This is a genomic window from Streptomyces sp. NPDC002476, from assembly GCF_042889785.1.
Lineage (GTDB): Bacteria > Actinomycetota > Actinomycetes > Streptomycetales > Streptomycetaceae > Streptomyces.
This window is the reverse complement of sequence record NZ_JBIARH010000041.1, coordinates 1-54,959: the sequence shown is the minus strand read 5'-3', so window position 1 is coordinate 54,959 and position 54,959 is coordinate 1. Positions and strand designations below refer to the sequence as shown.

Below are 54,959 nucleotides of genomic sequence, written 5' to 3'. Positions count from 1 at the left end.
CCGGGTCTGCTGGTACAGCCGCGCGTTGTCCACCTGCAGCGCCAGGCCGCGGACCAGGTCCTCGATCGGCGGGAGATCGTCTTCGGTGAAGGGGCGGTCGGCATCGGTGCGGGCCACGGTCAGTGCGCCGAGGACCTCGCGGCGGGCCCGCAGCGGGGCGATGACAGCGCTGCGCGCACCCAGCTGCTCGAACAGTTCCAGCTGCCGGGCGTGCAGCGGGTTCTCCGCCCGGCCGGGCGGAAGGATGTCGGCGAGCAGCAGGGGCCCCGCCCCTCGCAGTACCCGCGGCAGTGGCCCGCCGTCCCCCTCCGGCACCGGTGGCAGCGGCCCCTCGTAGCCGCCCGGAGCCAGCGCCTCGGGGGTGCGGTGGACGACGACGGCCCGCTCCAGCCGGCCGCCCTCGTCCAGCAGATCAACCGTGCACCAATCCCCCAGCCGCCCGGTCAGCACCCGGCACGCCCGCCGCAGCCCCTCCAGCAGGTCCAGCGTGCTGGCCAGCGCCGCCTGGGCCTCCGCCAGCAACGTCAGACGGTCCAGCAGCGTCTTGTCGCCTCGATCAACGCCCATGCCCTCCACCTTCCTCCCCACTGGCCTGCGACGACAGCACTGCGCGCGCAAGTTCCTGCGCCCGGTGCCGGACGCACACGAGCGGGTGATCGGGGGGCGCTACTGGGGAATGGCGGCCTCGTCGATCGTCGTCGTGGAACGCGAAACACGCCTCGATTTCAGCGGCCGTACGTCACCCGGCACGTGCCCGCTCGCCCGCCGCGAGGAGCCCGTTCCTGATGGGCGCGCGCCCCGTGCCCACTCCGGCCGGGGGCGCGCAAGGGGCGGCTCAGCGGGGGCGGGGCGGAGTCATGAGGACGTGGAGCAGGGTGGCGCGGGTGAGTTCGGCGCCCTGCACGAGTCGCTCACCCCACCGCTCGGGCCGGGACCGGCGCTGGCCTTCTGGAACGCCCATGGGGTACAGCTGTGCCGTGGCTGCGGATCAGTCCTTGTCGGGTTCGCCGAGGGTCCAGCCGCTGACCGCGGAGATCGGGCCGCGCCAGGTCGGCAGGGTGTGGGTGGTTCGTCCGGAGCGGTGGGTCACGTCCCGCGGGTGAAGGAAGCGATGGTCGATCTCGCGGGGGCGTCGGCGTTTCTCGGCGGCCTCGTCCAGGTGCCCGATCGCGTGGCGCGCGACCCTACGCAGGGTGTCGTCGTGGTCGCCGAGCTGACGCAGGTGCAGGCGTTCCCAGGTGTCGGTGGAGACCAGGGTGCCGGTCACCAGCGCGCCGCCCAGGGCCAGGGTCACCACGATGTCGTCGGCCTCGATGTCCTCGTGCTCCGCGCCCAGGCGCAGTATCTCCAGGTGCGGGTCGAGCCGGGTCTCCGGCTGGAGCAGCATCCTCAAGGCTGGCTGGACCGCCACTTTCCACGACAACGTACTGCTCCTCCGGTTTGTTGAACGCCTGGGTCAGGGATGTCCCTGCTCGTGTCCCGGCTATGCGCCGGCCTTCTACCAGCTCTACGTCTCCCGGGCGATCGGCGACACCTGGCCGGCCGCAGGTCAGCCCCACAGCTTTCGAGTGAACTCCGCCGCCCACTCGATCCGCTCGCGGTGCGGGCCGTTGGCCGTGCAGCGGGCCTTTGGCGGGGCCTGGCACTTCGGGCAGCTGACTTCCCACGCGTGCCAGGTCCGGGCCGCCGTACCATCGGTCGGTTGTTCGTTCCGCTTCTCCCGGCGCTGCCGTGGCGGCCGGGAGCGGGCGTCGCTGTGGTGCAGGACTCTGCGCAGGCGTTCGTCGTGCGGGAGTTGCCGTGTCCGGCCGGGGCCGACCCGGTCGTCGTTGCCGCACGGCTTCCCGGCCCCGGCGTAGCACCGCGGGCAGGTTTCGCTGTACCAATCCGCGCGCGCCACCTGTTGGTGCAGCCGGGGCTTGCCCTTCTGCTGCTGTACGTTTCGGTCCCGGTTGGGTTTCGGTGTCCGGTCCGGGGCGGGCTTCTTCTGGGCGGGAGGGGCTTGTTCAGGTGACAGCGTCTTTCGCTCAGGCTGCACGCGGGCCTTCCACGCCTCGATCTGGTTGATCTCGCTGCGCGAGAGTTGATCACCGGCTTTGGCGGCCAGGTCGGTGAGCATGGTGACCCTACGCCGCTTCTCCGTCCCCGGCATGGTGCGGCCGTGACGACGCAGAGTGCGCAGGGTCGTGCGTACCCGCTCCGGTGCTTCCGTCTTCTGCCGGGCCGTTCTCCGACGGGCCTCTTCCTTGGCCTCGGCCGCGGTGTTGAGCCTGCGGGCGGTTTCTTCCTGTTCCCGAAGCACTCCAGCGAGGAAGGTGGCGGCCGCCCCGGCCGTCTGGGTTTCGATGTCGGTGCGGTCGTGGTCCGCGATCGCGTTGACGCGGGCCAGCAGCCTGCGGGCCTCCTGGACGTTGCCGTGGGCCACGGCTTCGCCCAGCCGGGAGAACATCTCCTGCCGGGCCGCGGTCTGCTCCTGCAGCCAGATCTTGGCGTCCTGGAGGACAGTTTCGATCTGGGTCCGGGTCTCCTGGTCCGTCGCTTCCAGGGTTTCCAGGGTGTGGCTCACGCGGGTCACCACCACTACGGCCCCCACAGCGCGGGCCTCTTCGATACGGCGGAAGAGAACCTGAGCCCGGGTCCGGGCATCCGGCGACTTTCTGTCCGTGCGCGTGGCCCGGAGGGTCGGCGGGGGCGTGCTGCGTGACCGGACGATCCGCTCGACTGCCGGGGTGGACAGGCCACGTTCAGTCATCTTGCACTCGTCCAGGGCGAACCATTCGGTGGGCCGGGCGAAGGCCTCGGTCCCGATGCGGACGCGTCGGCGGGTGCCTTCGCTGTCGAGACGGATCCGGTGCACGTACCAGCGTTTGATCAGGGTGTCTTGGTCCACCGGGACCGAGATGCCGAGGACCGGCTCGTTCTCGCTGTCCCACTCCGGTGCCACGCTCTGGTCCAGGTGCACCCGCAGCTTCTTGTGCGCAAGGTGGATATCGACGACGGAGCCCAGTGGGCTGCCGTCCGGCTGCGCGAAGTCGACGTCGGCCTGCGTGCCACGGCTGTGGAGCCAGGCGGCGGCCGCGGACTTCACGTAGAGGTGGTCGGCGCTGGTCACGCCACGTGCACGGCGGCCGCAGAGGTGGGGGTGTCCGTCGGGGCCGGGGAGGTGGGCGCAGTGGCAGACCCGGTCGGTGTAGAGCTTGGTGGTCAGTTGCAGGCCGCAGCCTCCGAGGAGCAGCCCGCACCAGAATGTGTCGTGTTCGTGCCGCTGGCGGAAGGCGTCCAGCTCGATCGCCTCCAGTGGCAGCAACAGCGGCTCCTCCGAGTCCGCGCTGCCGAAGACCGCTGTCTGGATCTGCCGCTTGTCCCCTCGCATGAAACCTCACCTTTCGTATCAACTCATCGTCTCAGTCCAGGGGTTCGCTCCGCAGTCGATCAACGGGATCACGCCGCCGTACGCGGCGGGGAGAGCCGGGCTACGCGGTGCGCCTCGATCGCGCGGCGGTAGCCGTCCGACGGCGCGGGGCGCGGTGCCGGTGCGGCGGATGTGGTCGGCTGCGGGCTCGGGTCGGCGGCCGCCGTGGCGGGGCCGGCTTTCCCCGGGCAGGCGGCAGGACGTTCGCGCCGGTCAGGTGCGCGTTGGCCGCCTCGGCGGCGCGGTGCTTGCCGCCGCGTTCGGTCCCGACGATGTCGCAGACGAGGTTGGTGTAGGCGCGCTGCCAGCGGGCGTCACGTGCCCGGAGCGATGCGCGCTCGGCACGGATATGGGCCGCGGCCGTGGCCGGGTCCTCGGGAAGGCCGAGCTCCCCCGCGAGACCCGGTACGTACGGGAGACCCCGGGGATGTCTCTGTTCTGGGAAGAGCTGACGATCGAGCCGGGTCGCTCTGCCCGGCAGTGTTCCCGGGGGGAGGCGTCCCATTTCAGGATCTGCTACGAGGAGATGCTCACCCCGGAGAACCGATCCACCCTGGAGTGCAGGCTCGAACCCGGCCATGAGGGCGCTCATGCGTCAGAGATCGGGTTCAGCGCAGACGGGATCTGTGACCTGGACATGTGGCTGTGCCGGTGGACCGGCGTTCCGGGGGCCCGCGAGATCCGTCAGCCGGGCGCCTGCGCATTCGAACTCGGCGACCAGCACTCGTGCCCGTTCCAGGGACACACCGGGATGCACCTCGCGCAGGGGCTGGGCTTCGTGACCGCCGAGGGGAAGAACCACTTCAGCGAACACCTGTAACGCCACGACGGCCGCAGCGGTGGTGGGCAAGCCTGGGTCCGGAACAGGGATTGCCCGGGTCAGGGGCAGAAACGCGAGAGCCAATTTGCTCGGGCACGGCCTGGTCGTGGACCTGGCCGTGGTCCTGGTGCTCGGCTCGCTCCTCGGCCCTGGAGGCTTGGGGGTAAGCCGTGCAAGGTCCTGCGCTGGCCCCTGGAAGACGCGCGCCAGGCCGACGCGGGTCGGGCCCTTCGGGCCGTACGGCGGGGCTGGCGAGGATGACGCCGACGCCCTGGCGCAGGAAGACACCGAAACCGGAGAGGAACGTCCTCAGCGATGACGCCCCTATGGCGGACCGTGCTGTCCGCGCTCCAGGACCCTGACGCCCCTGGCCGCGAGGAGGCCATCGCCCGCGGTGCCGCCGCGCTCGCCCTCAAGCGGATCTGCGAGGCGACCGTCGACGACGTGCTGGAGATCGGCCTGTACGAGTTCGGCGTCGTCATCAAACCTCAGACCGCACAGGCCGCGCTAACCGCCCACCAGGGGACCGAGCCCGAACAGGAGCGTTGAACCGGTGACGACCACCAGCCCCCTCCCGGCTGCACCCCCTGCTGCCGGGCCGGACGGCCACGGTTGGGCCCCGCCCGGTCCGGCGGGCGAACCCACCAAGGCTTCCCGGCTGATCGATCGCATCGTGGCGGCCGTCCGCGCCGGCGACGACCCGGCGATCCGCACCCTGCTCCACCAGCTGGCCGATGTCGCCGACACCGAAGCCCTCTTGCTGCTGCACCGCCGGCTCAACGAGGACCTGCACCGCTGACCGGCCAGGAGCAGACTGCGCGTCGGGCACCACCGTGCCAACAGGAAACGGCCCGGGGCTATGCGGCGGGGTTGAGTTCGGCGCGGCCGAACAGCAGCGCGTAGCCGGTGGGGAGCTGGTGCAGGATGCGGGTGATGAGGTCGGTGCCTGCGTAGGCGGCGACGGCCGCGAAGACGGATCCGGTGTCCCAGCGTGTGGTGGCCAGCGAGGCGCTGGAGCGGGCGGCGAGGTCCTTGACGAAGGCCCAGCCGGTCAGCGGCTGGGTGTCGGGGATCTGCGCGGTCAGGACGCGTGCGGCCTCCAGGGGCAGGCAGGCGGCCAGGTCGACGCGTTCGTCGCCGGTCAGCTGACGCCCGAGTCCTCCCAGGACGAGGCGGACGGCTTCGTCGGCGCGCTCGCGGGTGGGGTAGGCGCCTTCGTAGCGGACCTTCTCCAGCATGTGTTCGTACGCCGTCCCGTACGGCTGCTGGTGCCCTTGCGGTGCGCGCACGTCGGTGATCACTGCGGTGCATGCCTTTCATCGGAGCCGGGATGGGGTGGCGCCCGGGGGTGTGGCACCGCCCCAGGTCTTGGGGGTCAGGTGGGCTGGGGGCGGCCGAAGAGGAGGTCGTAGCCGGCGGGGAGCTGGAGCAGGATCTGCCCCAGCAGGTCCTCACCGGCCGCGTCGGCGACCGTGGACAGCACGGCGCTGACGTCCCAGTTAGCGGTCTGCTCGGTGGCGCCCTCGATCCAGGCCGCGGTCGCGCGGACGAACCGCTCTGGCGGGAGTGGCTCGGCGCTCTGCAGCGGGTTGAGCAGGATCAGAGCGAACTCCTCTGGCAGGCGTGCCGCGAGCTGGGCGCGGACCTCACCGACGAGGTGGGCGCCGAGCAGGGCGAGGACCACGCGGGCCGCGCGCTCGGCCTCCTCGGCGGTCTTGTATTCGCCGCGCTCGGTCACATGGTCGAGGAACGCTTCGCGTCGCAGAGTCATCTTGGCCGCACCCCCATTCTTCTTCGGGCTTCTCACGGGGTGCGGAGGGCGGGATAGCAGAGGGAGATCAGGAGTCCCGTCCTCCGCACCGCCTCCGGTCGGCTGGTGTCAGCCGGAGATCTCCTTGCGGCCGGAGCCGACGCCGATGGAGATCTTGCGGGGCTTGGCGCGCTCGGCGATCGGGATGCGCAGGGTGAGCACCCCTGCGTCGTAGTCGGCCTGGATGTGCTCGGTGTCGAGGGTGTCGGCGAGCACGATCTGCCGGGAGAAGACGCCCAGCGGCCGCTCGGACAGCTCCATCTGCACGTCGTCGGACTTCGCCACCGGCCGCCTCTCGGCCTTGACGGTCAGCATGTTCCGCTCGACGTCGATGTCGATCGCGTCCGCGGCCACGCCCGGAAGGTCGAAGGCCACCACGTACTCGTCGCCCTCGCGGTAGGCGTCCATCGGCATCGCCGACGGCTTCGACCAGGTACCCGGGCCCATCAGCTGCTGCGCCAGCCGGTCCAGCTCACGGAAGGGGTCAGTGCGCATCAACATCGTGAAACACCTCCAGCGGTTTGTAGGCAGTTGCTGCCAATGCGCTGCACTGACACCGTTGTAACATGTCATCCAATGGATGACAAACATGATGTCGTCATCACGATGACACTCCGAAGGAGGTGCCCGTGACCGCAGCCCAGAAGCCGTCCACGACCAGCACCGACACCCACAGCCCGGCGTCGTTCCTCGCCGCCGCAGCGGCCCTCAACGCCATAGACGACGCCCTGCACACAGCCCACCACGAGGCTCCCTCTCCCCCGACCGGGACCGGGCCGGGCCCGGAGCAGGCCCTGGCCTCCCTGATGCTGCTGCGGCAGGTCCGCGAGCAGCTCGCCGGATGGGAGACCGGCCTGATCGAAACCGCCCGCGACGCCGGCGCCAGCTGGGCCGACCTCGCCCACCCCCTCGGCGTCACCAGCCGCCAGGCCGCCGAACGCCGCTACCTACGCGGTCGCCCCGGCCCCGCCGGCACCACCGGCGAACAACGCGTCACCGCCACCCGCCAGGCCCGCGCCACCCGGCGCAACACCGCCACCTGGGCCCGCCGCAACGCCGCCGCCCTGCGCAGCCTCGCCGGCCAGATCACCGCCCTCACCGACCTTCCCCCCACCGCCCGCCTCCCGCTCGGCGAGCTCCACGCGGCCCTCGCCCACGACGACCCCGCAGACCTCATCGCCCCTCTGACCGCCACCCGTCCCCACCTGGCCGTCACCCACCCCGGCCTCGCCGCCCAGATCGACACCCTCACGCCCCCTGACACCGCTTGATGCGCCGGAGCAGCCCGTCAGCCTCTGTTCTGGGCGGCACCTGGCAAGGCGAAGGCCCCGACCGCCCGGGGAGATCGGGACCTTCGTCTTCCTCGGGGGAAGCTGACGCGGCCCCGACGACTTCCGGGAACGGGTGCACACGGCTCTGGCGGCATAAGCCGCGAAGAACGAAATGAAGAGGTTCATTGATGGCCTGGGTGGCCGGGAGCTCCCACGCGCGCTCGGTGACCAGTGCACCGATTGCGGCACCGAGGCCCATCGGCGCGCGCCCGTGCCGCTGCACCGCACGGACCGGACGCGGATTCGCCCCCTCCAACGTGATCACCTTCGAGGATCTTCCCACGCCGCCCGCCAACGTGACAGTGCCCGTAAGCGTTGCTGAGGCAGGCGGGGGGACGGGAGGCGGAGAGAGCCGCGCAGCTCAGATCCACGAACTCCTCATGTACGAGCGCAGCGGAGGGTACCGCGTCGACAGGCCCGAGGATCTCACCCGCCGCTCGCACCAGGGCCTGCAACCTGCAGAAATCAAGATGGCACGGTCTCACTCCGTCCGGCGCCCATCGCCGAGCGCGGGTTGTCTGGTTCCAGACATTGCCAGTTTCGGACAGTAATCAGCTATTCACCACAGGGTCACTGGGCTCACACACTGGGCCTGCCTGCTCGTCCTTGCAGGCACCTTCGAAAGGGAGTCCCTGTGAAGAAGACCCTCTCCATGGCGGTCAGCCTGGCGATCGCCGCGACCTGTGCCGTCGGTGTGGCGCTCCCCGCGCAGGCCGCTGACGCGACTGGGACCGCGACCGCCGACAGTCAGTCGCTCCAGTCGGCCATCGACACCTCCACGTTGCCTCCGCGGCTCAAAGCCCTTGCCGACGGGATCCTGGCGAAGCTGCCCGCCGACTGGCAGTCCCGCTCCAAGGCTGCTGCCGCGAAGTACGGCATTGACGATTCGCAGTGGAGCGACCTGCGCGACAGCGTGATCAATCCCGACGACTACCAGTGCCCGTCGACCGGGCTCAAGACCTGGGCCCGCTCCCTCCTCGTGGGCGCCGAGGACCCCTTCGCCATCTTCATGCTCTCGATCTTCGATGGTTTCAACCTCCCGACCTACGACGCGCTGATCTTCGGCACGGAGTCGAAGTCCAACAAGTTCGGTGCCAACGGTGAGTACTCTCAGGAGCTCACCTCCGAGATGAAGAACCTCAAGCGGTTCTGGGACATCGACTCGGCGGACATCCAGCTGGTCCCCCTGCATGGGGCCGATGTCTTTTCCAGCCCCGAGCGGGTTGCTCGCACGCTCTCCGTGTTGTACGGCGGGACGCCGGAGTCCCAGCTCGAACTGGCCGAGATGTTCCTCGAGCTCGTCAACATGGAACCGATCCTGAAGGGCGGCGCCAACCCGATCTTCTCCTTCAACGCCTTCGCCTACAGCGAGAAGCGTGACCCGGAACCGACAGGCGTCTCCGACAGGATCATCATGGGAGACGGCATCCTGCAGGGCATGTCAGCCGTGGGTCTGGGCGATGTCGCGCCGCGGGCGATCGAGGCTCACGAGTTCGGCCACCACGTGCAGTACGCGGGCGACCTGTTCGTGAGCGACCTGCCCGCTCCTGAGGCCACCCGTCGTACTGAGCTCATGGCCGACGCGTTCGGGACGTACTACCTGACCCACGCCCGCGGCGAGGCGCTGAACACCAAGCGTCTTCTGGACTCTGAGCAGTCGTTCTACGAGGTAGGCGACTGCGGCTTCGACAACCCGGGCCATCACGGCACGCCGAACCAGCGGCTCACCGCGTCCAGTTGGGCGGCGAGCGTGGCCAACGACGCGGCGAACCAGGGCCACATCCTGCCGTCGCTTAAGTTCGCCGGGCAGTTCGATGCCAAGCTTTCCGACCTGGTCAAGCCGGACGCCGGCTGACGCCGCAGTCCGACCGCAGGACGCGCTCTCTCGAGCGACCGAAGATCCGCGTGAGGCGGGCCGGATCCCTCTACCGGCCCGCCTCACGTGCCCGTCACGTGTGGGCGATGTCGCCGACACAACGGCACAGGAAGGAGCAGACCACCAGGCGTGCGGGCGAGACCGTGGTCTTTGGCCCGGACGAAGGTTCAAAGGACGGTTCAAAGCCAGCCTTGGCGGCTGGCCTGGACACCGAGCTGGAACCGGGTCTGGGTACCGAGTGCCTCCTGCAGGCGGGCAACGCGTCGGGTGACGGTCCGTTCACTCACCCCAAGCTCACGGGCGATCGATTCATCGGTGAGCCCGGCGCTGAGGTAGCCCAGGAGTTGTCGCGTCTTGTTCGTCGGGCGGGCCCAGCCCTCGGTGGGCTCGCCGGCCCGAGGAAGCGGGACAGCTATCCGCCAGTACGACTTGAAGACACCGATCAGCCCATCCAGCAGGCCCGATGGCTGGACGATGACGCTGTGGTGTCCCGCGCGGTCCGGTGCGACGACGGACAACACGGCCAAACGATCGTCACAGAGCAGCAGATTCATCGCGAGATCAGGAAAGACCCGCGCCTGCTCCCCGCGGTCGACGCACGCGCGCGCCGCCTCCAAGGCCTTGGGCTCCTGCAGGATGTCGATGCTGTACACCACTCGGTAGGCAACCCCACGGGCCAGGGCGTCCAACGCTTCGGTGTCAACCTCCGGCACACGCTCACCCCCGCCCACCGGCCCAATCGACAGCGCGCGCACCTCTGCCACTGCCTCGTTGTGGACCCGTTGCTGTATCGCGTCAGGGCTGTGGGAGGTGTCGACGACCTCGATGTAGCTCGATCCCGAGGTGTGATCGAGCCAGAAACGCGACAGGAGCATCGCACTCTCGTGGGCGATCCGGGACTCTCGTGCACGCCGCTCGGCTATGGCTTCCAACACTGCGCGTGGGGGCTGGGCGATCACCCTGTCACTCTTGCGGGACACCAATCCGATAGCGGCGAGCTCGTCGACTGCATGGTGCAATCCTTCGGCAGGCGATCCGGCCCGCGCCAGCTGACCGGCGAGCCTCGCCGGAGTCAGCGGACCGTGCTCCACGAGCGCAAGGTAGGCAGCCTCAGCTGTCATGGAGAGGCCGAGATCCTGCAGTGGGCGCATTTTGGGTGTCACTCCCAACCAGCGGCGCGCACGGCGCCCGTCACTGACCCCATCCCCACGGGGGACTGTCCATCTGCCGGATGGCCGTCAGCCTAACATCACATGATCATGTGGCGGCCGGGTCGGGATCGGGGATGCGGGGTGCGAGGCCGGTGTCGCGGGTGCCTCCGCTGGCGTGGTGGGCGGCGAGGTAGCCGGGGTGCCCGGGGCGGGGCTGCACGGTCGGGGCCTGTGTTCGCGGCGCGGCCGGGGTGGCGGGCTGCGGTGCGTCGACGGTGCCGGGGGCGAGGATTTCCAGGCTCCGGACGGTGTCGTCGCCGACGGCCGCGTTGATCTGCCGGACGATCTGACGTTGGTGGAGGGTGAGCTGGGTGCAGTAGGCGTGAGAGATGGGGCGCAGGTGCAGGGTCTGGGTCTCGTCGTCGTATCGCTCGGCGGCGACTTTGCCCGTGAGGTTGGGGGCGATGGTGGGCCACCGGTCGAGCACGGTTCCGCCGACGGCGGCGGTGTCCCAGCTGCGCTCGGCCCACATTCTTCTGAGCGCCGTACCGAGCCCAAGCAGGACTCGGGCGGTCATGTACGTGAGGTCAATGAGCACAGGTTCTGAGAGGGGCGATGAGGACCCCCTCGGCCCAGCCAGGCACGCATCGGGCCAGAGCGTTGCGACCCCTCGGAGGGGCGATGAGGTTACGCGGCGGCGGTTTTCAGCATGTCGGCCCGGTTCCGTGACCTGCCCGTGGACGACAGTGCGGAGGCGGCGCGGGCCCGAGTGAACCGCTCGCGGATCATCCACGAACGCGGCCACCGATTCGTCCTCCTCATCGAGGAAGCAGTACTCCACTACCGGATCGGCGACGGCGAGGCGATGGCTGCCCAGCTCGGCTATCTGCTGAGCGCCGGCGCCCTGCCCGCAGTATCACTCGGCATCATCCCGGCCGGCGCACAGCGGGGGCAGTGGCCGAGGGAGACGTTCCACATGTACGACGACGCCCTCGTATCCGTCGAACTGGTCTCTGCTCAGGTACGCATCACACAGCCCGCAGAGATCCCGGCGCCTGGTCGTACGATCCACGTGTCCTGCCGCCCGCCAGGAAGGCCGGGCCCGCCACGGCGGCCGGCCGTCCCGGCGGGGCCGGCAGACGACCGCGCACGGGGTGCAAGCGCCCCGCCCGGGCATGTCACGGCCGTCGGTTACGTCGCCGACGCGGTCCGTCAGACGCTGGCGTGCGAGGACTGCGGGCAGGAGCGATTGGCCGGGCTGTGCGAGGCGTGCGGCTACTGGCGCCGCCCGCCGAACCGGTCAGGCCCCGGCACCCCGAGTACCGGATCGTGTTCTCGGTCATCCTCGCCACGTCCCCGCGCGGCCAGCCCAGCACACCGTCCACGTCGAGTGCGCCATGCGCACCACTCCCCGAAGCCACATTGCATGGATTGGACACAATTGCCCGAATTTTACTGTTGCTTGGATTCCCATTGATCACTATCTTTCAAAGCTCTCCCGGTGTTACCGTGCCTTTTCGCTGGCGGAATGGGCGCGGTGAGATCGAGGGGGCGAAAGGCGCAACCATCTTCGCCCTGCGAACCAGTCGGAGACCTTCACGCACATCTACCGCTGCCAGCTGCTCAAAATGTGTAGTCGCACTGACCTTGCGCGCGCACATTTTGAAAAAATCGCATACATGCGAGACGGGGGAAAGTAAGTGAATCTTTCTTTCGGTGCGGTATATCGCCCTCTGGCGGCAGCTTTTCTTGCTCTCGGTGCTGTGGCCTGGGCAGGCCCGACGGCCTCCGCTGCCGAGCCGGAGCCGCCTAGGATCGAAAGCGTCGACGGGGAAGTCGGCACAATGGCCGTTCCGTGTGAAGGCTACAAGGGGACCTGGTACACCGTCTCCAACGTGGCCAAGCCGAAGAAGATCAACACGCGACACGACACTACAACGGCACCTCGTCCAACATGTCATCAAACTTCACCACCGGACATCAACTGACGCTTACTGCCGGCATCACCTACACATCCGGCGCTTCGGCCGAGGCCAGTGCGGTGATTGGCAAGCTGTCGGTCACCGCGAGCCTGTCGCTCGCCGCCTCCGGCTCCAAGACCTCCACTTCGTCCGTCGCCGTCACCGCCACGGTCAAGCCGAAGAAGTACGTGGTCACCTATGCCGGACGCGTCCAGGTCACAGGCAATTGGCAGAAGCTCTCCTGCTCCAGCGGCAACAGCAGTGTGCTTGTCAAGGCCAAGGGAACCGGCAGATCCCACCATGTACAGGAAGCGGGAGCGGTCCAGTGCGACATCGCCCAGCCGTCCGGAAGCATGGCCGCCCTCGCCAAGAGCAGTTACTGCTGATGAGGCCACGTCCAGCATGGGTGGCCGTCGCCGTCGTTGCCATGTCGGCAACCGGCTGCACGGGCGGCGGCCCCAAGGAATCCGGGAGTGCGGCCGCCACGAGCTCCGCGGAGAGGGCGGGCTGCGGGAGCACCGACTTCACCGCTCCTCCCGTAAAAAATCTACCGCGCAGCCTGACGTTCACAGCGATTCGGAAAGTGGATCCCCCATGGGGCGACGACAAGAACGTCGCCCTGGTCGACAAACCTGTCACCGCCAAGGTCGAATGGGAATCCGGCCGCGTGAATGAATCCACCGTCCTGGCGGTCATCGAGGGCGAGTTGGAGCTCAATGCATCCGGTACCAGTGACGCCCTCTCAGGATTGGACCGTTTCCTGTCCGGCGCCAAAGAAAAGAAAGTGTACGTCGGATATGCCGCCGTAGAAAAGATCACGGTTCCCCTGTCTCTGAAATGCCTTGATGGCACCAAGATTCAAGGGAAACTCTCCACGTGGATTAACGCCGAATTCGGGGTCGTAGTCTGCGCTACCAAGTACGGCAAGGGCGAGGCGCCAGCTGCAGCGTTGAAAGCCCAGGCCGAGTTCTGCGACTGAGGCCGAATGCGAAACCGGCGGCCCGCCCCTAAGATCTGTGGCGGATCAGCGCGCGGTGTCAGATGTGGTGCATCGCAAGACGGAGGGGCGCCCGCATACGGGTCGTCTGTGGGCGTTCCGACAACGCGGCGAGGTGCCGCAGCTGTCGTCGGGGCGCTGTCACGTTGGCTGACGGGGTGGGATGATCTTCGGGTTGATCATGGTGGAGGGGGTTGTCCGTGGGCAGTACGCCGCCGTCGTACAAGGGGCACCGATACCCGGCCGAGATCCTCTCCCACTGCGTGTGGCTGTACTTCCGCTTCCCGTTGTCATTCCGTGAGGTGGAGGAGCTGATGCTGCAGCGCGGCGTCATTGCGTCCTACGAGACGATCCGCCGGTGGTGTCTGAAGTTCGGACAGTCCTACGCCAACGCGCTGCGCCGCCGACGTCCCCGCCCTGGCGACAAGTGGCACCTTGACGACAGCCCCGAACTGGCGAGCGTGCTGGCCACGGTCATCACCCGGCTCCGCAACGCCAACGGCGGCGCGATCCCGAAGGTGAGCCACTACGACGCTCATGAGCGGGAGTTCGGGCCCCAGCTTCCCCATCTGTTCCAGCGTCGGACGCGGGGGCACCGCAGCGAGGTCATGTCCTCCACCACAGTGCAGAACCTGCTGGACAGCACCCTGGCCCGCACCGGCTTGCGGGACGCCGCCGGCGAGCCGTTGAAGTAAGCCCTGTTCTCGTATAGCTACGGCGAGGGGACAAGTAGCTCAGTGTGATTTCAGGGCCTCTGCTTGAGTGCGGGGCTCGGGAACCGCTCCGTTGTTCATGGCGGCGAAGTCGACGTGTGCGGCCTCGACGGCTTCGGGGTACGCCTCGCGCTTGGCGTGTTCGGCGAGCGCCCGGTAGATGCTGGCGACGGAGGGGTTGTGTCCCTTGCGCTTGCCGGTGGGGATGATCAGGTCGGGCTGGATCTGCTCGACGGACTCGCCGCCCGCGCGGCGCCGGAGCACGGTGTGGAGCATGTCGTCGGTGATGACCGGCGGCCGGCCGCCGTGCTTGCCCTTGCGGGCCGCGGTGTCGAGTCCCTCCAGCGTGGACTCGCGGATGTTCTCCCGTTCGGTCTCCGCCATCGCCGCGAAGAACGCGAACAGCAGCTTGCCCGGGCCGGTGGGGTCGTAGATGCCGGGCAGGGGGCCGGCGAGCATCTCCAAGACCAGGCCGTGGACGGTGAGATGGTCCGCCAGCGCGGTCAGCTCGGCGGCGTCCCGGCCCAGGCGCTTCATCTCGTACACGGTGAAGATGACCCGGCAGTGCGGGGCGTGCGCCTTGACCTCCCGCGCCGTCCGCAGCGCCTCCTCAAACCGGGGGCGGACCCGTACCCGGGTGCTGATTTTCTCGCTGAAGATCTTGTCCCTCGGGATGCCGTGCCCTGCGAGCGCGTCGAGCTGGGAGTCGAGTTCCTGCCCGAGGGTCGAGCAGCGGGCGTAGCCAATGCGGATGTCCGCGCTCGGCAAGTCCGGGTCGATCGGCGCTGGCGGCGGGGTGCCCGGTCGCCACGGCCGGCCCGGCCCGCGGTCGGCCGGGGTCGGGACCCGCAGCGCCTTCTTCAGCCGGGGCACCAGGGTGAAGCGGCGGGTGTGGTAGGCGGAGGCGACCGCGCCGCCGCGCGAGCGGCATGGCGATCCGGGCTGGGCGTCACACTTCGGACAGGCGTGCTGTTCGACGTCGTCGGCGTCCGACCGGTCGGTCGGGGAGGGCTGCTGAGGGTCCGTCATAGGCTTGGATTTTCGCACAATGCAAGTCTCAGAAGGGGGTCCGTCCCGTTTTTGAGTGAGAACGGATTCTGCGAACGAATCCGAGATCGGCGGGGGTCCGGTGGCCCGTGATTGATCTTGCTCGCGCAAAGGAACATTTGTGAGAATCGACGTGCGTGACGATCATCACCCACAGCTACATCACGGTAGGTGGCAGTCATGCGAAGGGGCGGGGAGCGGAACCAGTGCCACTGATCTCTCTTCCGATGTTCCTCGGCCAGGCCGTGCTGCTGGCGAGGAACAGGTGGGCTGCTGGTCCGGTGCCGCGGTCGCCCGCAAAGTCCCGGCGAAGTGGGGATGGCTGAGCCCTGTGGGGCCGTTTGGTTGCTGCTTCGGGTGCGGCGCCGAGGTGTGATGGACCGGGCTCTGGCCGAGGATGGACGGCAGAGGTGTGCCCATGAAATCTCTTGCCAGCACAGGGCCGGTGCGCCATTTGGTGGCCGCCGTCTCCGCGTATCTGGAGCCGTTCCTCCTCGCGGTCACGGCGGCGGCTCTGACGGCCGGCGGTGTGGCCTGGGTCGCCGGTGCCGGCGGTCTCTCTGATCGCCGTTCTGGCTCTCGGCGGCACCCTGGCTGTGCGCGAGTACCTGGCCGGCGCGCTGATTGCTCTGATGCTGGCCACAGGACGCACCCTCGAAGCCGCGGCCCAGCGGCGGGCCTCCCACGATGTGCGGGCCCTTGTGGAACGCGTGCCGCGTACGGCGCGGCGCACACCGATGTCGGAGTGCGCGTGGTGCCGCTTGCCGAGGTGGAAGTCGGTGACCTGCTCGTGGTCGGGCCGGGAGAAGTGGTCCCGGTCGACGGTCATGTGGAGAGTGCCCTCGCCGTACTGGACAAATCGGTGCTCACCGGGGAGTCTTTGCAGGTCGAGCGTGCGAAGGACGAAGCCGTGCGCAGCGGGGTGGTCAACGCCGGCGGCGCCTTCGATCTGAGGCCACCGCCACTGAGCAGGACAGCGCTTATGCCGAGATTGTGAGGCTGGCCCGGCAGGCCGGTGCGGAATCGGCTCCCGTGGTCCGCCTGGCCGACCGGTATGCCGCCTGGTTCCTGCCCCTGTCCCTGGTGGTGGCCGGGCTGGCCTGGCTCCTGAGCGGCTCCGCGGTCCGGGCGGTGGCGGTCCTGGTGGTCGCCACGCCGTGCCCGCTGCTGCTGGCCGCGCCGGTCGCGATCGTCTCCGGCCTGTCCCGCGCCTCGCGGCTGGGTGTGGTGGTCCGCGGCGGCGGTGCTCTGGAGAACCTTGGCCGGGCCCGCACCCTGCTGCTGGACAAGACCGGCACTCTCACCGGCGGCCGTCCTAGCGTCCTTGACGTCGCTGCCGCACCAGGGTGGAGGCCGGCGCAGGTGCTGCGCATGGCGGCGGCACTCGACCAGTACTCGCCGCACGTGCTGGCCCACGCCATCGTCGACGCCGCCCGGGAGCGCGGACTGGCGCTGCCCGTGGTGGCGGATGTCACCGAGGAGCCCGGCCGGGGTGCCTCGGGAACCGTGGACGGGCAGCGGGCGTCCATCGGCCGGATCGACACCGCGGACGCCGTGCCGTCGTGGGCTGCAGCGGTGGACAACCGCGCGCTGCTCGACGGCGCGGCCGTCGCCTGGCTGACCGTCGCCGGGCACGTGGTCGGCGCTGTCCTCCTACGCGATCCCATTCGTTCCGACGCCCCCAGGACCCTGTGCCACCTACGGACGGCGGGTATCGAGCGGATCTTGATGCTCACGGGTGACCGTGCCGAGCCCGCGCACGAAGTCGCTGCCGTTCTCGGTCTGGACGGCGTACGGGCCGATCTCAGCCCCGCAGACAAGGTCGCCGCGGTCCGCGCCGAACGCGAGCGCGCCGTCACCGTCATGGTCGGTGACGATGTCAACGACGCCCCCGCGCTCGCCGTGGCGGACATCGGGGTGGCCATGGGCGCCCGTGGCTCCACCGCTTCCTCCGAGGCTGCTGACATCGTCCTGACCACCGATCGCGTGGACCGTCTTGCCGATGCGGTCGCCATCGCCGGACGCGCCCGGCGCATCGCCGTGCAGAGCGCGCTGGGCGGCATGCTGATGTCGCTCGCTGCCATGGCCGCGGCCGCCGGCGGCCTGCTTCCGCCCGCCGCCGGCGCCCTGCTCCAGGAGGGCATTGACGTCGTGGTCATCCTCAACGCCCTGCGGGCCCTGCGCGTCGACCGGGCGATGCGACCGGCTCTCACCCCGGCCGCCGAAGTGCTCATCCGCCGTTTCGCGGCCGAGCACAATGATCTGCGGGATGTCGTCGAGGCGGTACGCGCTGCCGCCGACCGCCTGTCCGACAGCTCCGGTCCTCAGGCCCTGGCGGCCGTCGAGGAGACATACCAGCTGCTGACCGAGCGGCTTTTGCCGCACGAGTACGCCGAGGAGCACCAGCTCTACCCCGCGCTCGCTCCCACGCTCGGCGGCCCCGAGGCCACCGCCACCATGAGCCGCGCCCATACCGAGATCGAGCGTCTTTCCCGGCGCGTCGCCACCCACCTGCGCCTGGCCCACGCCCGCGGCGGCCTGGACGCCGATCAGCTCGACGATCTGCGTTCCTGTCTCTATGAACTGCACACCGTCATGCGCCTGCATTTCTCCCAGGAAGAGGAGAACTACTTCTCCTTGGCCCCGTGAGACGAAGACGCCTGCGGCGCCTGACCTCTCAGCCGGGCTCATTTCCGGTCGGCAGGACTCACGGCCCATCGGGAGCCTGAGGACTCGGCAGGTGCGACGGCGATGTTGCACCTTGGGCACTGCTCCACACACGCGCCCCTCCTGTACGCGGACGGATTTACTGCATAATCTCCGAAAAGGTAGATATCTTGGTGAATGCTCCCTTGTGTGCTCGCCGGAGGAGACCTCTGTGGATGTTGGGCTGATCAACGGCCTTCCCGGCCATCCCCTCTTCGTTCACGGCGCAGTGGTGCTGGTCCCGCTGACGGCGTTGGCGCTCGTGGTCTGTGCGCTGTGGACTTCGGCGGCGCGCAGGCTCGGCTGGGTGCTGCCGGTGATGGGGCTGGTCACTCTTGTCCTGGTGGTGCTGACCACCGAATCCGGCGAGTGGCTGGAGGACCGGGTACGGGAGAGCGCGCTGGTGGAGGAGCACACCGAGATGGGGTCCGGTCTCACTCCGTGGGCGATCGCCCTGTTCGTGCTGACGGTCGCCGTCTGGCTGCTCGGCCGCGTCGGCCTCAGCCGGGAACGAGACCGTAGCGGGGAGGCCGACAGTCCCACCAAGGACGGGGCGTCCGCCGCGGCCCGGCTGGCTTCTTCTGTTGTGGTGCGCGTTGTGGCGCTGGTGATCGCCCTGGTCGTGGCCGTCGGCGCGGCCGTCCAGGTGTACCGGATCGCTGACTCGGGTGCGAAGGCGGCCTGGCAGGGCCGTTTCTCAACGAGCCGGTCCGGCGCCGGGCGGTGACGCGGCGACAGCCGCGCCGGTGGCAGTCCGGCCGGCCTGTGTGAGGCCTCAGCCGGCCGGACTGCCGCGCGGCGCGTGGGCCGGTCTCCGGGTGCGGCCAGGGCGGTCAGCGCAGCTGGTTGAGTGCCTTTTGGAAGGCGGCGGCGTGCCTGGCCTCGTCGGCGGCGGTGTTGCGCCAGTAGCGGGCGGCGGCAGTGTCGCCGACGGCGGTGGCGCGCTTGGCGAACCCCGGGTACACGGTGGTCGCCTCGTTGTGCTCCCCGGTGATGGCCGTGCGCAGGTTCTCCCTCGTCGTGCGGACCAGTCCGGCCAGGACCGCCTCGCCGGCAAGGTGCTCGTGCAGTTCGACCTTGGCCGTGCCCTCCCACAGGCGGGCCAGCGCGGTGTTGCCGGTCTGCTGGGCGTGGGCGGCGAAGAGCATGTACTTGGCTTGGGCGAGCGCCTCGCCGTGCAGGGCGGTGTCCAGGTTGGCCTTGGTGCGGGCGGCCTTCACCTTCGGCAGCCCGGCGGGCACCGGCACCACGTCGGCCTTCGGCGGCGCCGGGATGGTGCCGTGGCCGGTGGTCACGACCGTGAGGGCCGTGCGGAAGGCGTCGCGGTGGCGGCCCTCGTCCGCGGCGATCTCGCTGAAGAGTTTCGCTGCTTCGAGGTCCCCGTCCGCGCGGGCCTGCTCGGCGAAGCGGCGGTACATGGTCTGGTGCTCGTAGGTCTCGCCGCTGATGGCCTGGCGCAGGTTGGCCGCGTTCGATCCGACGGTTCCGGCGAGGGTGGCCGCCTCGCGCAGGTGCTCGCTCAGCTCGGTCTGCGCCGTACCCCGGAAGAGCTTGCCGACAGCCGTCAGGCCTTGCCGGTCGGCCTCGGCGGCGAAGAGGCTGTAGGCGGCGTAGGCGTACGCCTCGCCCTTCATCGTGGTGGTCAGGTCGGCGAGCGTCTGTGCGTGGAGAGCCCGGCCGGGGGCGGTGCACCCCCGGCCGGGGTGGCCAGAGCCTGCGCCGCAGGCGCAGCCGCGACCAGCGCGCACAGACCCACTACGAGCGTTCGTGTCGAATGGTGGAACACGATGTCCTCCTTCCGGGGCACACCCTTACGGGTGCGCACGCCCCCTCTTCATGCCACCCGCGCATCCACACCACCGCCCCTTCACGCCACCCATCCGAGTGAATACGCACAGTAATCGCATACCCGAGGGCGTCGACGAGTCGGCGCTGACCGAGGACGCGCTGCGGGAGGCGGTCACCGGCCAGTCTGGCCAGGGCTGGACCGGGTCGGGTGCGGGTCATCGACCGCAGCGAGCACGCCGAGGCCCACCGCAAGGCTGAGAACGACGCCTACCGCGGCGCCCTGCGCGAGCGCGCCGCGAAATCCAGGACGGAGCCGCCACCGGCAAATGTGCGACATCCCGGCCGCCAAGGCCGAGTGTGATCAGTTAGGTACCACCTGTAACAAGGCGGGGAAAGGGCACCGACGTCGCCGCGCGGCGCACGGGAGAAGACCGGCCAGGCACTGGCCCGCCTGGCGAAGGCGGCGGCCCGCAAGCTCATCACTGCTCTGGCACCGTCGGTCCCCCGCGCCCCCGTCAGCTCAACCACCCGCCGGCGACGCAGCGGGTACGGGTCTTCAGGCCGATCCGGCAGCACCGTCCGCCGCCGGTTCGGGAGTCTTCGTATCGGGTGCCGTACGGGGGCCGGGCACCATGGACGCCGCGGCGGCGAGGTCGAGGTGGGAGTTCATGTCCAGCTCGAACCGGCCGTAGGGGTTCACGTGCGTCCAGAACAGCGGGGAGAGGGCCCGCCGGTCGGCGTCGGTGAGCATGTCGGCCCACTTCTCGTCGGCGAGGACCTGCTGCATCAGCAGCGTGTTGACGTGCACGAGGGCGGACTGGAGCAGGTGTAGGGCGAGCATGCCCGACCACGAACCCGGACGCTGAATGACCCCTGCCTCAAACACCGCTCACCTCACGACATTCGCTGAGGTATTCCGAGAGTTCCAATACCCGAGCACACCATTATGTGTTTCCTCCGATTTCCGCACCCGCACCCTGCGGAGAGCGTTGGACGCGACGATGCAGGCCGCTCTGCGGCCAGCGAGGAGGGCTTGATGAAACGCCAGGTCAGCTACCAGTGGCGACTGCGCGAGGTGATGGCCACCCGCGGCATCTTCGCCGCCTCCGACCTCTCCCCATTGCTCGCCGAACGCGGCATCGAGCTGTCCTCGGTCCAGGTCTGGCGCCTGGTCACCCAGACTCCCGAACGGCTCTCCCTGCCAGTCCTGGCCGCGCTCTGCGACATCCTCGACGTCACCCCCACCGACCTGATCGCCACCCGGGCCGAGAACGTCGCCCCGCGCCGCACCGCCGCCTCCGGCGGCGCCGACGTCGTGGACCTGGCCAACACCATCCGGCCCAAGCGCGCCCGGATCACCCCCGACTCGTGAGCCCGGCCTACGACAGCCGCGAGAAATACGAGCGGTGGCACATACGCACCTGCGCACGCTGCGGCCGCCGCGCTGCCAAGTCCGCGAACTGGTCAGACGGACCTATCTGCCGCACCTGCTACGAACGGGCCACGCGGGACCGAGGCCGCTGCCCCGACTGCGGAACCGAGCGACTGCTTCCCGGCCGGGATGCGGCGGGAACCGCGGTCTGCCGGGACTGCGCAGGCATCAGCCGCGACTTCTTCTGCGACTGCTGCGGCTTCGAGGGCCTGCTCCTCGGCGGACGGCTCTGCGAACGCTGCACCCTCTCCGACCAGCTCACCGCCGGCACCGGCCGCATCTACCCGCAGTTGATCCCGCTGCACCAGCTCCTGGTGAGCCTGGACCGCCCGAAGAGCCGGCTGATCTGGCTCCGCAACCCGCAAGTCCCGGCCCTGCTACGAGACCTCGCCACCGGAACAGTGCCGCTCACACACGACGCCATCCAGGCCCTGCCGAACTGGCGGACCGCCGCCTACCTCCGCGACCTGCTCATGGACAGCGGCGTCCTGCCGCACCTCGACCGCCGACTCCTGCTGTTCGAGCGGTGGCTCGCCCAGCGGATCGCCGCCACGGAGGACATCGAACACGCCCGCATACTCCAGCACTTCGCCACCTGGCACCAGCTCCGCAAGCTCCGCGCCAAGGCGGCCAAGAGCCCGCTGGGCACCAGCACGACGCAGGAATCCCGTCAGCAGATCACCCAAGCCGGCGCCTTCCTGGTCTGGCTCTCCGCCCGGCACGTCACGCTGGACTCCTGCACCCAGACCGATCTCGATGCCTGGCACGCGGAAAAGTACGCCACCGGCGCCCCGCGCAGACATTCCTGCGCTGGTGCATGGACACCCGCCGCATGCCGCGGCTCACCATCCCGAACCGCCCGACCACCAACCCCCACCCGATGGGCCAACACCAGCGCATCGCCGCCCTGCAACGGGTTCTCGCCGACGACAGCACCTCACCGAGAGTCCGACTCGCCGCCTGCCTCGTCCTGCTGTTCGCACAGCCCGTCAGCCGAATCGTCCGCCTGACCACCGACGACGTTGTCCACGACGGCCAGCACGTCACACTCCGGCTCGGCGACCCGCCTACCCCAGTCCCCGAGCCGGTGGCCGACCTCCTGCTCGACTACCTCCAGGCCCTGCCCGCCAGCACCCCTGCCATCAACCAGAACTCGCCCTGGCTCTTCCCCGGCCGCCGCCCGAGCCAGCCGGTGAACCCCGGCACTTTGCGCGACGCGCTGCGGGAACTCGGCGTCCCGGCCGAGAAGGGCCGCACCTCGGCCATCCGCCAGCTCGTCCTCCAGGCCCCGGCGCCCGTCATCGCCCAAGCACTGGGCTACCACGACAAGAGCACCACCCGCATCGCCACCGAAGCCGGAGCCCCCTGGAAGAACTACGCACCCGGCGACCACAGCCGATGAAACGATCCGCGCAAAACCTCACCAGAGGAGACAACAGCCCGATGTCCGCCAAACACTCACTCACGCGCGCGCTCACCGAGCTCACACGGTCCTTTCGAAGCCGCGATGGCCATAAGCCACTTCCGCTTGACCTCTTCCTCCAGGAAGGCACCGCCCCAGAAACAGCGCGGACAGTGGTCGAAGAGGTGATACGGGAGGTGGCACCTGACGCGGCTTCGACGGACATTGACCTCATTTCCGACCTCCCCTGGCCTTCGGATGCCCAGGCCGCCCTCACCGCCATCGCCGACGCGACGGGCGCTCGGGAAGGGGAGACCGCCGTCGCCCTGGACTTGACAGACGAACGGCAGCGCGAATGGTTCATCACCCTCGTCCCGCACACCATCTCCGCAGAGATCTGGGGGCCGACGGGATCAGGAGTCTCATTCTCCGCGAGTGACACCGGATCGGTGATCGGGTGGCAGTTGCCCGCTGAGCGTTGGGAGAGGGTCCGCGCGCGGCTACGGCACCGAGGCATCGATCCCGACACCGCAACACAAAGGGCTACCCGAGGCCGCCCCTGACAGGTACTCACAGTAATCGGAGGCAGCGCGAGTCCTCAATTACAGGTCACCTGATCACAGACCCCTACCAGTACCTTGGGGAACATCGGTACAGCCGTTGGCGCTGAGATTGATCATGGTCGGCTAGCACAGCGATCGGGTGCCGCGCTGGGATTTCCGTGAAGATCGTTGATCACGGGTGAGGGGCGGCTACCGTCCGCCGCGTGCCGGTGGAATTTTTGACTGATGAGCAGGCTGAGGCGTACGGAAAGTTCGCCGAGGAGCCCACGCGTCCGGAGCTGGAGCGGTTCTTCTTCCTGGACGACGTCGACCGCGATCTGATCGCGCTGCGGCGTACGAAGCACCACCAACTTGGGTTCGCCCTCCAGATGTGCACGGTCCGCTATATCGGCCGGTTCCTGCCGGAGGACCCGCTCGCCGTGCCGTGGCCGGTGGTCGAGCACTTGGCCGCGCAGCTGGGGATCGAGGACCCGTCGTGCGTGAAGCGGTACACCGAGCGGGCGAAGACGGCGTACGAGCACGCGTGGGAGATCCGGGACGCCTACGAGTACCACGAGTACGAGGACCCGGAGTGGTCGCGCAGGTTCCGCACGTTCCTGCACGGGCGGGCGTGGACGCACGCCGAGGGGCCGGTGGCCCTGTTCAACCAAGCGGTGGGCTGGCTGCGCCGCAACCGGGTGCTGCTGCCAGGCGTCTCGGTGCTGGCCCGGCAGGTCTCCGAGGTCCGCACGATCGCGGAGAAGCGGCTGCACACCACTGTCGCCAAGGCCGCCGCACGCGCGGACCGGGAGCTGCCCGCGCAGCTGGTGGCCACGCTGGACACGGCGGCAGCCGGCACAGACGGCCGCCGCGTGGCTGCGGCCGAACATGTAGCAGGCAGGACAGAGCCGTCCGCTGAAGTCGCCCCAGGCCAGGCAGCCGTCGCAGGAGTCGGTGGGCTTGTAGTAGCCCTTTGGATACCGGCTCATGCAGGCGGCAGCGACCGGCCGTCGCGACGCTTGGGCACCACCGCCGGAACCGGTGCGGCGGCACCGACAGCGGTCCGGCTGATGTTCTCCTCGCCGGGGCGGGTAACCTTCTGCGGTTCCGGGATCAACAGGTCGCCGATCTCGCAGCCCAGCACGACGCAGATGACGTCCAGGTCGTCCAGCTTGAGGGAGACCGGCTGGCCGGACCACAGCCCGGACATCTTTCCGGCCGAGATCACCAAGCCGTACTCGGCCAGGCTCCGCTGGAGCTCGGACGCCTTCCAGATACCCTTGTTCGCGGCGGTCAGCCGCAGGTTCCACCTCATCGGGCCAGCCCTTCCAGCCGCTTCGCGGCCCGTTCCATCCCGGCGACCCAGGCGTCCTCGACCCGGGTCTGCTGCACGTGGATATACCGCATCGTGGTGGCAATCCAGGAATGTCCCAAAACCTCCTGGATCGCGAGCAAGTCCAGCCCATTCCCATAGAGCTGGGACGCGCAAAAATGCCGCAGGACGTGCGGCGTCAACCTGTCTGTCCAGCCCGGCAGATGAGCCTCGACGGTGTCGAGACCGTTGCGCAGGGCGTCGTCGCCGACCCGGCGTGCGGAACCGTCGGTGTTCTTCCGCTCACTCGGGAACAGCGGGGCACCGGGCCGTGTGTGATCGTCGTCGAACTGACCCCACACGTCCTCGATGAACCACCGCAGCGTCCGGTCGGCACCGTTGATCAGCGGCACCATCCGCTCACGCGGCCCCGAGCCGCGGGCGCCCTTGCCGTGGCGGACGTGGAGCTTGCCGAAGCGGCCCAGGTCCCACTTGATGTCGTCCAGGTCGAGGCCGCATGCCTCGCTCACCCGCAGGCCGACCTGGGACATCAGCTTCGAGGCGGTGTAGTTCCGGGCGGTCGGGGCGAACTTCCTGCAGGTCGCCAGCTCGCCACCCCAGCCCGTGAACAGCGCCCCGACCTCCGGCTCGCTCGGCGGGATCCGCAACTGTGCATCCTTGGCCCCGCGCGGCCGGTTCATCTCGTCGATCGGGCACTCGACCACCCGGCCGGTCATCCGGTGGATCTCGACCTTGTGCCGCAGCTCCAGGAACATGAAGTACGTACTCAGCGCCTGTGACCGGCCCAGCCGGGTGCCGCTGGGCGAGTGCCGCAGTACCTTCCCGAAGTACGCATCCGCGTCGGCGGGCTCCATGTCCCACAACGGTCGGCCGAACCAGGACCTGATCTGATCCAGGTGACCGACGTCCCCGCGAATGGTGCCGTCCGCCAGCCCTGCCGAGGCCCGCGCGAGAACGAACCCTGACAGCACGTCGGTCTCGAACCGCTCCAGTTCCTCCGCCGACGCGGGCGCCCAGTGCTCACGCAGGTCCCGTACGACTGCCAGCGCCGCCAACCCGAGCCTCCTCGCCTTCGGTCCGACTACAGATCGGTCGGACGAGATGAGAACGCTTCAGAAATCCCGAAGTTACGTCACAGGCCACCAGAGCACACGAAGGAGGAAGAACCCCCCGGCCACGGGCCCAGGGAGTCAGCAGAGCTCAGGTGAACTCACGGAATGTCGCACATCCGGGCGATGTCGAAGGGGACTTCCTCCGCCAGCTTGAACAGCGGCTCCAGGACGCCGTGGTACACCGGGTCGGTGTGGGGCGGGCAGTGCTCGGTCAGCAGACAACCGGCGGCTTCATCCTTGGTCCGAGGGTGGGCCGCTTCCTCGTCTGCGGCGATCTCCACTACGAGCTCGATCGCGTTGTCCACGCCGTCGCGCACCCGAGCCCACCGCCGCGCCGTGTCCTCGCGCTCGTTCAGGAGGCTGTGCTCGCGTTCCGGCAGGAGATCGGCCACCGGAACCGACAGCGCCTCGTGCAGCCGACCCACGTCATCGCCGCTCTGGAGCCGATCCCAGACAGCGCTCGCCGACTGCAACTCGTACCGCGCTCATCGAACCGTGCAAACCGCATCGCCACTCCCCACCCCGGGTCCGGATCAGTCCCCGGCACGCTACCCGGCACTGCGGCAACGGGTGACTTCTGCGAGCGGATACGCGTTGCCGCCCAGGTGGCAGTCGGTGGACACGGCCGTGGCTACGATCGGAAACGGCCTGACCCCGGCAGTTGCGATGCCGGGGTCAGGCCGTTGTCACGGGTGGCTATCCGAGCCAGGTGATGGTGAGGATGGACAGGCGGCGCAGCGGGCGGTTCACCCAGTAGGTGAGGGAGAGCTGGCCGACGGAGGCGTGGCGGACGTCCTCGCCCTCGGGGTCCTCCGCGTCCCACTGCCGAAATCCCCACGGATCGGCCGCGGCGGCGTCCAAGACGTCCCACACCATGTCTTCGACGTGCTCGGGCAGGGTGTCGAGGACCTTCGCGGCCGGGGCGGAGAAGCGGACCGCGTACGGCTGCTGTGCGCTCATCGGCGCCGTCGCCTTCCCCGGAGCTCCGCCATGTCGACGAACTCGCTGTCGTCGCAGCCTCCGGCGACGAACGCGTCGACCGCCGGGACGGACGCGAGGCGGCCCTGCCAGTCCTGGACGACCTCGTACAGCCCGGCGAGGGAGAAAGTGCGCCGCGATTCTTCGAGCGCGGCCGCCCACTCCCGCTCGAAGGCCGGCACCCAGGTGTCGGCGCGCCGGTCGGCGCGCAGCTGGGCGAGGAGTTCGGCCGGCGCCCCGGGCGAGGGGGCGTACGGCGTGACGGGTGCGTGGTCGGGCTGCGCGCTCATCTGGTCCTCCCGGCGGGTCGTCACCTCACCGTACGCGCGCCGGGTGGCCGTGGATGCGGACATGCGGCGATCCCCTACCGGGTGCGCAGGGCGCGGGCGACGGCCTGGACGTGCTCACGCAGCGGCAGGTCCTGCTTGTCCCAGGTGGCGGCGACGTCGACGGCCGGGGTGGACAGGTCTTCCGGGGCGAGGGCGTTGCCGCGGTCGACGTCCAGGACCAGGAGGTGGCGCACCTGGTTGCGGGACTGGATGGTGATGGTGTCCTCGCGCGGCGAGTCCGCATCCGCGGCGACGAAGCCGGGGTGGTTGAGGATCGCCGCGGCGATGGCCTCGGTGAGCACCGGCTCGGGCAGCAGGTCGTCGTCGGTGGGCTCCGCGTCCTTGAAGGTCAGCGTGTAGTTCATCCTGGCCTCGGTGGTGAACCACACCGTGTCGCCGCCGGGGTCGGCGTCCGCGGCCGCGAAGTGCGGGCTGCGGCGCAGCGCGTCGGCCACGCGGACCGGGTCGTGGTCTGCGCCGAACAGCGGGCTCTTGTCACGGTCGATGGGCGGATGTGACTGAGCACTCCACTTGGCGGATGGAGCGCTTGGGTTGACGGGGTCCTTGGGACTTGCCGGCGCTGCACGTAGCCTCCGAGGGAGCGTGCGCAGGCGCGGCAGAGCATTCCGGGAGCGGCCATATGGTGATCACCTGGCGTCGGATCGACGAGCAGGACTTCCCGCTGCTGCGGACGTGGCTGCAGCAGCCCCACGTGAAGCGTTGGTGGAATCACGAGACAACGGCGGAGGCGGTGGCGCGCGACTTCGGCCCCGCTGCCCGGGGAGAGGAGCCCTCGGAGGATCTCCTCGCATTCCTCGAAGGCCTTCCGGTCGGTCTGGTACAGCGTTCGCGCCTGCGGGACTACCCCGAGTACCTGGCCGAGCTGACGTCCATCGTCCCTGTACCTGACGGCGCGATGACCATCGACTACCTGGTCGGCGATCCCCGCCAGACCGGCCAGGGCATCGGGACGGTGATGATCCACTCCGTCATCCTGCGAACCTGGGCCGAGCACTCAGCCGCCTCGTGCGTTCTCGTCCCAGTGGTGGCAGCCAACCGTGCTTCATGGCGGGCGCTTGAGCGGGCTGGGCTGCGCCGGGTCGGGGTCGGAAACCTGGAGCCGGACAACCCGGTCGATGACCGGACCCACTACCTCTACCGCATCGACCGCCCGCGGACCGGCGACTGACGGTCCCACCTGCCCGCCAACCAGAACGCTCAGCCCTGCCAGATCAAGTTGAACCGCCCCGGGTCAGGTGGAGGCTCGATTTCATGAAAGGATCGAGTCATGGCACGACCTTCCCGTTACCCGCTTGAGCTGCGCCGACGTGCGGTGCGCATGGTCGCCGAGGTCCGCGGCGACCACCCGACCGAGACCGCGGCCTTGCAGGCGGTGGTCGAGAAGCTGGACATCGGCTCCCGTGAGACGCTGCGGAACTGGGTCAAGCAGCACGAGATCGACGCCGGGCAGCGGCCGGGGACGACGACGGAGGAGTCCGCCCAGCTCAAGGCGTTGAAGAAAGAGAACGCCGAGCTGAAGCGGGCCAACCAGATCCTGAAGGCGGCGGCGTCTTTCTTCGCGGCCGAGCTCGACCGGCCACACGCACGCTCGTAGCGTTCATCGACGAGCACAAGGGCCGCTTCGGCGGCGTCGAGCCGATCTGCAGGACGCTCACCGAGCACGACTGCAAGATCGCCCCTTCCTCCTACTACGCCCACCACAAACGCCGGAGCACACCGTCGGCCAGGACCGTGCGCGATACCGAACTGAAGGAACGGATCAGCGAGGCCTTCCAGGCCAACTACCGTGTCTACGGGGCGAGGAAGATCTGGCGTGAGCTGAACCGGCAGGGCCACCGCGTGGCCCGCTGCACCGTCGAGCGCCTGATGCGTGAACTCGGCATCGCCGGAGCGGTCCGCGGCAAGCGCGTGATCACCACGCTGCCCGGCGGCCAGGCCGAACGGGCGCCGGATCTGCTGGACCGCGACTTCGTCGCCGCTGCCCCGAACCGCTGCTGGGTCGCGGACTTCACCCACGTCAAGACCTGGTCCGGTGTCGTCTACGTCGCCTTCGTCGTGGACACGTTCTCCCGCCGGATCGTGGGCTGGTCCGCAGCCACCGTGAAGGAAACGGTCTTCGTCCTGGACGCCCTGGAGATGGCCGTGTGGCAACGTGACCGAGACCAACATCCGGTGCGGCCAGGCGAGTTGATCCACCACTCGGATGCCGGATCGCAATATACGAGTTTCCGGCTTGCCGAGCATCTGGACGCCGCCGGCATCGCCGCCTCGATCGGATCGGTCGGTGACGCCTACGACAATGCCCTGATGGAGAGCACGATCGGCCTGTACAAAACCGAGCTGATCAAGCCCCGGCGGCCCTGGAAGTCGCTCGCCCAGGTCGAGTTGGCCACCGCCGAGTGGACCGACTGGTACAACCACCGCAGGCTCCACGGTGAGATAGGCCACGTCCCGCCCGTCGAGTACGAAGCCAACTACTACATGGAATCCACGAAACCCCAGGTCACAATCACAATCTGAGATCTCTACCGAACCCGGGGCGGCTCAAATACATGAACATGTCCCGGCGTTCGTCCCCCACCTGTTGCCATCCACGCAGCACCGAGCGCAACCCGCGCGGAGCAACCTCACCGCTGCTTCATCAATGACGACAGAGGGTGTCGGGTTTACGGCCGACGATGGACGTATGCGCGAAACCCCAGAAGAACTCAACAAGCTCCAGTCCCTCCTCGACTCCTCCCTCTCCGGCTCGACCGCACACCTCCGCTCGATCGTCGAGGGCCGCACCATCACGGCGGCGCAGCTCACCGGGGTCCTCACCGGCATGTGCACGCTCGCCCTCTCCACGGTGACCGCAAAGGGCGAACCGCGGATCAGCGGCGCCGACGGGCACTTCCTGCACGGCCGGTGGCACTTCGGCACGGCGCGCAACGCCGCCAAGGCCCGTCATCTCGCGGCTCGTCCGGCCGCCAGCGTCGCGCACATGCGCGGCGAGGACCTCGGCGTGTTCACCCACGGCACGGTGGAGGAGCTGAACCCCGAGGACGCCGAGACCACGGCCGACTGGCAGGAACTCCTCGCCTACTTGAAGGACTTCTACGGCGACGACGACGCCTTCGACTGGAACCGCGAGGTCGTCTACTACCGGCTGAACCCGCACTGGATGACCGTCTACGCCCCCGACCTCGACAAGCTCACCGGCACGTGACGCCGGGCCCGTCGACGAGGGCCTGCACCTGCGCGTACGTGGGTGCGGGGCCGGTCGACGGCGCGCCGTCGCGTACCGCCAGCGCCGTGGCGACGGCCTCGCCCAGCGCCCGCCGGTACAGCAGCGACCCGAGGCTGCCCCGCCCCCAAGCTCTCAACTCCTTCCCCAAGCTCTCAACTCCGCTTCGCTGCGTTCGAGCAGGGGGCCGCTCGGCGTCTTGCCGGTCCAGGGGACCAGGAACGGCAAGGTCGCGAGTTGGCCCCGAACCCACGGAAGCAACTCCGCAGAGCACGACGACGGACCCTTGAGTTCCCACCGAGAACCCTTCAGTTTGCGTGAACTTACGGGACTCGGCGGGTGTGAAACTGGCGACCTCGCGTATTCAACTGTCGCCAGTTCTCGTTGGGCCCAGCCTGCTGATGACTGTGCGTGACTTTGTGGGGCGTATCGGCTCCAGGTTCCTCGTGCCTTGGTGACCAGGAGAGTGGCGACCCTGGAGTGGTAGGTGAGGGCATGCACGACAAGCCGGCCAGTGGGAAGCCGGTCAACCCCGGAGAAGTTCGATCGTGGAAATGAACCGTCGCCAGTCCGGGCCGAAAGCCACGACCGCCGAAACAAGCCCCATACCAGCGATAACAGTCCCAGCTGCGGGGTCCGGTACTTCCCACACCGAGACTCCAACAATCGCTCCCAGGAATAACGCCACCGCGGCCGTCGTCCGCAGCAGCTCATAGCTGCGGACAGGCTTTTCCTGGTCAGCAATGCTCTCGGGAAGCATCGCACCGAGCCGCCCCCCAGCACTGCTGGCGGCAATACGCACCAGCAGTCCCGTCAGCTCCTCAAGTGCCGCGTCTTGGTTGGCATCCAGCCGAACCTCAGCGGCCCGCAGCACGGCGACGACCTTCCCAGCATGCTGGCGCAGCGCGGCTTGCCGGAACCGGCGTCCGCGGGCCGCGGTCCGCTGTACGCGCCGTGCTCGGAAGACGGCACGCTCTACCGAGCGGATGGTGACAGAAGCCGCGCGCAACGCTCGCCGCCTCTCACTTCCCGCTGATGTCCTGACGGTGGCACAGGCCCCGATCGCTGCGGCGCAGGCTCCCACGAGACGGTACTGGCGCATCCTGCCGGGCGCATTCTCGGTGAGGCCGATCCCGAGGAGAGGGAGCAAGACGAACCCGAAGAAGACCCCGCTCATCCCCGGAGGAGCCTGCTCATACTGGCACAAGATCGCAATCACAAGGGCGAGGCCACAGGACAGGGCGAAGCGGCAGAAGCTGTGGAGAGCCGCCCGGTGCATCCACAGGTAGTAGCCGTGGACGGCGGCGCGCAGATGAAAGGGCAGGACGATCCAGGAGTAGCCCAAGGTGCGCAGGTTCTCTTGCAGGGTGTCGGCCTGTTCAACGGCGAATTCGGAACACCAGCGACGCAGTGCGCGCAAGGGGTGGGGGATGGACATGGCTAAGAGGTTCCTTCCGGGTGTAACTGGCGACTTGTTGTAATCGTTTGTCGCGTACCTCGACTTGTGAGAGATCACGGTCACCGTGTGTGGTCGCCGGGGGCATAGTGGCGCCAGGTTCCTCCTGCCTCGGCGGCGAGCTGGGCGGTGGTGTCGTCGTGGTAGCCGAGCATGCGGGAGATCACGGGTGCGGGGGCCTGGAGAACGAGGTGGCGGATGGCCGCGGTGCGTCCTCGCTGGGTGGGGAAGCCCAGGTGGCGAAGCCTGAGTTCGAGCGTGTGCGGGGTCATGGGCTGTCCAGCCCTGCGGCCGGGAAAGAGCCACCGGGCGTTGGGATTGGTGGCGGTCATGGTGTTCGGTCGCTGGTCGAGGTAGGTCAGCAGCATTCCGGCAAGCGGTTCAGGGACGGGCGAGGGAGGATTGCCGAGCCGGACCAGGACCTCGCCGTCCTCGTGAAGAACATCGTCGGTGGTGAGCCGAGCGATCCGGGTGAGCGGTTGCGCGTAAAGGAGGACGAGCGCGGCGACCACACGGTCCTGGAGCGCAATGTCGCCTTGGTCGACGGCCTGCCGCAACAAGGCGAGTCGCTGGTGTTGGGCGAGCGGGGCGGGGTTGCTCGTGGAGCGATGCGGGATGGCGACCTTGACCATGTGTTTGGACCGCATCGCCCATCGCAGAAAGGCGTGGGTCAGGCGCCGGGCGGTGTAGCCACCCGCGTACCAAGTATCGACATCGGCCTGCGTGCACTCAGCAAGGGTCCGCCCTCGCTTGGAGAGGTGATCGAGAAAGGCGACAGCGAGACGAATCTCGTCGCGGGCCTGCTGAACCTGCTTACTGGTGAGCGGCCCGCGGTCGGCCAGGGAATTCAGACGGCGCTGAACGTGCCAGGTCGCGAAGAGCTCCAGAAGCCGCCGGTGCCCGGCGTCGCCGACGGCAGGCAGTTTCTCGGCGAGCCATCGCTGGAATAGCAGCAGCTGCCGGTCAGCCGGGGGCAGGACTCCGCACTGCATTAGCAGGTCGCGCAGGTAAGCGACCGATCGCCAGGGGTGGAGCTGGCTCAGGCCGTCATGCGTGAGCGGAACCTCCTTCAAGGCGAGAGCACGCAGGTTGCGCTGAGTGTGGGGCTTATTAGTCCAGGTCAGGGCGCCCCACGGGCGGCGGATCTGCCGCAGAGCGTCGAACAGCGGGAGCAGTTCAGCATGGATGGAGCCGGTGCCGTCGTCGAGGAGTTCGCGGAGCCGCTCGGTCAGGACGCACCGGCCGCAGACCCCGCGCCGGTATCGTCTGGCCTCCTGGCCGCATTGCTCGCAGAAGAAGTCACCGATCCCGCCGGCGCAGTCGGAGCAGAGCTTCCCGCCGTCCGGCGCGAGGCCGGGAGTGAGCCGCTCGACTCCGCATCCGGCGCAGACCCCGTAGGTCTCCAGAGCTCTGGTCATGCAGCCCTGACAGATGTAGCCCTCGGGCCAGTGGTTCGCCCCCAGTCGCAGTGCACGGTCGCAGCGGGCGCAGAGCAGGTCCTCGGCGCGGACGCGGGTGCGGCTCATCCTTCCGGCCGGATGCGGGCGCGCTTGGGACGGACCGCCGACAGGTCGACGACCGCATCGCCGGTGGCGACCCTGCGGACGGTGGCGTTCTCTGCCCTGGTGGCGATCAGGTCGGCCGGGGTGCAGTCGAAGATGTCGCAGAGGGCGGCCAGGACCGGGAGCGACAGTCGCTCGGGGGTGCCGGTGACGAGCCGGTGGACCTGGGAGAGCGAGAGGTTGATGCCGCGCTCGGCGAGGTGTGGGGCGAGCTCGCTGGTGGTGAACATTCCGACGGTGGCCATCTTCTCGCGCAGTCGCCACTGGTAGCTGACCTGGCGTTTCATGGGGCACTCCTCGCGGGGTTGAGCGCGGCCTCGATGGTGGCGTCCAGCGCCCGCCGCAGGGTGCGGGTGCGGAAGTCTGAGGACACGCAGGTGTAGATGGAGGTGGTGGACGCGTGGTCGTGGCCGGCCTGTTGCTGGACGAACAGGGGGTCCATGCCGTCTTCGATCAGGTGAGTGACGTAGGACCTGCGTAGCGAGTGGAAGTCCAGGACCGGGTCCAAGCCGAGGTCGTCGCGGTAGGCGGCGAAGCGGGAGTCCAGCCGTTGCAGGCCCACTCGCCGACCGCGTTCGGAAGGCCACAGGGCTGGCCCGTCCGCGTGCCGCATGGCGGGCCGGACCTCGCTCGTCCAATGGTCGAGGATCTCGGCTGACCATTCCCATACCGTCAGCACGCTGCGACGTTTGGGCGGCGAGCCCTTCTTCGCCTTGCCATGGCGGACGTAGCAGATGCCGAACTCGCCGAACTCCGCTCCTTCGGGGTTGCGGCCGAAGTCCGCAGTGTCCAGCATCCGGGTTTCGTTGCGGCGCAGTCCGAAGGCGTACGCAGTCTTGAACAGCATCGCGTCGCGGAAGGCGGGCAGCCAGCCCTTGCGACCGCGTCCGCGGACACGCTCGACCTGGTCGTCGGCGTGGTCGAAGAGTGTCTGCAACTCGTCCCGAGTGAAGGCTCGTTTCGGGGCTTCTGCCTCGCACTCCTGCATGTGCACGGCGGTATTCCACTCGTGGCAGACCTGGATCGGATGGGTCCCGAAGCGCCGTTCGCACTCGGCCGCCCACTCGTAGGCGGGGTCGGTGGTGTAGTCGCAGAACAGCCGTACCGCTTCCTGGTAGCCCCTGAGTGTCGAACGTCCGCAGCCGTGAACCGACCGCAGGTCGCCGAACCACTCGTCGGCCAGCGGTGAGGACCAGTTCCACGGGAAGGCGTCAGCGTGAGTGGCGAACGCCCGCACCTTACGCTCGCGGCCGTTGATGGTCGACAGCGCGAGGTTCCGGGCCAGCTGCTGGTTGCGCCAGCCGTCCAGCATCGCTTCGAAGACCTGCTCGTCCGGCCGGAGCAGCGGCACTCCGTCGGCCAGGTGAAGCCGTGCGGCCCCCGGCGCCGCCCTGTTGTTGCTCACCACATTGTCACGCTCCGTAGATCGCATTCACCGCGAGAATCTCGCATCAGATGCGAAGCGTGGGCCGAAACGGCAGGTCAGCCATCCGATCGAGTGAAGCGGAACGACATGGACCCGTCCTGTCGGTTACCGTCCCAGCAGGCCCCGAAGAACCGCCTACCTGCTGATCAGCGGCTTCCCGGCGTCACCTGACCAATGCGGCGCAAGGTGAAGCCAGTTCGCATCAGATGCGATAAGCGCCGGTTCCCAGATGCGCGTCAAAGGGGCAACGAGTTGATCTTGAGGTCCTGACCGGTGTCCGGGCTCACTCGGTGCCGTCGGCCTCCTCGGCGAGGATGCGGTAGACGGTGGCGACCGAGGGGTGTTCGCCCTTGTTCTTGCCTGAGGTGATAACGAGCTTGCGGGCGATCTCGGGAACGGGGACGCCGTTTACCCGCAAGGATCGGGCGTAGGTGGCCATGTCGTCGTCGACGACCTTGGGGCGCCCGCCGTGCCGGCCCCGCTCGCGGGCGGATGCCTGGCCCTCCAGGGACTACTCCCGGATGTACTCGCGCTCGGACTCGGCCATGCCGGCGAAAAACGCGAACAGTGCGGCGCCATGCCCGGACGGGTCGTACACCCCCTGGAGCGGGCCGGTGAGGAGTTCGAGCTGGATGTCGTAGTGGCGCAGGTCCTCGGCGATGGTCAGCAGCTCGGCGGCGCCGCGGCCCAGACGCTTCATCTCGTGCACCGTGAAGATCACCCGCTGGTGCGGGACGGTCTTCTTGATGGTGCGAGCGAACTCCATCGCCTTGACGAACTCCGGCCGCACCTTGACCCGGGTGCTGATCTTCTCCGAGAAGACGGGATTACAGCCCGCTTCCTCCAGGGCGTCGAGCTGGCTCTGGAGCCCCTGCTGGGCGGTACTGCACCGGGCGTACCCCACTCTCGTGGGCTTCGTGACGGCCTCGGGCACCGAGGTGTCGATGGCCAGGCCTCTCTCCCACGCGCGGCCGGGGCCGCGGTCGGCGGGGGTCTTCACCTCCAGCTCGGCGCGGAGATGGGGGACGAGCATGAAGCGTGGGGTGTGGTACTTCGGGGCGACCTTGCCGCCGCGGGTGCGGCAGGTGCTTCCGACGGGCACCTCGCAGGTGGGGCAGTCGAACTGTTCGACGGCGGTGGCGGGTTCGGTGAGCTGGGGCGTGTCGCAGAACCTATCGCGAGGGGCATTGTGCGAAAGGTGTTTTGCGAGAGGTTGTGAGAACGAAGATCAGAGGCAAACCGGACACGGCCCGGCAGGGGGCTCCGGTCTCTCAGAACTACTCATTTATGAGAACGGCTTACATCTGAATGGGCTCCGGGCGTCGGGGCCCGCGGGTTCCTGGGCGAGGGCGCACGGAGCGGCGCCCGACGCGCGGGGCGAGCGGACGGCGTGCGGTGCGCCGGGGCGGCCAGGGCGTAGTCATCTTCGGCCTCGCATTCGTGGTGCGAATTCGGGAGCGAGCCGCCGCCAGAGCGCTGTACGACGACCCGTCGGATTTGAGCCGAAGCACGATAGTTGTCACCATCGGCCTCCACTGACCTGCGGCTTCGATCGAGCAAAGCACGGTGGTTGTCACCAGGTCAGCGCGTTACCTGTCACCAGCAGTGCGCGAAGCATGGTGGGTGTCACCGGCTCCTGCGCTCCACCGGCCGCCTGAGCTGTACAGCGGCCCCGGTTGTCCTGTCGTGTTGGGCTTGTCTGTGGATCTTGTGCTGAGCTGCGGGGTTGCCAGGTTCGATGAGAACGCTCGGCTTGGGACTCTCAGCGCATCTGGTTTCTGCGGAATCCACGGCGAGTTCGTGATCACCAGGGGACGACGCCGTCGTCCTCGAAGAACGAACCGGTCGGGCCGCCGTTGGGCAACGTGGCGAGCCGGATCGCCGTGGTCGCGCCCTGTTCAGGAGTGCGGGGCCCTTGGAAGCCTGTGAAGTCGGTCGCGACCAGGCCCGGGCAGGCGGCGTTGATCAGGATGTTCGTACCGGCGAACTGCCGGGCGTACTGCACGGTGAGGGCGTTGAGGAACGACTTCGACGGCGCGTAGGCCGCCATGATCGGGCCGATCTCGATGTCCGGGTCCGATTGCCGGGCCAGGGAACCGACGCTGCTGGAAACGTTGACGATGCGTGGCGAGGCCGAGCGCCGCAACAGCGGCAGCATCGCGTTGGTGACCCGGACGACACCCATGACGTTGGTGTCCACGACCGTGCGGAGCACCTCCAGGTCGAGCGCGGTCGGGTCCTGCACCCACCCCGGGCCCATCTCGCCCGAGATGCCGGCATTGTTGACCAGAGCGTCCAGACGCCCGGCCAGCCGTTCGATCAGTTCCGCGGCATCAGTGACGCTCTGGTCGTCGGTCACATCCAGCGGTACCCCGAACGCGTCCACGCCGACGGCGCGCAGCTCCCCGACGGCGGTTTCGCGCCGGGCCGCGTCGCGGGCTCCCACGCCCACGCGGTACCCGAGGCTGCCCAGCCCGGCCGCGATCTCGTACCCGATGCCCTTGTTCGCGCCGGTCACCAGCGCAATCATCGTTTCACTCATGCTGATGATGTTGGCTCGCGGACGAGTGGCGCGGCCAACACCGATACGGTGTCCTGTCATACCTGCCGGGTATCACCGCGTATGCTGCGGCCGTGGACACCCTGGAGAGCCGCGAGTTGAGGTACTTCGTGGCTGTCGCCGAGGAACTGCACTTCGGACGCGCCGCCGAGCGCCTCGGCATGGCCCAGCCGCCGCTGTCGCGGGCGATCCAGCAGCTCGAACGGCGCCTCGGGGTCCGCCTGCTGCAGCGCAACCGCCGTGGTGTCCGCCTGACCGGTGCCGGAGAAGTGCTGCTGCACGAGGGCCGGGCGGCCCTCGACGCGACCGCTGCCGCTGCTCGCCGCACCCGGCGCGCCGGCGGTGCCGACAGCCCTGGCGGCCCCCACGGTCGGCTGGTCCTTGCGGTGAAGGCCGCCGCGTCGCACGAACTGCTGCGGAAGCTTCTCGACGCCTACGCGGCCGAGCCCGGCAGTGCCGAGATCGAGGTGCTGCTGTGCGGTCTGTGCGAGCAGGAAGAGCTACTGCGCGACGGACGTGCCGATGTCGCACTCATGCACGCGCCGTGGAACTCCCTCGCGGGGTTCGACAGCGAGGCGCTGACGACCGAAGGACAGGTCGCCATCCTGCCTGCCGGGCACCCGCTCGCCGCCCGCGAGACCTTGTCCCTGGCCGATGTCAGGGATATCCCGGATCTGCCGCTCGCCCGCTGGCCCACTCACGGCACCTACGCACCCGGCTCGGGCCCCGAGATCCACAACCAGACGCAACTGGCTCAGTTGATCGCTCTCGGACGCACCGTGGCGGTCGTCCCCGACTCCGCTCGCTCCTGGCTGTGGGCCGAGCACACGGCCGTCCCCTTGACCGACGCACCTCCCGTCGTGACCCACATCGCCTGGCCCGCGCACAGCCGCTCCCTCGCCCTGGCCGGCCTGGTCCGCACGGCTGCACGGTTATGACCAGGCCCTGCCGCGAACGCTCGGAATTCGAAACGGTGAGAATCCGACAACACGGATGAGATCCGGTGAGAATTCGTCAGCTTCGGTGCGACAGAAAACCGGTGGTCAGCCCAGCGCGCCCCGTCCGGTGTTCCTGGTGACAACACGCTGCCTTGGCGACAACTATCGCGCTTCGGCTCAGGATTGTTTTATAGCAGGCCCCAAAATCGACCGCGTCAGAACAGGAAATCTATGGCCTGAACGTGCGTAAAATCTGCGCGCAGGCCAGCGGCGCGGGTGCCCCATTCCGTGAAATACGACTCGGTGATGGCTTCCGAGACGATCGGATGCAGCTCCTCCTCCGTCGCTCCGGCCTCCTGGAGATCTAGGATCTGCTTCGCGTAGGTGGGTGAGATCGGGGTGGTGATGGTGCGCTCGCGGCCGTCGTCCGAGCTGCCCGTGCAGGTGACTCCGAAGTGCGCTGTCACCTCCACCATCGTGCCGGTGGAGGTGGACGCCTGTTCGCGTGCCTATGCTCTGACCTGCGATTGCCACTCGGATTCGGTCTCCTCTACCAGGGCGGCCCGGAGGCGCTTCTGCGGGGTCGTCAGCGTTCCGGCGCGGTAGCGCTCCACTGTCCGGCGCGAGGCACCCAGGCGCTCCGCCACGGCCTTGGTCGACCCCTTCGCCCGCGTGAGAGGGAATTTGACCTGAGCCTTTGCGAATTTCGGCGCGGGCCGGGTGAACACCTTCTGCTCCGCCCGCGCGAGGGCCTCCGGGACCTTGCCGCGGCGCGGGGCCGGCTGCTGCTTCTCGTGATCGCTCGTGCCTCCAGGGATCCACGTCTCGCCTGTGGACAGAGGCGGGGCGTCCGCGCAGGTGGCGGGTGCTTGTCGGCGCCCTCCGCCCCCGAACCCGTGCCCGTGCCCATCCGGGTCCTGCTGCCAGGGGACCAGGAGGTCGTCGCGCACCTGTGGTCCCGGCGTCAGGTACGCGACGGCTGGAGGTACGAGGTCGGCCTGCCGGCGTACAGCAACGGCTCCGACGACATGGTGGAGCCTGCCGAGTACCGGGTCTGGGTGCGCGCCCCTGGCCACGTGCGGCCCGTGGACGGCGTCTCGTACGATGCCGTGCCCACCGAGTACCTGAAGCCGTCGTTCGTCGAGGAGGTGCTGGGGCCCCGGCGCCCGTCCGGCTGGGTCCTGGCGAAGACCGGCGGCCGCGGGCCCGCCCGGGGCACCGTCCACGCCGTCGACTGCGCAGAAGCGCCAGCCGGGGCCCGGTGCTCACCCTGGAGCACGCCCTGGACGCGGCGCAGCACCCGGGGACGAGGCTGTGCTCCCTGTGCGGAGCTGCGGCCGAACTCGACCCGGTCCTCAAGGGCTTCGACCGCGGATTCGACGGCGAGGACTGACGCCCGAGCGGGCCGCGTACATCGGCGTGGGGCGACAGACGTGCCCTGTCTAGTCTTCGATCAGTGCCTTGAACTGCGGGCATCCGACGGCGTGCCACTCCCTGACGAGGATCTCGCCGTCGACGATCACGACCTCGGCGTGCCAGGGCAGGCAGTCGTGGCACGCATGGATCTCGTAGGCGTTGCCCTCGTCGTCGAATGCCCGAAGGTCCACGCAGCCGATAGGCGCCCGGTAGGTGACGTCCTGGTCCGAGCTTGACCCGTCAGCCATCTGCGCGGCTCCTTGCCCTGATCAGCTCGTTGGTGAGCTCCACGGTCCCCAGGTACCACCAGAAGATCCAGTCGAGGAACGCCTCGTCGTACTCACCGCGCTGGTCGGCCCGGCGGTGGCGAAGGTCGAAGCGATTGGCGATCTCGAAGAGGGCGCCCTCGCCCTTGCCGAGCTGGTCCTTGATCAGGGCGCGGCGCTCTTCGAGGACACGGCCCAGGTTGAAGATGGCCGACCGCTTGCTCTCGGGGGAGGCGCCCCGGCTCCGGTAGAGCACGATGGCGTGCCGGACGTCGGCGGTGACGTCGGGTGGGCTGTCGTTGATGGCGCGGTGCACGAGCTGGCTGCGGGCGTCGTCGGTGACGGCGACCAGACGCCCGAGGTCTTCCCCCTCCATGGCGAGCTCGTAGTGGATGCCGGCTGCACGGAGGAGCTCGTTGACCTTCACCCGGTACAGGGTGCGGGCCGGCCCGTTGTGGAACTCCGAGTGATGCCAGCCGCAGTTGCAGAAGTCGTGGTAGCGCCGCATCCGGGGACGGCTGACGAGGTCATGGAGGACCTCGATCAGGCCGTAGAAGGTGTCTTCATCCCACGTCTCCGGAGCCAGGGGCCACAGGCCGGGGATGCCCAGGCGTCGCTCGATCAGCGCGGAGGCGTCGGGAAGTGAGTCGCGGTCGTCGACGCACTCCTGCCCGAAGCGCTCCGCCAGGTAGCCGTTGTCCTCGAGGTCGCCGACGATCCTCGCGAAGTCGCGTCGGGCATCGCGCGCGGTACTGCCGTCGATGGAAAGGCCCCGGCCCTGCCGCTGCGGCCAGTACGGCCTGGGCGCGGCTGCGGGCCGGATCTCCGAGGCACGGCTGATGAGCTCGGAGAACCACTCGTGCTTCGTCATCAGCGCGGGCGCGGACCGGCCCCATCCGGATGCGGAGCCACCCCAAGGATCGACCTCGTTGTGGTTCGGCATCTCGTCGAAGTCCGCCACGGCCGTCGACCCCGACGGGGCCTCGGTCATGAGCCATTCGGCGCGGTCTGTCCAGGACGATCCGGTCGACGCGATGATGCGCTCGCCTTCGGATACGAACAGGGATGCGGGCCAGGTCAGCTCGTAGTTGCTCAGATCCAGACTCACCGCGTCATCATCACCCATTTGCACCCCTCCTGGAGCCTGTCTCGGCGAACTGCAGGCCCTGTGGACGATGGGCAGCCTTCGGTTCCCAAGCTGCCTGCCAGAGCAGAATGTGAACGAGGAGCCAGGGTGGGGAGGTTGTGCGATGACAAAGGGGAGGACGCTGTGGGGAAGCGAAACGGGGCGCGCAAGGGCGCCCGTCGATCGGGGAATCCGGCGCGCAGGGACACCAAACAGATGTACTCGGGGAACGTGATGGGCGAGCGCATGTACGCCGCCCCCACTACGGCCGACCGGTCGGGGATGCAGCCGGGCGACATCATCCCGGTGAGCGCCTCGCAGCTCCCGGACGGCATCGTGATTCGGGACGCGACCCACGCCGACACCGCCGCGCTGGAGCCGGTGATCCGGCTGGCCGACCCGGACAACCCCGACGGCTCCTGGCGGGCTCTTCCGGCCGTGATCGACCAGAGCCTCGCTCCGGAGCCGCTCACGCACGCGCGGGTGGTGGAGGATTCGGTGGCTGGAGCCCTGGTCGGCGGCATGCTCGCGCTGCCGGCGACGTGGGCCTTCACTCACCCCATGCTCCTCGGGTCGCCCAACGTGCACATCATCGCTGGTCTGGTCGCCTGCCTGGACTCCCTCGCGGTAGTCGAGCAGTGGCGTGGCAAGGGCATCGCGCGCCAGCGATGCGGTGGTCTTCGACCGCCTGGTCCAGGTCCTGGTCTTCGGCTGCGGCTACGAACGCGCCGCGGACGAGCACTGCTCGGCCACCACCTTGCGCCGTCGCCGCGACGAGTGGATCGCCACCGGTGTGATGGAGACCCTGCGACTGCTCGCGCTCGCCGCCTATGACCGCATGGTCGGCCTCGAACTCGAGCAGCTGTCCGCCGACGGCTGTATCACCAAGGCATTTTCGGGCGGTGAGTGCGCCGGAAGGAGCCCGGTCGACCGGGCCAAACTCGGCTTGAAGCGCTCGCAGTTGACCGACCGGTCCGGCATACCGCTGGTCACCGAGCCAGCACCGGCCAACACCCGCGACCACACTCTGCTGCCCGCCACCCTCGACCGCTTCACCGCCCTGGAGACAGTCCTCGGGCCACTGCCCGAGCGTCCGCGCCTCACCCTGGACGCCGGCTACGACTACCGGATCGTCCACGACGACCTGGCCGACAGGAAGATCACCGCCCGGATCGCCGAGCGCGGGGCGAAAACCCCGATCCAGACCGGCGGACGCTGGGTGGTAGAGCGCACGAACTCCTGGATGAACAACTTCGGCAAGCTCCGCCGCTGCACCGAACGACGAAAGGACGCAGTCGAGTTCTTCATCGCCATGGCCAGCGCCGTCATCACCATCCGCTGCCTGATCCGACGCGCCTGGACCCTCTACCGCTGGGGCACCCGCCCTCGAAGCCCTCGCATCCGCTGACCTACTGGCGGACGCCCTAAGACGCCGGACGAGCAAGGTGTCTCACTCAAGTCCGGGTAACCGCAGGTCGGAGGGATGTCGTACCCGGAGATATCCGAGACCGGGCACCTGTCGCAGTGAAGGTTGAGCGATTCTCGGCGAAGGTTGAGTGATCGATCTCCGCTGGTGTGCCGAGCCGCGATAGTCGGCACCTGGCCACGCTGGTTGGCATCGCCCTCGCTCATCTATGCCAAGATTCGAGGGTGGATATGACCGACGTCACGCGTGCGATCGCGGCTGCGACTTCGGTCGCCGCATCGCTCGACCTGCCGGCCGACGATGCAAGCGTTCTCCACAACTCGAACAAGCTGGCACTGCGGCTGACGCCATGCGACGTCTTTGCCCGGGTCGCCCCTGTGGGACAAGAGGTCGCACAGTTCGAAGTCGATCTCGCTCAGCGGCTCACCGAGGCCGGATGCCCGGTGTGTCCCTTGGAGCCTCGGGCGGACCCGCGTGTGTACACGCGCGATGGCTTCGCAGTGACGCTGTGGACCTACTACGAGTCCGTGACACCTCACACCTCACCAGTCGACTACGCCAAGGCGCTGGAGCAGCTGCACGCCGGCATGCGCAAGGTCGATGTGCCGAGCCCGAGGTTCACGGACCGGATCACGGAGGCGGAAGAAGTTGTCGCCGACCCGGATCGCTCGCCGGAGCTCACCGACGTGGACCGCGTGTTCCTCAGCGGCAGGCTGGCAAGCCTGCGACGAGCGATCGACGACCGCGGCGCCGTGGAGCAGCTGCTCCACGGCGAGCCGCATCCGGGCAATGTGCTCAGCACGAAGAACGGCCCGTTGTTCATCGACCTTGAGACGTGCTGCCGTGGACCCGTCGAGTTCGATCTCGCCCATGTTCCCGAGGCGGTCTGCGAGCACTACCCAAGCGTTGACCATGGACTGCTGGACGAGTGTCGGCAGCTCGTGATCGCGATGGTCGCCGCGTGGCGTTGGGAGCTTGGCGACCAGTTTCCGAATGGGAGGCGATTCGGAGAGGAATTCCTGCGCTTGCTGCGCGAGGGTCCTCCTTGGCCGACACTCGACACGGTGACCAGGCGACTGGATGGTCTGTAGAAATCGCCGAAGGTCACGTGAAAGCGGCAAGGAACCAAGCGACGAGACTGCGGCTGCGGCTGCCCACGCTCGTCTTCGTCAACAAGGTCGACCGCGCGGGCGCCCGCGCCGAGTCCCTGCTCCCCGACGTGCGGCGGCTGCTCACCCCGCATGTCGTGCCGCTGACCGAGGTGACGGGCCTCGGCACTCCCGACGCCCGGGTGCGGCCGCTGGACGAGACGGCGGTGTGGGCGGACTTGGCCGAGGCGCTCGCCGACGTCGACCCGGCCGTCCTCGCGGCGGTCGTGGACGGCCCCGAACCGGCCCCGGACCAGCTGCGCGCCGCCCTCGCCGCCCGCACCGGTGCCCGGGGCCACCGCACCGCGCGGCACAGTGTTCGCCGTACGGCCGGGAGCGGGCGGCGAGCGGACGGCGTATCTGCGGTTGTACGAAGGTGAGGTGACACGGCGTCAGCGGCTGACGTTCCTGCGCCGGGAGGCGGACGGCCGTACCACCGAGGTCGCGGGGCGGGTGCACCAGCTCCAGGTGATCGGACGCCCGGGACCGCTCACCGCCGGGAACATCGCGGCGGTGTCCGGCGTCGGCGGCATCCGGGCCTGCGACCGTCTCGGCGCCCTCTCCGGCCGCGCCCCGCAGTTCGCCCCGCCCACGCTGGAGACGCTGGTCCGCGCCCGGCACCCCGAGCAGTCGGCGACGCTGCGCTCGGCGCTGCTGTCCCTGGCCGACCAGGACCCCCTGCTGCACGCTCGCCCCGCGGCCGAGGGCGCCACCGCGCTCTTGCTGTACGGCGAGGTCCAGATGGAGGTGCTGGCGGCGACGCTGGTCCAGGACTTCGGTGTCGAGGCCGACTTCGAGCCGGGCCGGGTCCGGCTCCTGGAGCGACCAGCCGGAACCGGTGAGGCCTGGGAAGAGATGCCGTGGCTCGACCGCACCCGCTACTGGGCCACGGTCGGGCTGCGTGTGGAGCCCGCCCCGCGCGGCTCGGGCGGAGGGTTCGCATACGAGACCGAGCTCGGCGCCCTCCCGCGCGCTTTCCACCAGGCCATCGAGGACACCGTCCACGCCACCCTGCTCACTGGTTTGCACGGGGCGGCCGTGACCGACTACCGGGTCACGCTAATCCGGTCCGGCTTCTGTGCGCCGATCAGCACGGCCGCCGACTTCCGCGGCCTCACCCCGATCGTGCTCCGCCGGGCCCTGCAGCGGGCCGGCACCCGCCTGTACGAGCCCAGCCATGCCTTCGAGACCGAAATCCCGCCGACCTCCCTCGCCCCGGTCACCGCGCAACTCACTGCATTCGGCGCCGAGTTCACAAGCACCACGGGCACGAGCACCTCATGGCTAATCACGGGCGAGCTGCCGGCCCGGCGAGTCCGGGACATCGAGCTGCGGCTGCCGGGGCTCACCCACGGAGAGGGGGTGTGGTGGTCACGTCCGTCGGGAGACCGGGAACTCAAGACGCGCTGAGCGGGGCCGACGAAGCCCGGTGCGGTTCGGCAACGCCCTGAAGAGGCGCGGGGCTCTGCACCGGGCCTACAAATTCGGGGAGGCCGGTGCACGTCGCGCACGTACCCAACTTGCCTGAACAATCAGCTGACATCTGTCAAACACGCATTCCTGAGGCGCCTTCCCAAACCTGCCTGACACTCAATCTGCACCCGAGATAATCGAGGGCGAACCAGTCCACGGCCTCGCGCAGGAACGCGCCCGGGTCCGGCCAGGCCGGTGGAACGTGGACCTCGCGCAAAGTGTCGATCAGGTCGGGAAAACGGCCCTCGCGGCGTGCCTGGGCGAGGTGGGAGGACAGGTGCCGGTACATCGACGGGGTGTGCGGCAGCATCCCCTCGGAAACGAGCCGGTACATCACCTGGCGCAGCGTGACGCCGCCTTCGCAGCTCTCCACGATCTGCCGGGCCCGGTCCACGACGGCCGGCCACCGGATCCGTTCACGTGCCATACGGGTACATGCACCCGCCCCGCCCCGAAGACCGCAGGCCCGCGCAGGGGTGCAGCCTTACGGGGGCCCTGGCCGCTCGCTGGGGCATTGGCGCGGCTCCCGGGCAGTGGTGCAGCCGGCCCGGTCCTGTCGGCGGGCACGGCTGCCCTTCATGTCTACGCGCCGGGGGCGAGTCGTGCGAACGGTACTGGTCGGGTCGGTGACCGGGCTCCCTCGTACGGATGCTCCCCGGCCACCGGCGAACCGGCCATCACATACGGTCTGCGGCATGACAGCAGAAGATGTGACGGCCCCCAAACCCCGGGTGCAGCTGGTCATCGGCATCATCCGCCGAGACGACGAGATCCTGCTCGTGCGGGAGAGTCTCGGCACCGACGGTGAGATGCGCTGGTCGCTGCCCGGCGGCGGGGTTGAGGACGGCGAGCTCCTGCACGAAGCCCTCCGGCGCGAGCTGCAGGAGGAGACCGGACTGCTGGCCGGCGACCCGGTGCGGACAGCATTCCTCATGCACATCGACTCCGAGCAGCACCCCTCGGCATTGGCCGCCGCCTTCGAGATCGACGAGTGGGCAGGGGGCCCCACGCCACAGGACGACGACATCCAACAAGCCGCCTTCTTCACCCTGCCCGACGCCCTTAAGCTGCTCGGCGAACTGGACAGCGCAACACAGCGGGAGCCCATCGTCGGCTATCTGACCGGGGCAATCGCACCGGGGACCACCTGGCTGTACCGAAACCGGGGCGGGGAAGAGACGCTCATCGCCCGCTGGTGATGCCAGACAGCGGCCACCACATCGGGAGCGCGGAGCCACAGGATTCCGTCACGGATGTCCATGACGACCGCGCTGGTCCGGCTGTGGGTCACTTCGTCGCCGACGCTCGGCCGTCGGCTGCTCATGTATCCGCCTCCGCTGCCAGCACTGCCCATACGCGTTTGCCCCAGAAGCGTGTCGCCGGACCTAACCGGTCGTAGCCCCATCGGGTGGTGAACGCGTCCACCATCAGCAGTCCTCGGCCCTGTGCGGCCTCGGCGTGCGGTGTCTGCTGCTGTGGCAGATCGTTCGGCGCGCGGTCGACGACGCCGAGGTAGACCTGGTCGTCCGTGGGGCGTTCGACGATGACGCGCACCATGGGGCCGCGGGCGTGCCGGACGGCATTGGCGACGAGTTCGGAAATCACGAGTTCGGCCGGGTCCGTGGCGTGGTCCAGTCCCCAGGCGGACAGGGAGACCCGGACCAGGCACCGGGCCTCGGTCGCTGTCTTCGGTTCGCGTGGCAGGACCACGTTGTAGCCGGGGTGCCCCGTGCGGCGGGGACGCACTACGTTCATGCGTCCCATCGCCGCCCCTCAGCCCGAACCGAGCACGGCACGAGGTGAAGCAGTGAATTTTGGTGGCGTCCGGAGGCAGGGAGAAGCCTTCTCTGGGCGTTGTCACGTTGGTGCGGTGTTGATCGATTGAGGGCGCGTCAGGGTGTGTAGGGGTTGGGTGGGGGCCTGGCTTACGCTGCGGTGGGCTGGTCGGTGGCGCCGGTGATCTCGTCCCAGATGGCGAAGCGGGTGGTCATCTCGGTGCGGTATTGGGTGGCGGTCATCAGGTGGCGGCGTGGTCGGAAGTGCGGTGAGATGCCGCTGAACGCGGACAGGAACCGTTGGGCCCCGCCGGTACTGCGGAAGCCCTTCATCGCGCGTTCGCGCTGCCTCGTCGGCTGATGACTGTTCTCGGCCCGGTTGTTCAGACCCTTGTGGGCGCGGTGTTCCACGGAGGGCATGATCTCGCGGTGGGCCGCGCCGTAGGAGCGGAGCTTGTCGGTGACGATCACCCTCGGCACCGAGCAGGTCTTCTTGAGCAGTTTGTGGAAGAACCGCCTGGCCGCAGCGGTGTCCCGCCGGTCCTGGACCAAAATGCCGAGCATGTCACCATCGGCGTCGACGGCCCGCCACAGGTACTTCAGCTCACCGTTGATCCTGAGGAAGACCTCGTCCAGGTGCCACTTGTCGCCCGGCTGCACACGCCGGCGGCCCAGGCCGTTGGCGTAGACCTGCCCGAACTTCGTACACCAGCGGCGGACCGTCTCGTGGGAGACGAGCACGCCGCGCTCGAGCATCAGCTCCTCGACCTCGCGGAACGACAGCGGGAAACGGAAGTACAGCCACACGCAATGCGCGATGATCTCCACCGGGTACCGGTGCCCCTTGCACGACGGCGGCGCGCTGTCCACGGACGACCCCTCCCAGCACGACCAACCAGAAGATCATCCCAGGCCGGTCAGTCAACGTGACAGTGCCGGGAGATCACCTCGACCCAGTACCGGTGCCCTTGCACGACGGCGGCGTACTGCCCACGGACAACCCCCTCCACCATGATCAACCCGAAGATCATCCCACCCGGTCAGCCAACGTGACAGTGCCCAGCGTGGGTAGGGCCCCAGTGGTCCGGGAGCCTTGATGCCTCACGCCTCGTCAAAGGCCTCGAGCAGGCGCTCGTACGCCAGCTTCGGCCGCAGGGCCGCGTCCCACGGCAGGGAATCGGCCGTGCGCGGAGGATAGATCTTGGTGTCGGCGGTGGAACCGTACCGGTCGGTGAATCCCCACGTGGAGAACGATGTGCAGTTCGGCTCCTCCAGGCAGACCCGCAGCTTGCCCACCATCTCATCGGCCTGGGTCTCCCGCCCGTCCTCCTCGTTCTCGCCTATGGGGACGTCCATCTCCGACACCCGCGCCTGGACCCCGAGCTCCGCCAGATCCCGCACATGGCTGCGGAAGGTCTCCGGGTCGATGCGGTCGCCGGGTGCGTACTCATGGTTCTGGAAACCCACGCCGTCGATCGGTACGCCCCGTTCCTTGAGCCGCTTGACCAGATCGTAAAGGGCGTCCCACCGCTCGCCTTCCTCCTCGACCCCGTACTCGTTGAGGAACAGCCGTGCCTTCGGATCGGCCCGGTGGGCGGCCCTGAACGCCTCGTCGATGTACTCCTCGCCCATGGCCTCGAACCACGGGCTCTGCTCGGAGCGCAGACCAAGATCCCCGTTGGTGTAGCTCTCCTTGTCGTCGGACATGGGCTCGTTGACCACATCCCATTCCGCGACCTTCCCCTTGAAGTGACCGGCGACCGTGGCGATGTGCCGGAGCATGGTCCGGCGCACCTCCTCGGGATCGTCGTTCTCCCGCATCCAGTTGGGCAGAGCCTCGTGCCAGACGAGGGTGTGCGCATGAACCTTCATGTCGTTTGCGCGGGCGAAGCGTACGAGTAGGTCCGCGTCGCGAAAATCGTAGACGCCCCGGCGCGGGTGGAGGAACTGTGGCTTGAACGCGTTCTCCGGAGTGAGCATGGAGAACTGGCTCCCCGCGAGCGCCCGGTAGCGGGAGTCGGTGAGCAGCGGGTTCTCGGCTAGGGCGGTGCCGACGTCGAACGGCCGCCCCACGTCTGCGGCCCGCGCACGCAGCGAGTCGTCGGACTGCTCCTGGCGTAGCTGCGGCGCGTTGACCACGCGGAGCGAGTCACCGCTCTCTGCCCGCGCGATCAGCTGCGTCAGACGCCATCCCTCGCGGCGCTCGTCTTCGCCCGCGTCCGCCTCCAGACCGAACCAGACAGTGCCCTCGGCGAACACCCCCGGGTCCTGCACGGTTCCCAGCCGCCGCCCGTCGGCTTTCACGCGGAAGGTGTCACCGATGCTCGACACGGCGAGCGTCACCGTCCCGAAGCAGCCGCAGTCGAAAACCTTGGAGGTGGCTGGCTCGTCGCCCTCGCCGTCCCATATCTGTACCTTCACTTGTCCGTCGGCGGTCACGCCGACGCGGAGTGAGGGCCGCTCCTGCCGCCACTCGTCGTAGATGACCGGTACCCGTCCGTACAGCCGCAGCCATGAGTCGCCGTCATCGTCGCCCACACCGGACATCCGTGCGGTGACGGTGAAGTCGCCATCGGACCTCAGATGCGGGCCGGCCAGGTTCAGCGGGGGATTGGGCTGGCCGCCGGAGGAGTCCTGCTCCACGATGTGCCGATCCGATGCGCTGACCCGCAGGACGTCGTTCCGCGCGGTGGTGCCCGGCATCTGCGTCCAGTCGTGGTTCCGCAGCAGGTCTTTGTCGTTCCCGCCCTCCGGCCCTTCGCCCTGACCCGTACACCCGGCCGCCACCGCCATGACGAGCGCCACGGCGGTCAGCCGCTGCCACGTCCCCCCGCCAAGGTTCACGGTCCCTCCCACTTTCTTGCCGAGACGAGATCAACGTCTGGAAACCGGGCCATAGTTCATCACACATGAGGTACGGCGGCCCTGTGTGGCACGTCCCAGCTCGTGCGGGCCCATGCAGTCCGCGGCAAGAGTGTCCCGGTACGCCTGGGCCCGGAAGGCGTCACCGCAGTACCGGCGCCGGGCGGCCGCGTTTCTCGGCAGCCGGGCCCCGCAGGACGCGCAGAACCGCACACGGGCCATACCTCCAGGATCACCCGCTGACCCGATTACTGACCCGCCTGCCGGACGCCCTCAGCTTCTCCCATGGCTATCGCGTGGAAGCCGAGGGCGGCGATCTGCTCCCCGCGCCGCGCGGTCCAGTCGATCAGCTCGTGCGGCACCCTGGCGACGTCCATCACCGGGCGGTGCACGGCGCTCGCCGAGGTGGGCGTGGAGTGGGCCTGGCGGGCATGGTGACCGAGGCCGGTCCTCGAATCGGTCATCCGAAGTGCACCCGTCAGCTCTACGACGCCCGCGAGAAGGCCGTCCAGCAGATCGCCAGCCCGTGCGCGGGCACGGCTGTACCGGATGGCGATGGTTGCTGTCAGTCGTATGCCGATTCCGGTCAGTTGGGTGCCGAAGGGCTGGGATATCTGGGACCAGGACGGCAGGCCGTGCTGTCCGTATTCGGCGGAGAGGGGCCGCACATGCCGGGAAGCCGTGGCGAGGATCCTGTAGATGGTCCGGTGGCAGTGTTCCCGCCGACGTCGGGGCGGGCGGCGGCGATGCCCCGGCTGCTGGACCTCGACGGGCATGGAGAGCTGACGGCCGCGCATGTGCGCCTGGTGGCACGGGAATTGGGGAAGTCGGAGCGGACGGTGTGGCGGTGGCTGGCCGCTGCCCGGGAGGATCATCGCCTAGCCCGGATGGAGTCGTCCCATTTCACGGTCACCGCGGAAGTCCGGCGGCTGCTGGCGCTGTGGGGCGGTAACGCCTCCCGGGTCCACGCCGAGCTGGTGCAGCGGGCGGCCGACGATCCGGACGCGCCCGCGGTGCCGTCGCTCTCCACGTTGCACCGGGCGATCCGCCGGGACCTGACCCGCGGGGAACGGGCCGGCCTCAAGAGCGGGGAAGCGGCCCGGCGCGCGCATGACGTGTTCGGGCAGCGGCCGCCGACTCATCGCAACGCGGTGTGGGAGGGCGACCACAAGCACGTTCCCGTCGAGGTGGACGTGGAGGGTGAGCTGGCCACGCCGTGGGTGACCTGGTTCATCGACTGCGCCACGAAGGCGATCACCGGGGTGGCGGTCACCGCACACGCGCCAAGCCGCGACGCGGTGCTGGCGTCCTTGCGCATTGCGATTACCCGCAGCGAGCCGTTCGGGCCGGTGGGCGCGCTGCCCGGTCAGATCCGGGTCGACCGCGGCAAGGAGTTCCTGTGCGCGACGGTCACCACGGCGATGGGCGCGCTCGCCGTCCCCGTCACCGACCTGCCCGCCTACACCCCTCACTTGAAGGGGACGATCGAGGCGTTGAACGACGCGGTGGAGGAGATGTTCCTCGTCTCACTCCCCCGCTATACCGGCCGCCAGAAACTCACCGGCGGCCGACTCGCCGACCCCGACGCCCCGCCCCTGACCTACGAGGCATTCGTGGGCCTGCTGCTGGAATGGGTGGCCTGGTGGAACACCCGCCATCACCCGTCCGTGTTGAACGGGAAAACCCCCGTCGAGGCGTGGCAGGCCGACGCGACACCGCTGGAAAAACAGCCCTGACCAGCAAAAACACAGCCAGTGCCTTTAGACCCAGGGGCATATCCGCGACATCTCATGCCCTGTCTCAACGAAACTGCAACAACCCCAGGCCAGACCCCCCATCCACACCCTCAAAACCACCCCGACACCGTTCTCAATCAATCATCAACACCCCAGCTCACAAACCACCCACCACCGCAACTAACCACCCCCAGCGTTAAGTGAGCATCATTCTGCGGCCACTTGCTCTGTACGTTCATCCGTACCCAACTCTGCACATACGCGAGTACGCCGACAGGACTCCTATTTGATCCGAAATGCTTGGGTTCATGCTCGTTGATGGTGTGTGAGTGATCTGGTGGGGGATGCGCGGACCTGGTCGCCGGATGCGCAGGAGGCTGTGTGGTTGCTGGCGGTGTCCGCGCTGGTGGAGGGGCGGGACCGGGCAGAGGTCGCGGCCCTGTTCAAGGTGTCGGTCAGGGCCGTGGACAACTGGTGGACGAGGTGGCGGACCGGTGGCCGGGACGCGCTGCTGTCCCGTCCGCGCGGCCGCCGGGTGGGCGAGCATCAGGCACTGTCCGAAGCCGAGCAGGCCGCCGCCCGACGGGCCGTCCTCGATCATGCCCCCTCCGGCCTGGGGCTTTCCGGTCAGCTGTGGACACGGGCCCTGACAGGCGAGCTGATCTTCAAGCTGTACCGGATCCGGTTCACCGAACCCGGGGTGGGCAAGCACCTCAAGCGATGGGGGCTGACGTTCCAGCGTCCGGACGAGCGGGCCGTCGAGCAGGACGCGGAAGCGGTCCGCGTCCGGCACGAGGAGACCTGGCCGGCGATCCGGGCCAGAGCGAAGGCGGAGAGGGGTGAGGTCTTCTTCGCCGGTCAGGTCGGGGTCCGCTCGGACCAGGTCACCGGCCGCACCTGGGGTGCCAAAGGCATCACTCCGGTCGTCCGCCGCACCGGGAACCGGTTCTCCGTGACCGCGATGTCCGCGATCAGCACGAAGGGCCGGATGCACTTCATGGTCTTCACCGAGTCGTTCGACGCGAAGACCATGTGCCGCTTCCTGGACCGGCTCGCCGGGCATTTCGACCGCAAGGTCCACCTGATCGTCGACCGGCACTCGGCCCACCGCTCGAAGACCGTCCGGACCTGGCTCGCCGACCACAAGGACGGGATCGAGCTGCACTTCCTGCCGTCGTACTCACCCGAGCCGAACCCCGACGAGCTGGTCAACGCCGACCTCAAACGCAGCCTGCCCCACACCCACCGGGCCAGGAACCAGGCCGAACTCGCCACCGAAACCCGCAGGTTCTTCCACCGCCGACAACGCCAGCCCCCACATCGCGCGCGGATACTTCGGCGGCCCGCACCTCCACTACATCCTCGACGAGTGAACCCAATGAGTTCCTGATCAATATCTCTGACCCACGGTGCAAAGCAGGCCGCCGGGCCCGCTGGTGGTCCCGGCGAAGCGGGCCCGGCGGGACTCCGAGCGGGATAGAGGCCGGAATGTGCTGCGGCAGCCCGCTGGGCGCCGTGGTGGGTGTTACTTGAGGTGTCCGAGGGCCTTGGCGCGGCCCTGTGCCCAGCCGGCGAGGAGGACACCGATGGCGAGGGCAGCGATGTAAACGCACAGGGCGCCCGGGAACGGCAATCCGCTGAGCACCCCACCGTTGTCGTGATCGATGAGCAGCCGGATCGCGCCTTGGCCGCTGAAGACCACTAAAGCCATTCCGGTGATCAGCAGAACGACGAACTTCATGATGCCCCCTCAGTCATTTTAACAATGCACATGCATTGTAATAGACTGCCGATGGCGATGCAATGCGAACGCATTGGCTCGCCAGGGAGGATGCATGCCGAAGATCGTTGACCATGAGGAGCGCCGACACCGCCTTGCCGAAGCCGTCTGGGCACTGACGCTCCGCGACGGACTGGAGGGTGTGACGCTTCGCAAGGTCGCGGTGGAGGCCGGGGTATCCATGGGCCAGGTGCAGCACTACTACGCCACCCGGGAGGACCTGGTCCGTGACGCGATCGACCGCGCCGTGCGGGCACTGAACGCCCGGATTGAGGCATCCATCAAGGCAACCGACCCGGCGAGCGCGGAGACGATGCTCCGTGAATGCCTGCGCGCGATGCTCGCCCGTGACCCGGAAAGCCTGCGCCTACTCCAGCTGTCAGTCGCGGTCGTCGGAAGGGCGATCTCGGATCCGGCAATGGCCGGCGTGCTGGCGCCAGGTAGCGGCGAGCTTCTGGACTTCACCGCGGGACTCATCGCCGCGGCCCGGCAGGAACGGGGCGCGCCAGCACGGGGCAACGGCCTGATCGACGCTGACATCTGTTGGAATCTGGCCACGAGTCTGGGGGTCGACGTCGCCCTGGGGCAGCGTTCTCCCGACGAAGCACTCAGGGTGCTGGACTATCACCTGGACAACCTCCTGGGCTGACCACCGCCTCGCCCAGCGCATCACGCGGCGACACCGCGTTTCGCAGGTGGTCACTCATGAAAAGCGACGCCCGGTACGGCCGCGTTGAGCATTCTCCGTTTCAAGGGACAGCACCCCTCGCCCGCGCGACCCGGGTCAGAGACAGGAGCCCGGGGCCTGCTCGGCGCCCTCCGTTGTCGGCGAAGTACGCCAGGTGAACGATGGCCGGGGCGAGTACCGGCGAGGTCGACCATGCCGGTCAGTTCGGCGACCTCGGCCCCGTCGCGCAGTGTCCCGTTCTGGTCCGGGGCAGGATGCCAGAGAGCCTCGGGCAGTGAGCGGATTGCACGACGGACTGGCTCGGTGACCGCGTATCCGACCGAGAACCGCAGGCTCAACCCGTGCTCGCGCAAGCTCCGGATGTGGGTGAGGAAGGCTTTCGCGGACCCGGCACTGTCGGCGCGGACCAGGATCTGGGTGCCGTACCGGTGAGCGTCGGGGATCTGTGCGAGGGCGTCGTCCAGCACCGCGATGTGATCGGCGGCGGTGTTGGCTGCGGAGTTGCCGGGCCGCAGCCGGCCGGACATGGCCTCGCCGGTGTTCGCGAGGAAACACAGCAGCGGAAGAAAGCCGGAGCCGCCTTTGTAATTGGGCGCGGCCTGTTCCTTTTCCGAGTGGGAGGTGATCAGCGTGGCGTCGAGGTCCAGGACCAGGCCGGGAAGTTCTCGTCCGCCGGCCTGGACGGCGGGTATGCCCTGGCCGGTCTCGGCAGCCTGCATCCAGGCGACTTCACGGGCTGAGGCACGGGCCGCTCGCAGCGAAGCGAGTACTGCCCCGTCGGTGTCGACGAGCAACCGCCAGGCGGTGGGCGTGGAGGCGACCGGTCCGAATACCTCGCCCTGGTCCCGCAGCACGGCCAGATCCGCTATCGCCTCACCGCCGTCGGCGAGCATCACCGCGAGATCGGTGGCGGTCCGACCTGGATCGTGCCCGGCGCCACGCGGTCGCAGCGGCCCGAGCGCAGTGGAGTAGGCGGTGGTCAGACCGGTGGCATCGGCAAGATCCGCCAGCAAACGTGCGCCCGCATGCCCGACCAACCCCGAACCGTCAGTGGAGACGTGGAGCTTGGGACGAGAACCGATACCCTGCACGCAGAAAGTGCCTTCCGCTTGGACCGACAGAACCCCTCGACAAGGTTCATCGTCCCAGCTCAGAAGGCACTTTCGTATTCCCTCCCCGCTTCCGGCCCCATCTCAACCGAAACGGCGAGGCTAACCGCAATACCGGTAACTTAGGGCGTTTATGTTCGCTTGACCCGTTTGGGCTTGCTGGCGTCAACGATGTTGATAGCAGGGACGCTTGGGCGATCTGTAACGCTGTGGGCTGCGCGTTTG

General features: G+C 68.6%; 54 protein-coding genes and 10 pseudogenes (1 of these 64 running past the window's edge). 27 read left to right on the top strand and 37 right to left on the bottom strand.

The annotated features are described in order from the left end of the window. The 4 genes from ACFYXM_RS31245 to ACFYXM_RS31230 form a co-directional block, all read right to left on the bottom strand. Positions 1-567: the 5' portion of a PP2C family protein-serine/threonine phosphatase gene (locus ACFYXM_RS31245; RefSeq protein WP_389294415.1), read on the bottom strand. 726 nt of this gene lie to the left of the window's left edge; 567 of the gene's 1,293 nt are visible here — the first part of the coding sequence; it begins with the start codon at positions 565-567; its stop codon lies beyond the left edge, outside the window. 268 nt (positions 568-835) lie between these two features. Beyond that, complete coding sequence (locus ACFYXM_RS31240) at positions 836-961, bottom strand: hypothetical protein (RefSeq protein WP_389294413.1); 126 nt, start codon at positions 959-961, stop codon at positions 836-838. Positions 962-988: 27 nt separating this feature from the next. Beyond that, complete coding sequence (locus tag ACFYXM_RS31235) at positions 989-1,423, bottom strand: hypothetical protein (protein WP_389294411.1); 435 nt, start codon at positions 1,421-1,423, stop codon at positions 989-991. Between the two features lie 126 nt (positions 1,424-1,549). Further along, the gene (locus tag ACFYXM_RS31230; protein WP_389294410.1) at positions 1,550-3,373 is read right to left on the bottom strand and encodes a hypothetical protein; all 1,824 of its coding nucleotides are present in this window, start codon (positions 3,371-3,373) and stop codon (positions 1,550-1,552) included. Between the two features lie 466 nt (positions 3,374-3,839). Here ACFYXM_RS31230 and ACFYXM_RS31225 point away from each other — a divergent pair, with 466 nt between their 5' ends. From ACFYXM_RS31225 to ACFYXM_RS31215, 3 genes are all read left to right on the top strand, one after another. Continuing rightward, the gene (locus ACFYXM_RS31225) at positions 3,840-4,232 is read left to right on the top strand and encodes a hypothetical protein (RefSeq protein WP_389294408.1); all 393 of its coding nucleotides are present in this window, start codon (positions 3,840-3,842) and stop codon (positions 4,230-4,232) included. 315 nt (positions 4,233-4,547) lie between these two features. Next, positions 4,548-4,781 (top strand): hypothetical protein, encoded by a 234-nt coding sequence (locus ACFYXM_RS31220; protein ID WP_389294406.1) that lies wholly within the window; start codon positions 4,548-4,550, stop codon positions 4,779-4,781. A gap of 4 nt (positions 4,782-4,785) precedes the next feature. Next, positions 4,786-5,031 (top strand): hypothetical protein, encoded by a 246-nt coding sequence (locus ACFYXM_RS31215; protein ID WP_389294405.1) that lies wholly within the window; start codon positions 4,786-4,788, stop codon positions 5,029-5,031. A gap of 58 nt (positions 5,032-5,089) precedes the next feature. On the opposite strand, the gene ACFYXM_RS31210 is transcribed toward ACFYXM_RS31215, so the two are convergent. The 3 genes from ACFYXM_RS31210 to ACFYXM_RS31200 form a co-directional block, all read right to left on the bottom strand. Further along, positions 5,090-5,533, bottom strand: coding sequence for a DUF2267 domain-containing protein (locus ACFYXM_RS31210; RefSeq protein ID WP_389294403.1), 444 nt, complete (start codon positions 5,531-5,533; stop codon positions 5,090-5,092). A 74-nt stretch (positions 5,534-5,607) separates the two neighbouring features. Beyond that, positions 5,608-6,003 (bottom strand): DUF2267 domain-containing protein, encoded by a 396-nt coding sequence (locus ACFYXM_RS31205; protein ID WP_389294401.1) that lies wholly within the window; start codon positions 6,001-6,003, stop codon positions 5,608-5,610. Positions 6,004-6,111: 108 nt separating this feature from the next. Next, on the bottom strand, positions 6,112-6,543 hold the full coding sequence (locus ACFYXM_RS31200; protein WP_389294399.1) for an Hsp20/alpha crystallin family protein: 432 nt from the start codon (positions 6,541-6,543) through the stop codon (positions 6,112-6,114). Positions 6,544-6,671: 128 nt separating this feature from the next. On the opposite strand from ACFYXM_RS31200, the gene ACFYXM_RS31195 reads away from it, so the two are divergent. Further along, positions 6,672-7,313, top strand: a complete 642-nt coding sequence (locus ACFYXM_RS31195; protein ID WP_389294397.1) for a type III effector protein — start codon at positions 6,672-6,674, stop codon at positions 7,311-7,313. 694 nt (positions 7,314-8,007) lie between these two features. Next, positions 8,008-9,228 carry a hypothetical protein gene (locus tag ACFYXM_RS31190; protein ID WP_389294395.1) on the top strand — a complete coding sequence of 407 codons (1,221 nt, stop codon included), beginning with the start codon at positions 8,008-8,010 and terminating at the stop codon, positions 9,226-9,228. A gap of 200 nt (positions 9,229-9,428) precedes the next feature. On the opposite strand, the gene ACFYXM_RS31185 is transcribed toward ACFYXM_RS31190, so the two are convergent. Together ACFYXM_RS31185 and ACFYXM_RS31180 are read right to left on the bottom strand one after the other, a co-directional pair. Further along, positions 9,429-10,400, bottom strand: coding sequence for a LuxR C-terminal-related transcriptional regulator (locus tag ACFYXM_RS31185; protein WP_389294393.1), 972 nt, complete (start codon positions 10,398-10,400; stop codon positions 9,429-9,431). A 106-nt stretch (positions 10,401-10,506) separates the two neighbouring features. Next, positions 10,507-10,977, bottom strand: a complete 471-nt coding sequence (locus ACFYXM_RS31180; RefSeq protein ID WP_389294391.1) for a DciA family protein — start codon at positions 10,975-10,977, stop codon at positions 10,507-10,509. A gap of 108 nt (positions 10,978-11,085) precedes the next feature. Between ACFYXM_RS31180 and ACFYXM_RS31175 the strand changes: the two are divergent. The 4 genes and pseudogenes from ACFYXM_RS31175 to ACFYXM_RS31160 form a co-directional block, all read left to right on the top strand. After that, positions 11,086-11,448, top strand: a pseudogene (locus tag ACFYXM_RS31175) (Scr1 family TA system antitoxin-like transcriptional regulator); the annotation flags it as partial. 906 nt (positions 11,449-12,354) lie between these two features. After that, a complete protein-coding gene (locus ACFYXM_RS31170) occupies positions 12,355-12,747 on the top strand; it encodes a hypothetical protein (protein WP_389294390.1) in 393 nt (130 codons plus the stop codon). A gap of 20 nt (positions 12,748-12,767) precedes the next feature. Continuing rightward, complete coding sequence (locus tag ACFYXM_RS31165) at positions 12,768-13,340, top strand: hypothetical protein (RefSeq protein ID WP_389294388.1); 573 nt, start codon at positions 12,768-12,770, stop codon at positions 13,338-13,340. A 218-nt stretch (positions 13,341-13,558) separates the two neighbouring features. Beyond that, positions 13,559-13,801: pseudogene (locus tag ACFYXM_RS31160) on the top strand (IS6 family transposase); the annotation flags it as partial. A gap of 291 nt (positions 13,802-14,092) precedes the next feature. Here ACFYXM_RS31160 and ACFYXM_RS31155 read toward each other — a convergent pair. Then, positions 14,093-15,100 (bottom strand): recombinase family protein, encoded by a 1,008-nt coding sequence (locus ACFYXM_RS31155; RefSeq protein ID WP_389294386.1) that lies wholly within the window; start codon positions 15,098-15,100, stop codon positions 14,093-14,095. A 436-nt stretch (positions 15,101-15,536) separates the two neighbouring features. On the opposite strand from ACFYXM_RS31155, the pseudogene ACFYXM_RS31150 reads away from it, so the two are divergent. Both ACFYXM_RS31150 and ACFYXM_RS31145 read left to right on the top strand, forming a co-directional pair. Continuing rightward, a pseudogene (locus ACFYXM_RS31150) lies at positions 15,537-17,767 on the top strand (heavy metal translocating P-type ATPase). Positions 17,768-17,996: 229 nt separating this feature from the next. Beyond that, positions 17,997-18,551, top strand: a complete 555-nt coding sequence (locus tag ACFYXM_RS31145) for a DUF2231 domain-containing protein (RefSeq protein WP_389294384.1) — start codon at positions 17,997-17,999, stop codon at positions 18,549-18,551. A gap of 106 nt (positions 18,552-18,657) precedes the next feature. On the opposite strand, the gene ACFYXM_RS31140 is transcribed toward ACFYXM_RS31145, so the two are convergent. After that, entirely contained in the window at positions 18,658-19,572 is a 915-nt protein-coding gene (locus ACFYXM_RS31140; protein ID WP_389294382.1) for a ferritin family protein, read from the bottom strand. A gap of 596 nt (positions 19,573-20,168) precedes the next feature. Next, a complete protein-coding gene (locus ACFYXM_RS31135; protein ID WP_389294380.1) occupies positions 20,169-20,453 on the bottom strand; it encodes a Tn3 family transposase in 285 nt (94 codons plus the stop codon). A 195-nt stretch (positions 20,454-20,648) separates the two neighbouring features. Here ACFYXM_RS31135 and ACFYXM_RS31130 point away from each other — a divergent pair, with 195 nt between their 5' ends. The 4 genes and pseudogenes from ACFYXM_RS31130 to ACFYXM_RS31115 form a co-directional block, all read left to right on the top strand. Then, a complete protein-coding gene (locus ACFYXM_RS31130; protein WP_164251158.1) occupies positions 20,649-20,984 on the top strand; it encodes a helix-turn-helix transcriptional regulator in 336 nt (111 codons plus the stop codon). Continuing rightward, positions 20,981-22,054 (top strand): hypothetical protein, encoded by a 1,074-nt coding sequence (locus ACFYXM_RS31125; protein WP_389294378.1) that lies wholly within the window; start codon positions 20,981-20,983, stop codon positions 22,052-22,054. Before ACFYXM_RS31130 ends, ACFYXM_RS31125 begins: the two co-directional genes overlap by 4 nt. Before the next feature lie 77 nt (positions 22,055-22,131). After that, a complete protein-coding gene (locus ACFYXM_RS31120) occupies positions 22,132-22,446 on the top strand; it encodes a hypothetical protein (protein WP_389294376.1) in 315 nt (104 codons plus the stop codon). Between the two features lie 766 nt (positions 22,447-23,212). After that, positions 23,213-23,833 (top strand): annotated as a pseudogene (locus ACFYXM_RS31115) (DUF4158 domain-containing protein); the annotation flags it as partial. Between the two features lie 140 nt (positions 23,834-23,973). On the opposite strand, the gene ACFYXM_RS31110 reads toward ACFYXM_RS31115, so the two are convergent. The 6 genes from ACFYXM_RS31110 to ACFYXM_RS31085 form a co-directional block, all read right to left on the bottom strand. Next, on the bottom strand, positions 23,974-24,303 hold the full coding sequence (locus ACFYXM_RS31110) for a helix-turn-helix domain-containing protein (protein WP_389294374.1): 330 nt from the start codon (positions 24,301-24,303) through the stop codon (positions 23,974-23,976). Next, positions 24,300-25,376, bottom strand: a complete 1,077-nt coding sequence (locus tag ACFYXM_RS31105) for a tyrosine-type recombinase/integrase (protein WP_389294372.1) — start codon at positions 25,374-25,376, stop codon at positions 24,300-24,302. The genes ACFYXM_RS31110 and ACFYXM_RS31105 overlap by 4 nt, the downstream gene beginning before the upstream one ends. Before the next feature lie 155 nt (positions 25,377-25,531). Continuing rightward, positions 25,532-25,906 carry a hypothetical protein gene (locus ACFYXM_RS31100; RefSeq protein WP_389294370.1) on the bottom strand — a complete coding sequence of 125 codons (375 nt, stop codon included), beginning with the start codon at positions 25,904-25,906 and terminating at the stop codon, positions 25,532-25,534. Between the two features lie 223 nt (positions 25,907-26,129). Continuing rightward, positions 26,130-26,393, bottom strand: coding sequence for a hypothetical protein (locus ACFYXM_RS31095; RefSeq protein ID WP_389294368.1), 264 nt, complete (start codon positions 26,391-26,393; stop codon positions 26,130-26,132). Further along, positions 26,390-26,701 (bottom strand): DUF6247 family protein, encoded by a 312-nt coding sequence (locus tag ACFYXM_RS31090; protein WP_389294428.1) that lies wholly within the window; start codon positions 26,699-26,701, stop codon positions 26,390-26,392. The genes ACFYXM_RS31095 and ACFYXM_RS31090 overlap by 4 nt, the downstream gene beginning before the upstream one ends. 74 nt (positions 26,702-26,775) lie before the next feature. Then, positions 26,776-27,195 (bottom strand): hypothetical protein, encoded by a 420-nt coding sequence (locus ACFYXM_RS31085; protein ID WP_389294366.1) that lies wholly within the window; start codon positions 27,193-27,195, stop codon positions 26,776-26,778. A 185-nt stretch (positions 27,196-27,380) separates the two neighbouring features. Between ACFYXM_RS31085 and ACFYXM_RS31080 the strand changes: the two genes are divergently transcribed. The 3 genes from ACFYXM_RS31080 (at position 27,381) to ACFYXM_RS31070 (ending at position 29,969) form a co-directional block, all read left to right on the top strand. Continuing rightward, positions 27,381-27,929 carry a GNAT family N-acetyltransferase gene (locus ACFYXM_RS31080; protein WP_389294364.1) on the top strand — a complete coding sequence of 183 codons (549 nt, stop codon included), beginning with the start codon at positions 27,381-27,383 and terminating at the stop codon, positions 27,927-27,929. Between the two features lie 99 nt (positions 27,930-28,028). Beyond that, positions 28,029-29,281 (top strand): IS3 family transposase gene (locus ACFYXM_RS31075; RefSeq protein ID WP_389294362.1). Its coding sequence is split into 2 segments (ribosomal slippage): positions 28,029-28,311 and positions 28,311-29,281, totalling 1,254 coding nucleotides; the frame shifts between segments, so codons are not numbered across the junction. Between the two features lie 166 nt (positions 29,282-29,447). Next, entirely contained in the window at positions 29,448-29,969 is a 522-nt protein-coding gene (locus ACFYXM_RS31070; protein WP_081235495.1) for a pyridoxamine 5'-phosphate oxidase family protein, read from the top strand. Here ACFYXM_RS31070 and ACFYXM_RS31065 read toward each other — a convergent pair. The 8 genes from ACFYXM_RS31065 to ACFYXM_RS31030 all read right to left on the bottom strand — a co-directional run bounded on the left by ACFYXM_RS31065 (position 29,956) and on the right by ACFYXM_RS31030 (position 36,973). Next, positions 29,956-30,126 carry a hypothetical protein gene (locus tag ACFYXM_RS31065; RefSeq protein WP_244189907.1) on the bottom strand — a complete coding sequence of 57 codons (171 nt, stop codon included), beginning with the start codon at positions 30,124-30,126 and terminating at the stop codon, positions 29,956-29,958. The genes ACFYXM_RS31070 and ACFYXM_RS31065 overlap by 14 nt on opposite strands. 387 nt (positions 30,127-30,513) lie before the next feature. After that, complete coding sequence (locus ACFYXM_RS31060) at positions 30,514-31,425, bottom strand: hypothetical protein (protein WP_389294361.1); 912 nt, start codon at positions 31,423-31,425, stop codon at positions 30,514-30,516. 80 nt (positions 31,426-31,505) lie between these two features. Then, the gene (locus ACFYXM_RS31055; protein ID WP_389294359.1) at positions 31,506-32,969 is read right to left on the bottom strand and encodes a hypothetical protein; all 1,464 of its coding nucleotides are present in this window, start codon (positions 32,967-32,969) and stop codon (positions 31,506-31,508) included. Further along, complete coding sequence (locus ACFYXM_RS31050) at positions 32,966-33,292, bottom strand: helix-turn-helix domain-containing protein (protein ID WP_389294357.1); 327 nt, start codon at positions 33,290-33,292, stop codon at positions 32,966-32,968. Before ACFYXM_RS31050 ends, ACFYXM_RS31055 begins: the two co-directional genes overlap by 4 nt. Further along, positions 33,289-34,410, bottom strand: coding sequence for a tyrosine-type recombinase/integrase (locus ACFYXM_RS31045; protein ID WP_389294355.1), 1,122 nt, complete (start codon positions 34,408-34,410; stop codon positions 33,289-33,291). Before ACFYXM_RS31045 ends, ACFYXM_RS31050 begins: the two co-directional genes overlap by 4 nt. A gap of 304 nt (positions 34,411-34,714) precedes the next feature. After that, on the bottom strand, positions 34,715-34,870 hold the full coding sequence (locus ACFYXM_RS31040; RefSeq protein WP_389294353.1) for a hypothetical protein: 156 nt from the start codon (positions 34,868-34,870) through the stop codon (positions 34,715-34,717). Between the two features lie 72 nt (positions 34,871-34,942). Continuing rightward, positions 34,943-35,533: a recombinase family protein gene (locus ACFYXM_RS31035; protein WP_389294351.1), complete on the bottom strand. Its 591-nt coding sequence runs from the start codon at positions 35,531-35,533 to the stop codon at positions 34,943-34,945. A 702-nt stretch (positions 35,534-36,235) separates the two neighbouring features. Then, a complete protein-coding gene (locus tag ACFYXM_RS31030; protein ID WP_389294349.1) occupies positions 36,236-36,973 on the bottom strand; it encodes an SDR family oxidoreductase in 738 nt (245 codons plus the stop codon). Between the two features lie 92 nt (positions 36,974-37,065). On the opposite strand from ACFYXM_RS31030, the gene ACFYXM_RS31025 reads away from it, so the two are divergent. Further along, entirely contained in the window at positions 37,066-37,929 is an 864-nt protein-coding gene (locus tag ACFYXM_RS31025; protein WP_389294347.1) for a LysR family transcriptional regulator, read from the top strand. 215 nt (positions 37,930-38,144) lie between these two features. Here ACFYXM_RS31025 and ACFYXM_RS31020 read toward each other — a convergent pair. Both ACFYXM_RS31020 and ACFYXM_RS31015 read right to left on the bottom strand, forming a co-directional pair. Next, positions 38,145-38,426: pseudogene (locus ACFYXM_RS31020) on the bottom strand (terminal protein); the annotation flags it as partial. 12 nt (positions 38,427-38,438) lie between these two features. Further along, positions 38,439-38,879: a hypothetical protein gene (locus ACFYXM_RS31015; RefSeq protein WP_389294430.1), complete on the bottom strand. Its 441-nt coding sequence runs from the start codon at positions 38,877-38,879 to the stop codon at positions 38,439-38,441. Between ACFYXM_RS31015 and ACFYXM_RS31010 the strand changes: the two are divergent. Then, positions 38,832-39,322, top strand: a pseudogene (locus tag ACFYXM_RS31010) (DUF6233 domain-containing protein). The gene ACFYXM_RS31015 and the pseudogene ACFYXM_RS31010 sit on opposite strands and share 48 nt — an antisense overlap. Before the next feature lie 49 nt (positions 39,323-39,371). On the opposite strand, the gene ACFYXM_RS31005 reads toward ACFYXM_RS31010, so the two are convergent. Continuing rightward, the gene (locus ACFYXM_RS31005; RefSeq protein WP_389294346.1) at positions 39,372-39,593 is read right to left on the bottom strand and encodes a hypothetical protein; all 222 of its coding nucleotides are present in this window, start codon (positions 39,591-39,593) and stop codon (positions 39,372-39,374) included. Further along, the gene (locus ACFYXM_RS31000) at positions 39,586-40,737 is read right to left on the bottom strand and encodes a hypothetical protein (RefSeq protein ID WP_389294345.1); all 1,152 of its coding nucleotides are present in this window, start codon (positions 40,735-40,737) and stop codon (positions 39,586-39,588) included. Before ACFYXM_RS31000 ends, ACFYXM_RS31005 begins: the two co-directional genes overlap by 8 nt. A 658-nt stretch (positions 40,738-41,395) precedes the next feature. Between ACFYXM_RS31000 and ACFYXM_RS30995 the strand changes: the two are divergent. The 3 genes and pseudogenes from ACFYXM_RS30995 to ACFYXM_RS30985 form a co-directional block, all read left to right on the top strand. Beyond that, positions 41,396-42,145, top strand: a pseudogene (locus ACFYXM_RS30995) (IS5 family transposase); the annotation flags it as partial. Between the two features lie 248 nt (positions 42,146-42,393). After that, the gene (locus tag ACFYXM_RS30990) at positions 42,394-43,254 is read left to right on the top strand and encodes a phosphotransferase (protein WP_389294426.1); all 861 of its coding nucleotides are present in this window, start codon (positions 42,394-42,396) and stop codon (positions 43,252-43,254) included. 41 nt (positions 43,255-43,295) lie between these two features. Further along, positions 43,296-44,721: pseudogene (locus tag ACFYXM_RS30985) on the top strand (GTP-binding protein); the annotation flags it as partial. Between the two features lie 136 nt (positions 44,722-44,857). Here the strand turns inward: ACFYXM_RS30985 and ACFYXM_RS30980 are convergent. Next, positions 44,858-45,211, bottom strand: coding sequence for a hypothetical protein (locus ACFYXM_RS30980; RefSeq protein ID WP_389294343.1), 354 nt, complete (start codon positions 45,209-45,211; stop codon positions 44,858-44,860). Between the two features lie 268 nt (positions 45,212-45,479). Here ACFYXM_RS30980 and ACFYXM_RS30975 point away from each other — a divergent pair, with 268 nt between their 5' ends. Then, the gene (locus ACFYXM_RS30975) at positions 45,480-45,983 is read left to right on the top strand and encodes an NUDIX hydrolase (protein ID WP_389294341.1); all 504 of its coding nucleotides are present in this window, start codon (positions 45,480-45,482) and stop codon (positions 45,981-45,983) included. Positions 45,984-46,104: 121 nt separating this feature from the next. Here ACFYXM_RS30975 and ACFYXM_RS30970 read toward each other — a convergent pair whose 3' ends face one another. From ACFYXM_RS30970 to ACFYXM_RS30955, 4 genes are all read right to left on the bottom strand, one after another. Next, a complete protein-coding gene (locus ACFYXM_RS30970; protein WP_389294339.1) occupies positions 46,105-46,539 on the bottom strand; it encodes an ATP-binding protein in 435 nt (144 codons plus the stop codon). Between the two features lie 170 nt (positions 46,540-46,709). Next, positions 46,710-47,429: an IS6 family transposase gene (locus ACFYXM_RS30965; protein WP_389294337.1), complete on the bottom strand. Its 720-nt coding sequence runs from the start codon at positions 47,427-47,429 to the stop codon at positions 46,710-46,712. 231 nt (positions 47,430-47,660) lie between these two features. Then, entirely contained in the window at positions 47,661-49,403 is a 1,743-nt protein-coding gene (locus ACFYXM_RS30960) for an endo-1,4-beta-xylanase (protein WP_389294335.1), read from the bottom strand. Positions 49,404-49,669: 266 nt separating this feature from the next. Beyond that, entirely contained in the window at positions 49,670-50,218 is a 549-nt protein-coding gene (locus ACFYXM_RS30955; RefSeq protein ID WP_389294333.1) for a hypothetical protein, read from the bottom strand. Between the two features lie 90 nt (positions 50,219-50,308). On the opposite strand from ACFYXM_RS30955, the gene ACFYXM_RS30950 reads away from it, so the two are divergent. Together ACFYXM_RS30950 and ACFYXM_RS30945 are read left to right on the top strand one after the other, a co-directional pair. Further along, positions 50,309-51,157 (top strand): transposase family protein, encoded by an 849-nt coding sequence (locus tag ACFYXM_RS30950; RefSeq protein ID WP_389294331.1) that lies wholly within the window; start codon positions 50,309-50,311, stop codon positions 51,155-51,157. A gap of 385 nt (positions 51,158-51,542) precedes the next feature. Beyond that, positions 51,543-52,530 (top strand): annotated as a pseudogene (locus tag ACFYXM_RS30945) (IS630 family transposase). 152 nt (positions 52,531-52,682) lie between these two features. Here ACFYXM_RS30945 and ACFYXM_RS30940 read toward each other — a convergent pair. Next, positions 52,683-52,898 (bottom strand): hypothetical protein, encoded by a 216-nt coding sequence (locus ACFYXM_RS30940; RefSeq protein ID WP_389294330.1) that lies wholly within the window; start codon positions 52,896-52,898, stop codon positions 52,683-52,685. Positions 52,899-52,992: 94 nt separating this feature from the next. On the opposite strand from ACFYXM_RS30940, the gene ACFYXM_RS30935 reads away from it, so the two are divergent. Beyond that, complete coding sequence (locus ACFYXM_RS30935; RefSeq protein WP_389294328.1) at positions 52,993-53,586, top strand: TetR/AcrR family transcriptional regulator; 594 nt, start codon at positions 52,993-52,995, stop codon at positions 53,584-53,586. A 161-nt stretch (positions 53,587-53,747) separates the two neighbouring features. On the opposite strand, the pseudogene ACFYXM_RS30930 reads toward ACFYXM_RS30935, so the two are convergent. Then, a pseudogene (locus tag ACFYXM_RS30930) lies at positions 53,748-54,746 on the bottom strand (transposase); the annotation flags it as partial. Positions 54,747-54,959: the final 213 nt, after the last annotated feature.

Coding starts and splice junctions, on each gene's coding strand:
- ACFYXM_RS31005 (WP_389294346.1), bottom strand. CDS start 39,593: ATGGCTGACGGGTCAAGCTCGGACCAGGACGTCACCTACCGGGCGCCT.
- ACFYXM_RS31070 (WP_081235495.1), top strand. CDS start 29,448: ATGCGCGAAACCCCAGAAGAACTCAACAAGCTCCAGTCCCTCCTCGAC.
- ACFYXM_RS30950 (WP_389294331.1), top strand. CDS start 50,309: ATGGAGTCGTCCCATTTCACGGTCACCGCGGAAGTCCGGCGGCTGCTG.
- ACFYXM_RS31095 (WP_389294368.1), bottom strand. CDS start 26,393: ATGAGCGCACAGCAGCCGTACGCGGTCCGCTTCTCCGCCCCGGCCGCG.
- ACFYXM_RS31055 (WP_389294359.1), bottom strand. CDS start 32,969: ATGAGCCGCACCCGCGTCCGCGCCGAGGACCTGCTCTGCGCCCGCTGC.
- ACFYXM_RS31040 (WP_389294353.1), bottom strand. CDS start 34,870: ATGGCCACCTACGCCCGATCCTTGCGGGTAAACGGCGTCCCCGTTCCC.
- ACFYXM_RS31185 (WP_389294393.1), bottom strand. CDS start 10,400: ATGCGCCCACTGCAGGATCTCGGCCTCTCCATGACAGCTGAGGCTGCC.
- ACFYXM_RS31225 (WP_389294408.1), top strand. CDS start 3,840: ATGTCTCTGTTCTGGGAAGAGCTGACGATCGAGCCGGGTCGCTCTGCC.
- ACFYXM_RS30955 (WP_389294333.1), bottom strand. CDS start 50,218: ATGCGCGGCCGTCAGCTCTCCATGCCCGTCGAGGTCCAGCAGCCGGGG.
- ACFYXM_RS31205 (WP_389294401.1), bottom strand. CDS start 6,003: ATGACTCTGCGACGCGAAGCGTTCCTCGACCATGTGACCGAGCGCGGC.
- ACFYXM_RS31135 (WP_389294380.1), bottom strand. CDS start 20,453: ATGCTCGCCCTACACCTGCTCCAGTCCGCCCTCGTGCACGTCAACACG.
- ACFYXM_RS31230 (WP_389294410.1), bottom strand. CDS start 3,373: ATGCGAGGGGACAAGCGGCAGATCCAGACAGCGGTCTTCGGCAGCGCG.
- ACFYXM_RS31110 (WP_389294374.1), bottom strand. CDS start 24,303: ATGAGGTGGAACCTGCGGCTGACCGCCGCGAACAAGGGTATCTGGAAG.
- ACFYXM_RS31060 (WP_389294361.1), bottom strand. CDS start 31,425: ATGTCCATCCCCCACCCCTTGCGCGCACTGCGTCGCTGGTGTTCCGAA.
- ACFYXM_RS31000 (WP_389294345.1), bottom strand. CDS start 40,737: ATGGGTGATGATGACGCGGTGAGTCTGGATCTGAGCAACTACGAGCTG.
- ACFYXM_RS31155 (WP_389294386.1), bottom strand. CDS start 15,100: ATGACGGACCCTCAGCAGCCCTCCCCGACCGACCGGTCGGACGCCGAC.
- ACFYXM_RS31180 (WP_389294391.1), bottom strand. CDS start 10,977: ATGACCGCCCGAGTCCTGCTTGGGCTCGGTACGGCGCTCAGAAGAATG.
- ACFYXM_RS30975 (WP_389294341.1), top strand. CDS start 45,480: ATGACAGCAGAAGATGTGACGGCCCCCAAACCCCGGGTGCAGCTGGTC.
- ACFYXM_RS31220 (WP_389294406.1), top strand. CDS start 4,548: ATGACGCCCCTATGGCGGACCGTGCTGTCCGCGCTCCAGGACCCTGAC.
- ACFYXM_RS30970 (WP_389294339.1), bottom strand. CDS start 46,539: ATGAACGTAGTGCGTCCCCGCCGCACGGGGCACCCCGGCTACAACGTG.
- ACFYXM_RS30990 (WP_389294426.1), top strand. CDS start 42,394: ATGACCGACGTCACGCGTGCGATCGCGGCTGCGACTTCGGTCGCCGCA.
- ACFYXM_RS31050 (WP_389294357.1), bottom strand. CDS start 33,292: ATGAAACGCCAGGTCAGCTACCAGTGGCGACTGCGCGAGAAGATGGCC.
- ACFYXM_RS31170 (WP_389294390.1), top strand. CDS start 12,355: ATGTCATCAAACTTCACCACCGGACATCAACTGACGCTTACTGCCGGC.
- ACFYXM_RS31240 (WP_389294413.1), bottom strand. CDS start 961: ATGGGCGTTCCAGAAGGCCAGCGCCGGTCCCGGCCCGAGCGGTGGGGT.
- ACFYXM_RS30940 (WP_389294330.1), bottom strand. CDS start 52,898: ATGAAGTTCGTCGTTCTGCTGATCACCGGAATGGCTTTAGTGGTCTTC.
- ACFYXM_RS31090 (WP_389294428.1), bottom strand. CDS start 26,701: ATGAGCGCGCAGCCCGACCACGCACCCGTCACGCCGTACGCCCCCTCG.
- ACFYXM_RS31200 (WP_389294399.1), bottom strand. CDS start 6,543: ATGTTGATGCGCACTGACCCCTTCCGTGAGCTGGACCGGCTGGCGCAG.
- ACFYXM_RS31030 (WP_389294349.1), bottom strand. CDS start 36,973: ATGAGTGAAACGATGATTGCGCTGGTGACCGGCGCGAACAAGGGCATC.
- ACFYXM_RS31130 (WP_164251158.1), top strand. CDS start 20,649: ATGAAACGCCAGGTCAGCTACCAGTGGCGACTGCGCGAGGTGATGGCC.
- ACFYXM_RS30980 (WP_389294343.1), bottom strand. CDS start 45,211: ATGGCACGTGAACGGATCCGGTGGCCGGCCGTCGTGGACCGGGCCCGG.
- ACFYXM_RS31080 (WP_389294364.1), top strand. CDS start 27,381: ATGGTGATCACCTGGCGTCGGATCGACGAGCAGGACTTCCCGCTGCTG.
- ACFYXM_RS30935 (WP_389294328.1), top strand. CDS start 52,993: ATGCCGAAGATCGTTGACCATGAGGAGCGCCGACACCGCCTTGCCGAA.